This is a genomic window from Kovacikia sp. CALU 1929, assembly GCF_056784235.1.
In genome coordinates, this window is record NZ_JBXBCF010000049.1 from 230,203 (window position 1) to 275,875 (window position 45,673).

Consider the following 45,673-nt stretch of genomic DNA (forward strand, 5'->3'; position numbering starts at 1 on the left):
AGTGGATTGGATGGGTATTCCCATTGCCTGTAGGGCTGGGAGAATTTGCTGCCAAGAGTTAGGGTTAACGGCATCTGTAAGCTGAGGCAGTAGCGAGATCTGGTTGGTATCCACCCGCTGCAATTGCATCACGGTTGCTTTGGCGCAACTGCGGCGCAGCTCGATTTCTTTCCCCAAGCGTTTCCAACGGTTATGGTCGAACTTCATGCCGTTGAGTTCCATGTTTGCGGTCACCTCAAGGCAGGGAAACTCCAGTTCTTCGGCGATCGCCCATAGCTTTCCGTTGCCACGTTGTAGGCGATCGGTCAATATTGGTTTGAGGTACAGGGGGGCAACTGCGTCGTTTGCTCCATACTGAAGTTGCTGCTTGCGGAGTGTATTGCGAAAGTTGCTTTTCTGTTCGGTCTTATCAAGAAATTGCTTGAGTATTCGAGCTACAACAGACTGTAGGCTGGCACTGATTTTACGTCCGGCTAGATAAACTTTGAAAGCAAGTTCTGTGTCAAAAAAGGGACCGTTGAACCCGATCCCTGCTGTTTCAAGAAATTTCTTTTCAAATTTGAGTCCGTGTCCAACCTTCAAGATATTGCTCCGTAACAAGCGCTTGAGGGGATCCCACTGTTTAGGAGGAATTGCCATTAAGTCAATGACCAACACCGGCGTTTTTTGAACAGCAATTTGAACTAAGCGAATGGCATCTGTCAATGGGTCAATCCCAGTGGTTTCGATATCAATCCCAATTTCAGAGGGATGTCCAATTGATTGAATGGCTGCCTTCAAATCATCACCAGTTGTGATATAGCGGTACGATGCGTTGGGATAGGGAGGAAGAGTGGTGAGGTCCATTGCGGTGTCAGGTGATTTGTGAAGGCTTTTCGGCAACGATGAGGTATGCTTCGACTGTTACAGGGCGTTCCGTTTCCCAAAATATTTCCAAAGGCAAGTCGTAGATGTTTGCTGGAATCCTGTCTAAGAAATGTTGAAATGCTTCAGCACGCGGACAGTATCGCTTGTTCATTGAGTTGGAAACTACGCTAACCAGCCTGCCTCCGGGAGCCAGAAAATGCTGGTATAGACGCTGAATATGATCGATATCCGTTCCTCGCAAATTCTCACTTTGACTAAACGGTGGATTAGCGATGATTCGTGAGTAGAGTTTAGTGGGCGTGGCGGTCATGAGGTTGCTTCCTACCAAATTAAATCCCTGCTGAACGAGTAGGGTTTGGAGTCTTGGATCAAGTTCGATAACATCGACAATTGCGCCACATGCGCGCGCGGCTCTTGCTAATATGCCGCTTCCTGCGGAAGGTTCCAGTACTTCTAGCCCAGATTGGATCTGGGCATAGTGGAGAATCCGTCGCACTAACTTGGTTGAAGAGGGGAAGAAGCCATAGGGAGGGTTTTGAAGAAGGCTGTTGTATAGAGGCTGTAGGTGTTGAGGCAGGGACGGAATGATCGTAGCCATAGAAGATATGCATTGCGGCAGCTTGAATTGCTGTTTGAGTAAAGGCTCAAACAGCTTGCGGTAGCAACGCCCTATTACATTGTTTCAATTACTTTTTGAGTACGGTTTGCACATACCTGTAAGGCTGCAATTTAATAACTCTGTAAATGTGTAATCCGTTAAGCATATACACTAATAAACTCATAATTCTATAAACTTGTAATTTAGTAATACTTGCTAGCTAAAACTTTGAACTTTAATAATAATTCTTGCCGCTAAAAGCTAGCTTCAGTAGTTATCTTGGGTTTAAATCATATTTTTAATATTTAAATATTGACTTGGACACTAGTAAAAAATCTTGATCTAATATAGAGATTAAAGCCTCTTCTGTAGGTGCTAGATTTGTTTTTGGAATAGAGAATGTATTCCTGATTCGTAGTCATTTTCCGAACGAATTGTTTGAAACGTTTTTCCCAGTAACGTCAAGCCGTAGTTTTAGTCGATTGGAGATGTTGATGTCTGAGTCTGAATACGGAATTAATTACAACCAACCTGAGCAGGGCGGATATGAACAGACTGCTGAGGAATATGGTGGAAGTGGATATCGAGGGAATGGCTATAGTGAAACTTCCAACTCGATAGCTCTGGGTTATGGAGGTAATTCCCATTTTTATGGTGAAGATGCGTCATCTGGTTTGGGCGGAGGTGATAACCCCTGGAGTAGCCAACAGATCGAGAATCCATATACCGAGAATGTCTACGAGGTGAACTGGTTTGATACCCCTTACCTGGAGACATTTGCCAATGCCAATCCTCAAGGGATGGGCTATCAGAGTTCAAGGTATTTCCAGTCCGATTTGCCAGATGACGATCAGCAGCAGCTAGAGCTGTAGGGTTTGTTTAACCTCAGCTTGAACTGAGGTTCAGTTGTTTTTGTTTGTTCCATCAGTTATGAGTCAGCAATGCCGATTTACCCGGATGCTGTCCTGGGTATTTTCATGCTTATTTATTGGGATTCAGTTTTTCACGATCGCACCCACTGCACTTGCTCAAACGGCAAAAGATTCGGGAGTTGGCGACAGTGATTTGCCGACTGTGCTGACTTCGGTGACATCAAAAGATGGCTCTGGAACTGCCGATATTTTGCTGCCTGATTGGGATAGCATTTCGTTTAGCCAAATGCCGCCAATTCAAGAAGCAGGTGCTATCAATCTAGGACAATACACATCCAATGTTGGTTATGACCTCAGTCGTGTCTGGAAGGAAGGAATGACACCCGACCAGTACCTCAAGCTGGGAGACATTAGCGAAGCGTTGCAGGCAGAAAAGTTTTCGCTAGCAACGATCGCAGATACAACCGGGTTAGACCTGAACCAGGTGGCGTTGAGTGCATTTACGTTGGCTGCCGTTCAAACCGTTGCGGAACTGGCAGAAACTGTTCCGTTTTTGAAAGAGCTACCTATCCGTGAGATTGCACCGATCGCAGCATTGTTGTTGAAAAAAGCAGTTCAGGTTGATCAGAACCGATCGCTGGAGAGCGTTTTGCAGGAACAACCCCAGGTTGGAGAATTTCGACTCGGTGATGTCAACTTGGATGCCTACTCGATTACTTCAATCCCAAACTTGGAGACAGTGCAGTTAGGTGACTTTTCCCAATGGCAAAATGCTTTTTTAATCGACGTTCCAGGATTGGGTGATGTACCACTATCCCAGTTCCCTAACCCGTTGATGATTGTGGGTAACACGGCCATGCGAATTGATCAGGTGTATGGTCCAGCAGAAGCAAGACGAAATAACACCATCTCTGGCTCCGACAAAATGGGATTCTCTGTGCCCTGTCAGGAAAAATGTGCCTACATCGAGCTGGATGATTTGGAAAACGAAGGTAAGTCAGTGCGAGGTGCGTCGGAGGGCAAGCAGTGGATTTCTGGAAAATACCAGGAAGTTGAAGGTGGCTATGGAACACTGGGTCAGATGAATGGCGGGATGGAACCCACAGGTCGTCATCCCTACGGAAAGTCGTTCAAAGTAGTTGTTTGGGAACCTGATGAGACGACTGACACGGTTAGCACAGTGCTTTTCTTTCGCTCTTGCCATAAGTTGTTGGGCTGTACGTCGTACTTTATTGGACCTGTGCCATTCTTTGTGCTTCAACGTGATGCGGTCATGTTTGTTGGCTTGCTAGATCCTAAGCCAACCCAAACACCTTCTACTCCAACCAATGCCGATCGCTCACCTGGTAATCCTGCAAAAAATGGCACGCCGAAGAAACCAGCGAACATCAAATGTGCGAAGGGAGAATCTAGCCAGGGTAGAACGATTGGAATGCTCAAAGGCATTCATTTGCCAAATCTGGAGAAAGCGATCGCTGCGCGTGAAAGCAGTGGTGACTATGCGGCATTGGGAACCTATGGCTGTGACCAGGACGGATTGTGTGGGCGTGCTCTCGGTAAGTACCAGTTCATGAACTACAACGAGTATGCGTCAAATGTCATCGCTCGTAAGCCTGGTGGACAGGCGTTTTTAGATAAGGTTCGAGGAGGATACACTCCATTACGCGGTGAGGTCATGCGGTTTTTCCCGCCCACAGATCAAGAACAAGCTCGCCATAATTGGTTTCAGCACTTGATTACCAAAGCATCTGGACAAATCGATCCGCAAACAGGGAAGCCCTTTACGAATCTGCGACTGATTGAGCGAGTCTCTCAAATGCACTACGGTGGTGAGTATAGTCCGATTGATGCAGGTTCGACCCAGGGGTATGGGTTTGACATTGCCAAGCGCTACCAGTCTTTGGGGGGTGCTCAAGGCGCGGGAGTTGTGGCACAGAATAAATCTCTGCCCTCAGGATGTGTTGAAGCACCTAAAGCGGGAAAGAAATCGACACCTCCGAAAAAACCAACTGGAAAGAACATTAAGCCGTCAACCAATGCGAAGAAACCAGCTTCCAGAGCAGTCACCAAGGGCAAGGCAACCGGTAAATATGCCCGTCCACTCGATGCGCCAATTACCAGTTCCTACGGTTGGCGAGTTCATCCTATTTGGGGCGATCGCCGTCTTCATGCCGGAGTGGACTATGGTGCTCCAATGATGACGATGGTGCGGGCAGCGGATGGAGGTGTTGTGAGGAAGGTAGTCAATACCTGTGCCGTTGGAGATTTGAACTGTGGAGGTGGCTACGGCAATTGGATTGAGATTGATCATGGGAATGGGCGGACAACCCGTTATGCTCACCTGGTAACAAACAGTGTGCCGTGGAAGGAAGGTAATCGGGTTGAGAGAGGTCAAATGGTCGGTCGGGTTGGTAGTACCGGGTACTCCACAGGTGCTCATCTGCATTTTGAGACTCGTGTTAATGGTAATCCGGTTAATCCAGTTAGAACCTACAGTTTGTAGGAAGGAGGTATATGGTTTTTCGTCGATTCTTCCGTCAGTGGCGATGGATGGTTGGGGCAGCATTGATAGTGCTTTTGCTTCCGGTAGCCGTGGGACTGACAAACCCTCAACACTCTCCTAAAATTCTGCCTATCGTCCAAGCTGTTTCTACCCAATCCGTACCTTTGGAGTGCCTGCCTACGAACATGCCTGATGTAGCCGACCCAGCGCAAGATCTTTCGTTTGAATTGATCGCACGGGTGAAAGTAGGTAAGAGTGAATATCGTATGTACCGTGCATCGCGAACTCAAGAGTCTAGCTCGTTTCCATACCTAATTCGTTTGACGGGTACTCGCTGTCAGGTACTACTAACAAACCCGATGGGAGATGACAACGTATTTCTGCATCAAGTGGTGCCACTTCCAGTTGCCCGTCAATTGGCATTGGCTCAGTTACAGTATTTCGTCAATAAAGCGGGTGGGACTGACCCGTTCCGCGCTCAACTGGAACGGCAATTGCAGCAAGCATCTCAGATTGAACCGCTAAAGATGCCTGAGGAGGATGTTTGGGCATTTGAGCAGTTGCAGTTGCCCTTACCCTCCAACGTCAAAGTTGTTACGGCTCCTATTCAAGGAGGGAGACGTTAATGATCAAGCTACGGACAAATCAACGCTGGGTTATTTGGATCGCATTGGCAGTAACCGTTCTACTGGTGATTGTTGATAGTAATTTTTAGTGGAGAATTTTCATGAGACAGTCAGATTACTGTATTCAAGCCTTTGACCATCCTCCTCGTGCTCGTGTTCAGACTCGAAATCGTGTATGTGCTGGTGCTCGTGCTGGTACAGGCTCTAAGCGAAAGGTGCGTGACTTTTGGGATATTGTCGATGCGATCGCCCAAAGTCTGCGTACCTCATCTCGCCGCCGACTTAATGTTTACGCATTGCTAAATGCTAATCACATTCATTTACCGTGGGATCAAAGTGATGCTCAAATTCAAGCGGCGCTGTACTCCCTGCCTGATGATCTGCAATACAAAATCCAAGAGATTTTGCACCCGGCTCTTGTCAAAGCGTACATCAACCGCCTTCCTGATTGTGGTGGGATGAGAGGAATCAATTTGATGTTGGGATTGATGAATGCGCTAACATCCTTGGAACTTTCCCTAGGGATCGAAGAGTGTACTGCCTGGAGTAGTCCTCAAACAGAGCCATTTTGGTTCAATTAGTGAGGAATGCTTATGACGAAAGAAACTGTAGGCGACTCTGTGGCTCCCTTGCCTCCACCACCTCGTTGGCTCTCGCAGTCGGCAAAGTGGTTCCGCATTGGATTGAGCTTATTTCTGATTTTGTCTGTGTTGCTGGGAACGTTCGGCTGTGCATCTCAGGAGGCTTCTTCAACAGAATGGCGATCGGCAACCAGTGTACTGCCTAAAGAAGTTTTGATTGAAATTGTTAAGCAACAATCTACCAATGTTCCTGACCCTGCGATGATCGTGGATAAGTCTATGCGGGTATGGACTATGGATGCCAAGCCTGGAGAGGTTGCTGTTTTTGACTTTAATCATCCAGGCTGGTGTGGTGTCGGTGGATGCTATTACCCGGTTTACTGGATTAAGGATAAAAAGGCGGCTCCTCTGCCCTTGATGGCAGAGTTATTCTATCCTCGTTTACCATCAAACAAGCCCTTGTTTGAACGAGGTGAGGATAATGATCAGCCGATTCCATGCTTAAATGTTTGGCAGGCAGAAAACGAATCAATGACCTGGCTCAGGCAATCCCGTTTCTGTTATAACGGGCAGCAGTACCAACGTGCCGGATCACAGGTGTTTGAGGTGAATCAGCGATCGCAATAAGCAAAATCCTAAGCCATTCAACCCGAATGGCTTAGGATTTGGAAAGTCGATTGGCTAGCGGCTACTCTTCATCAAGGTCATCAAGATCATCGTCGAAGTCATCGCTAACATCCACGTCGATCGCATCCTCTGGATCGAAGAGATCCTCAGGATCATCCACAACTGCTCGTTGTTTGTTCTGCTTCCCGTTCTTGACTGGTGGCAAAACTTCAACTGTTCCAGTGCTAGCGGCGGCAGGTAGAAGTGCAGGCATAGTATAGCTTTCTCCCAAACCTGCGACTTGATTAGCGTATACTTCGCCAACCATTTCAACCTGGTTGGGGTTGCCGAGAAACAACCGCTTGAAATTCTGAGGTGTAATCTTGGTAATGTTTTCTACCTTGCAGCAGTAAGACTGATCTTCTTCACCTTCCTCTACTCCGTGGAAGGTAACTTCGACCACTACTAATGCCCGCCACTCATCGGATTTACCTGTTGTTCGGCGATCGCTATTTTGCTGTAGTCGGCGTTTGAAGAGTTTGGTATAGAGTGACTCGACATTACGATAAAACTCTTTGAGCGCAATTGCCATTGATACGCGCGCGACATTCTTGAATGTCACCTTAAATGGCTTCTGTGGGTTATGAAGGGGTTGATTGTTGTCGTCTAGAAAGATGACACAGTAGTCTTCGCAACTGCTATGTTTCTTCTTATCAAAGTCAAGAAAATCGTCGAGGAGTCCCAAAATACCAACTTCGCCCTTCTTGCGCTTCTTAATGGCAACATAGGTGGGTGAGACGAAAAGAATGATCATTCGTCCTTCAGTCAGCAATACTCCTTTGAGTGTCTCTCCACCGGGTTTAGGTTTGAAGGAATCCAAATCGCTCTGTTTTGGGATAGATTGCCATTCAGCCTGTTCTAGTTGGTCAAGGGGTAGGAAAATGCCTGCTTCTTCCTTGTTTGCCACAATTCCATAGGGGAATTGGGTTGGGCGAAACTGATCGTACTTGGTCTCAAAGAGTTGGGGGTCAAGCCAATTTTCCAGTTCTTCTAGAAGCTCCTCATTGAAATCTTCAGCTTCTGGTGCTGGTTTGACCTTAGTACCGATCCCGCTGGATTTAGTTTTTGTTGCTGTCTTCGTCGGCATATTTGGGTTGCAGAGATAATTTCAACCCGTGCTCGCCGGTAGGCGGCACAGCGCCTCTGAAAGAACACCAGTTTTCTTCATCACAACTTGAGCATTATGTGCTTCAAGTCTTTTGATAATAGGCTCTACCGTTCTTTTTATAGTTGCCTAATTACTTAGTAACTTAGTGGCTTAGTTACTTTACACTGAGCAGGAGACAATTTAGTATTCTAAACAGGAAGAAGCTCCGGAGCATTAGGCGGATTGTAGCTTGTGGATGCTTTAAAGCAAAAAGCCAGATGTACTGCATCTGGCTTGGTCAAACTGATCAGAAAAAGTTGTTTACTAAATTGAGTTAATATCGGCAGAATCGACCGGATTACCGGAGTTGTAAGGAATGTAAACCGCTGGTTTAACGACCGTAGGTTGAGTAAGAGTCGGATCAATTTGATTCAGGATAGGAGCCTCTACAACCCCTGGTTGTATGAGTTGCTCTAGCTGAAAACTGCTTGGGAGGATTGGGATTTTAGCAGCAGATTCCTGATAGGTTGGAGTTTCGGTGGCGATCGAGTCTGGATAGGGCATTATTTTTAGAGATGGAGTTAGCTCTGATGGAGCTTGCTCAGGTGTCTCTGATGGAATTTGGTCGGACACTAGCTGACTGTCAGGAAGTTGCTGTAACTCAAGTGGCGATCTCAGTTTCGTTGGGGTTGCTTCTGTTGATCGTTGGGTTTGAGAGGGCATGGTGGAGCCTACAGTGGATAGTTGTTTGGGTGAGGAACTTGTTGCTGGTGAGGTTGTGTTTGCGTTTTCTGTAGGCTGTGTAGCGGTTAATACGGGACTTCTCACCAAGACAGGCACAGGATTTGTTCTTGCTTGAGCACTGGAAGGAACCTCAGATGATGCGATGGCTGAACGATCCGGGTCCGGGGTCGAAACTTGGAGGGCATCATTGACATCTACAGCCAGTGCCATGAATTTAGGGGCTGAGTCTGCGGTAACAGGGGAAATTGTGGGTGCAGGTGCGGAAAGGTGGGAAGTGGTTGTATTTTTATTGCTGGTAAGCGCTACGCGGTGGGCAGCCTCGCTTGGTTCAAACGCATTGTCGATAGCTGTTTGGAGTAATGCTTGAAGACGTGGACTGGTGTAAAGTTCAGTTCCCTTTAAAGGTTCAAGCGCCTGCAAAACTTGACTCCAATTACGTTTCTTAGAGGCTAGCGCTACTTGATTGAGTTGTTTGGCGTGTTCACTCCAAGTGACAATCAGCTCTTGAGCATGTTTGTAGACACTACTGGAGGGAGGGACGGTTTTGAGAATAGACAGCGCACTTTCGAGGTTTGCCCGACGGTACTTTTCACCAGCAAGTTGAAGTAAATCCTTTGACCAGGTTTCCTGAAATTGTTGTGCTATTTGAGAGTAGCGGCTGTTTTGGGGAATTCCTGAGATGTCACGAACCGCTTGTTCCAAGCGATCGCTATTTGCCTTGGTTTTAGCGTGTTCTAACAAATTTCCATAAAGGTTTTCGAGATCGTTTGGGATCTGACCTTGAGCCTGGAAGAGTGCAAGTTTTGGGGCAAAACCGAGAGAGAGAAGAGTAGCAGCCATCACAACGCTACTATCCACAACCCAACGATTCATAGAACCTCCTGGGAAGATGAGTGCAAATTACTACTTAAATTAGAAGACCAACCCCCACTGACTGCGAGAGGCGAGAGCGAAAGTATTAATGGATAGAGTGATTTAATACAGATGCTCTCCTTGCAAACTAACACTGCTCATGCGACGTTTCCTCTCTCAATAGGTGGAGAGCCAACGTGTTTTTTGTCCTGTTCTAAACTCTATCGTAAGGGATAGGTGGAAAGATTTTGCAACATGGTATATCCAGTTGGGGAGGCGTAGTTCCCTTTACTAAAATCTTTCATTTGAGTTTGATGAGTGTCTGTTTGAGGATTGGAAATCTTGAACTGACAGGTGAGCAGGTGTTTGCTGCCTTGACTCGCTATCAGTTAATCGAATCTTTTGTGAGTCAGGTTGTTCTAGATTCAGTTTTTCTAAAGGACATCCGGTTAACAAAGGAGGAAGTCTACTGTTCATTAGTAGGAGCAGGTAATGACACAGAGATTGAAAATGTTGATGTACGATTAGAGGATTGGCTGCAACGCAATCAAGTGCCGCAAGTTTATTTTGAGTCGGTGATCTGTCGTCAACTTCGGGTTGAAAAGTTGAAGCGTTTTAAGTTTGATAGCTCTCTAGAATCGGAGTTTTTGCGATGCAAAGCTGAGTTTGATCAAGTTGAGTTTTCTCTGATTCAAATATCCGATCGCGTTTTGGCAGATGAATTGTATTTTCAGCTTCGTGACGGAGAGTCGGAATTTGCAGTGCTTGCCCAGCAATATTCTGAAGGGTTCGAGCGGCAAACTCAAGGGTGGGTTGGTCCTGTTAAACTATCTACCCTACCAAAGGCGGTGATTCAAGGTTTTGATGAGTCACGGGTTGGGATTATTCAAAAACCAGAAGCGGTTGGTGCAAGGTTTTGGATTGTTCGATTGGAAAGATTTCTCCCAGCCCGTTTAACAGAGGCTGTACGGACTGAACTGCGGGAGAAGTTGTTTTCGCTTTGGTTAAAGTCTCTAGCACGATCTGTGATGTCGAAACCTGGTCAGGTTCAGGTAATCAATGCTGCGGCAACAGAGCAAATTCCTGAGTTGGCAGCTTAAGGAGTGAATGCAATGACTGATGTAGCCGCCCAGCTAAAAACATTTCTTCCTTGCTTTTTCCAAGCCTACCCGTTTAGGCATCTCTCTCCTGCTTCATGTCATTATGTTGTCTCGAAGCTTAAGCTGGTCTCATTTCGCCCAGGAGAGGTCATGTTAGCCGAAGGAGAATTACCCTCCACAGTTTACTGCGTGGTTCAAGGACGCGCACGGTTGTTGGGTCCTGTGTCAGAACAGCTTCCCACTTTAGCGGTTTTAGATGAGGGCAGCGTGGTAGGGTGGGAGGCATTGGTACGCCGAACTGCGTATGGTTCGGTGCGGGCAGCCGGTCTAGAGTCTGAAGTGCTGGCACTGGCATTATCCGCCGATGAGTTTGAACAACTATTGCTGGATGATTTGTTGCCAAAGCTAGAGCAACAGATCAGTGTGGTTGAGCTTTATGATGTGCTGTCCTGTTTCTTGGCAAAAATCCCCACTCAACTCACGTTGCCAAATTTGAAGACGATCGCCAATTATATTAAGCAATACCAATTGGCGATGGTGCGCCACTGGTTTCCCACAGAAGAAGCGGAACCATTACTCCCAGATTATGTTTGGTTTGTCAGCGGGGGAGTTCCTGTATCCGTTTCTAACGGAATGCCAATTGTAAATCTGCAACAGGTTATTCCGCAAAAATCCTCTCCGTTTCCGGTACGCCTGATTGGGATTGATCGACAGGTTCTTGCTTTAGTATTAACGACTGGAAGACTTCCTGTTGATCCAACAGAGGTAGAAGTGTCTTCACAACAAGCTTCAGCAACAGATTCTATTTTGGCTCGTTTGCAAGATTTGTTAGTTCCAAAATTGATGCTTTCTCAACAGGTTTTATTAGAACAAGCATCTCAAAAATCTTATCCAGTGCATCTTGCACGTTCTGCGGATGCGGCAGAATATGTAGTGGCTTGCTTTTGGAGTGTCTGTGATTATCTACAGATCCCCTATCGTCCAGATTTGCTGCGGCGACGGTTCTCCAGTTCAAAGGATGATTTTGGCGATCGCATGCAATTGTATGCACGAGTTGCTGATGCGCTGGGTCTGCACGCTAAGCCTGTTAAGTTTCTACCAACAGCAGGAGGACTAAATCGACTGCAAACCCCTGCTTTAGTTGTGCTTGATGGTGTACTGAGTATTTTGTATGAAATTACTCCAACGATGGCTGTCATTGTTTCTCCCGCATCTGGATTACTTCGGTTGCCGTTGCACGAGGTCGAGTGTCAACTAGAAGTTGATGAGGTGGTGTCTGGAACTCAACTGAGTTTGTCATTGATTCTGGAACGGCAGGAGGGCAGTCCAATCAAGCAATTTGGCTGGATTTGGTTCCTCCCACATATCAAGCCTTACCACTCCATTCTGACTCAGGTTTTATTAGCCTCGGTTGTCGTCCAACTTCTGGGGCTAGCGAATCCATTACTGACCCAGCAGATCATTGATAAAGTAATTATCAATTCAGCCCCAAATGCTTTACCGATGTTTGGGGTGCTACTGGTTACTTTTTCAACATTTGAGGCGTTACTAACGGTACTGCGAACGTACTTACTGAACAGCACCACAAATCGAGTTGATTTGGTGTTAGGAACGAAAATTGTCCAACATTTGTTAAACTTACCGCTGAGCTTTTTTCAAAAGCGTCCTGTAGGGGAATTGGCAGCACGGATTTCTGAGCTTGAAAATATTCGTCAGTTTCTAACGGGTACTTTTCTGACGGTTGTTCTAGATGTTCTGTTTTCGATTATTTATGTTGTGGTAATGCTGTTTTATAGCATTCCATTAACGGTTTGTGTCTTGGGGCTAATTCCTGTAATTATCGGACTAACGGTGTTTGGTGCTCCATTGCTACAAAAACTGATTCGTAAGCGTTCGGATCAGAATTCGAGAATGCAGTCGTATTTAATTGAGATTTTGAATGGTATATTTACAGTTAAAGCGCAACACATGGAAGAGTTGATCCAATCTAACTGGCGGGATCAATACCTGCACTATTTGGGAACTGGATTTAAAACAACCGTTTTTAGCACTATTTTTCATTCCATCAATAACTTTATCAATACGTTGAGTAGTTTGTTGGTGCTATGGGTGGGGGGAGCTTTGGTGTTGGAAGGAAAGCTTACCCTAGGCGGGTTGATTGCTTTTCGGATTATTGCTGGCTATGTAACAGGTCCAATGATTCGCTTGTCCCGACTGTGGGAAAAATTTCAAGAAACCCAGTTGTCGGTGGAGCTGTTAGCTGACATTATAGATACTCCAATGGAGTTTTCTTCGGAAGATTCTGGTTGTCTAGCTCTGCCGTCTATTCAGGGACATGTTCAGTTTGAGGCAGTAGGTTTTGGGTTTCCATCCTCAGGACAGTTACAGCTAACCAATATCAATCTGGATATTCCTGTGGGTTCCTTTATTGGGTTAGTAGGGGTAAGTGGTTCTGGTAAGAGTACCTTGGTAAAGCTCTTGCCCCGACTATATAACCCGACGAAAGGCACGATTTATGTCGATGGGTACGACATTTCCAAAATAAATCTAGGTTCACTACGACAGCAGTTAGGAATTGTTCCGCAAGAACCAGTTTTGTTTGACGGAACCATTCGTGACAATATCACTCTTTTTTGTGAGATAGATGATGTGGCGGTAATGAATGCGGCAAAAGTCGCTGAAGCACATGAGTTCATTATGTCGCTCCCGAATGGGTATGGAACACGGGTAGGCGAACGAGGATCAAACCTTTCGGGTGGACAGCGTCAGCGAGTTGCGATCGCTCGCATGGTTTTGAGTAATCCTCGTTTGGTGATTCTAGATGAAGCAACAAGTGCATTGGACTATGAAACAGAACGGCGAGTGTGCCAGAACCTGATGCGTTGCTTTCAGGGGAGGACCGTTTTCTTTATCACTCACCGCTTGGCAAATCTGAGACAGGCAGATTTGATTGTGTATTTGCAATCTGGAATGACCGTTGAGAAGGGAACGCATGATGAATTAATGGCACTGCACCAACGTTATTACTGTTTATACGCCCAGCAAGTTCAGAACTAAACCTGGAGGTTAACATGACCCAAAAACGCAGTGGTTTACTGACGATATTACGCGATCGCTATCAATCTGCTGTCAGTCAGGTTGAAGCTCAAGTAGAGGCTCCGTCTGTAGACCTGCCTCAACCTGCTCGTTGGGCACGGCGAACAACATGGATCATGCTTGGAGGGCTGGCGATCGGGTTGGTCTGGTCGGTTGTAGCTCGCATTGACATTGTGGTTGCAGCCAGGGGTAAGCTTGAGCCGTTATCGTCATCTCAAGCGGTTCAATCTCGTATCGGTGGAGTTGTAACTGCCATTCTGGTTCAAGAAGGACAGCCAGTTGAACGTGGTCAGTTATTAATGCAACTGGATAAGACTGAATCATTGAATAAGTTGGAAGCATTATCTCGACAACGAGAACCCTTAGTGAAGCGAGTTGCTGTGTTAAGAGCTATACGGCAGGGAACTCCTATCAGTTCTCTGAAGTCGGCTGGTATAAATGTTCCGCCTGAGCTGTTGAACCAGATTCAGAATCGAAAGTTGCTAGTTGCTCAGTTAACAGGCAATCCTAATGGCTTATTACCAGACCAACTTCAGCGATATACCCTGTTTGTTCAGGAGATGGGTGACAAGCGGATGGTGAATCAGTTTCAGGTTGACTCGTTGCAAACTCAAACTTCTGGAGCAGATTCACAAGTGGCTGAAACAGAAGCTCGATTACGGGCAGAGCGCATCCAGTTGGCTAGGTTAGAACCACTTGTGAAAGCGGGAGCAATCTCTCAGGTTGATTTTATGCAGAGAGTAGTACAGGTCAATGCTTTACAAAACCAACTAAACCAGAATCGGGTACAGCATCGGCAGTCGCAGCTTAACCGAATGCAGGCACAGGTTGATGGTCGGCGAACTATTGGCGATATGTACCGTGAAACCCAAGCGGAGTTAGCAAAATTGGATACGGAAATTGATAGCACAATTGAGCGTAGTCAGCAGCAGTTGGTCCAACTAGATGCTCAACTCAACCAAACCAAGATAGATATTCAAGCACAAAATTTGAAGTCGCCTGTAGATGGAACTGTGTTTGATTTGGAACCTAAACTTCCTGGGTTAGTAACTCAGCCTGGGCAGGTGTTGATGCAGATAACTCCCAATGAATCGTTGATTGCACGCATTCAGGTTGCAAACTCAGATATCACTAACTTGAGGATAGGTATTCCGGTTGACGTTCGGATCGACGCTTACCCTTTTACGGAGTTTGGAGCAATTCCAGGGGTTGTGACGAAGGTTGGGAGTGATGCAATCTCGGCTAGTAAGGAAAATACGACAGGGCAAACATTTTTTCCAGTAGAGGTGCGATTAGAGCGGCCATTCTTGTCCCAACAAAGTCAACGCCATCCATTAGTACCGGGAATGACAATAACTGCGAACGTTAAGGTACAATCACGAGCACCGATTAGTCTAGTTGCCGATCAGATTATTCGTGTTTTTGATGGAGCAAGATCTGTTCGTTAGCTTAGATTTTCACCTGCACCTTTTGAACTGAACTATTCTGTCGTGGGTTTATTGTCCCAGCCCGCTAGTCAAAACTACCCACTTTAGTGGGAGGCTTTAGCTGCTACACAGTTCCCGCTGCTTCAGATGGAATTGCAAAGATGGTAGCTTTGACAGAAACCATCATGGCAGAACAACGACGGGGAGGTCATACAGTCACGCGGTTGACAGTCCCTATCGTCTGGGTGACGAAATATCGGTACGCGGTGCTCAAAGGTGAGATCCAAAAGCGATGCCGGGAACTGATTATCCAGGTATGTGATGCAGAAGACGTGACGATTCTCAAGGGAGCGGTTAGCAAGGATCATGTGCATTTACATATTGAGTATCCACCGTCAAAGTCGGTGAGTGACCTAGTCAAGCGGATGAAAGGACGAAGTTCGCGGCTGTTACAACAGGAGTATCCAGAGTTGCAGAAACGGTATTGGGGCAAGCATTTCTGGGCAATCGGCTATGGAGCATGGAGTACGGGGAATCTGACTGAGCAGTTGGTGGAAGAGTATTTAGAACATCATCGGAATCCGTCGAATCAAGAGCGCGATAATTTCCTGCTGGAGTAGGTTAACTTGGGCTTTCAGCCCTTTAGGAACCTATGCACTTTCAGTGCATAGTGGTTTAGTTTTCTGGACATAACTAAACCTATCACTGGACAGATTTCAAAGCGATGCATTTTAAGCCGTTGCACTGATTTTGCTAAGTTGGGACGGTGTTATGGTGGCGGTAGTCTTCTACAAGGATGAATTGACAACGATTTTCTTGCTGGATGGGCAAGTAATCCTTCAGTCGCTTCTGATGTGATTAAACCATTCCTCCAGAACTGGGAAAGGGACGGTTTAGAATTCAATGTTTTGGCTTTTTTGAATCGAATTAAATATACAGAAGCCTCAAGCCTTCAGGGGCAAGTGATTGGTTGAGTATGTTCTACGCCTGCCAACACTGATTGGAATTAAGACGCAGCTTTTGCATTGCAATTGAACTGCAATAATTCGATTCATCCGTGAACTCAAGGTTCGAGCAAAATGATCAAGCACAAGGAGTTTGACATGACAGAGAGTAAAATGTATCAACCGGGTGAAGATAGCTTGTCTCAGTTGTTTTCTAGGTTCCTGGGTAGTTCTGGAAGTGATCGCTTTCAAGGTACTAATGGTGATGATCTTCTTATTGGGAATGGTGGTAATGATGCTCTGCAAGGTGCAGAGGGCGATGATCTTTTGATCTCTGGTGATCCTGATAACGCGATCGCGTCGATTGAATCCGTTCTTCCTACTGAACTACCAATGAATAGTGTTGCTAACGCTGCAACTTTGACTGTGGATGCACCAACTATTATTGGCACGGATGGTCATGACACGTTGCAAGGAACTGATCGCAACGATGTTGTTGATGGTGGCAAGGGTGATGACATTTTGCATGGAGGGGCTGGTGACGATCGCCTACTCTGGAATCCCGGAGGCGGCAGCGACACAGTCAACGGTGGTGATGGCACCGACGTGTCTGTTATCAATGGTGGCAACGAGGGTGAATTTTTCACCCTTAGTCAGAACGCAGAGGGCAAAGCGGTTTTAGATCGGCTCAGCCAAGCTCCTTTCAACGTTACGGTGGAGAACACTGAGCAGTTTGAGGTGAATGCTGGTACTGGGAATGACTTCCTGGATGTCAACCAATTGCCAGATACTGGTGTGCAGTCTTTAAAGTTCTCCGGCGGTGAAGGCAACGATATTCTCTCTGGTGCTGGGACTAACATTGCGCTGAACACCTTTGGTGATACCGGGGATGACATTCTAATTGGTGGTAGTGGAGATGACAACTTTACGGGTGGCGCTGGAAATGATTTGACAATTGGTAACGGCGGAAAGGATTTGTTTATCTTTGACACGGGGGCAGTATTTTCCGCTGCCGAAATTGGTGTTGATACACTTACTGACTTCACAACAGGGGAGGACAAGATTGTACTCGACAAGAATACGTTTGCTGCACTTCAAAGTGAAGCTGGTCATGGGTTCAGTGCTGCTTCTGAATTTGCCACTGTTCAAAATGATGCTGAATCAGTAACCAGTGACGCGCTGATTGTTTATAGTGCAGGCAGTGGTAAGCTGTTCTATAACTCCAATGGTGCTGAGGATGGTTTCGGTAGAGGTGCGGAATTTGCGACGATTGCTGGAGCTTCAGCTCTTACAGCAGAGGACTTTGTAGTTCAAATCTAAACCGTTTAAGTAATGGGGTGATTATAGAGAAAGGGGCATCAGCACTGATGCCCCTGGTTTGCTTGAATTGTTGAGGCTGGTTTAAGTTAAGCTTCGACGACGACTCGACTAACGGGGCAGGCTATGCATGCCAAGACGTATCCAGCAGATTCATCATCGGGGTGCAAAGCCATAGGGGGCTGCGCATGTTCTACTTCGCCTTCTTTGACTAAAACCTTACACATTCCACAGACCCCTGCTCTACAAGCATTTTGAATGACTACACCAATTTGTTCGGCGATCGCCAAGATGGAAGTATCAGCTTCTGCGGGGGCGGTTTGATTGGACTTGCTGAAACAGACAGTTGGCGCTGATCTGCTTAAGTTTTTACCATTCTGAGATCCACTATAGAATTCCTGCTCTGTTGAGGGTGTGGCAGCTTGGGTTGCAGGTGTGGTAGTGGTACCAGATTGTTCGGCTTGGATTTGGTGTTCAGCTTGAGCCTGAGTAGATGAAACTCTTTCCTTCGCGGTCTCAGAGGTAGGAGCCGATGCTGGTTGGGAGCAAATGCCAAAGCTTTCCTGTTGGTACTGATTCATTGGAAGCTGCATGTCTTCTAGCGTGGTTTTGATGCGTTGCATGAACTCGTCGGGACCACAACAGAAGACATGCCGTTCTATCAGATCGGGAACGACCAGTTGGAGCATCTCCTTCGAGATGCGTCCAGTTAGTCCCTCCCAGGGAGTTCCCAATTGTGATCGGCTAACGGTCAAGTACAGGTGAAGGTTTGGCATTTGAGCAGACATCATCTGGAGTTCGGAGTGGAAGATGATGTCAGATGGGGTTCGAGCGCAATGGATGAAGGTAATATTGGTGTCGGAAGCTGTGTCGTAGATCCAACGCAACATTGACATGACAGGCGAGATGCCGCTGCCTGCGGAGACGAAAAGTAATTTAGTGGGAAGATCCGGTAGGCAGGTAAAGTGCCCCATCGGCCCTCCGACTAGCTTCAAGGTGCTGCCCACATTGAAGCGATCATTCAGCCAGTTGGAGACTAGTCCTCCAGAGCATCGTTTGACAGTGAGACTGAGCGAGTAGGGGCGGGATGGGGATGACGAAATGGAATAGGGACGACGGACATCTTTCCCATCGATCGCGACTTCAATGGTTACGAATTGACCTGGCAGATAGTAGAACAGCAAATGGGGATCGCTGGTGAAGTGAAACGTTTTTGTGTCCGAAGTTTCCTCCACAATGCGATAGCATCGAACAACTAAATCTTGATCAGCCCAATGGGCAGCAGCAGGCAAATTTCCGTTAGAACTACTCTGTTGGATTGTTTGTGGAAGAGGCATTAGCTCTTCAACGTACAGCGTAGTTTTTCCCATCTGGAGTGTGTCTTCTGCCTGAAGTTGGTGTCGTTGATTTGGCAGTAGCCTCTTACCATTAACGAAGGTTCCGTTCGTACTCTGTTCATCCGTGAGGTAATACGCACTATCGAGAAATTGAATTTTGGCGTGGGTGCGACTGACACCTTCTCCGGTCAACACAAGATCGCAGGTATCAGCCCGTCCGATCGTCCATTCTGTTTGATCCAGGGTTTGTTGACCGAGTTGAGCGCGTCCAGACTGACCATTTTTGAAGTTGTTGAATTGAAGTTGAATCATAATGCAGGTTCTCTAAAAGGTGACTGCTAGCGTCGAGGTCTGGAGGAAGAAGCGATTGTTGGGTTGGATGTCTTTTTGGCAAAGGCAGCGGTTTTAGGAAGCTTCTGTTTTTGGAAGACAGCCGTAATCGCGCTTTGGAGTGAGAACGATCTAGTAGTAGAATTGCTTCGCCGTTTAGACAGAGCAATGGTTGTTGCATCTGCTGCGGCTGTGTAAGGAGCCGATTTCATGAGCAGTTCTGGCTGGGTTTCTACAATTTTTTGAATGGTTGCAAAGTGGTCGGAGTCTTTTAGTTCAAGCTCCTGGCGCAATTTATTGAAGAAATTCAAACTATCGGATGGATCGACAACCTTTTGTTCTAATAGGTCTTGTACAACGCCGATATATGCCTGTAATTGAGTTTGGTGAGAGAATGCAGGGATACCTTTAGTAATTGCGTAAACTTCATCAGTGGATAGCTCATCCAGTGTTCTTCCCTGAAGGAGGGCAGGAGGAACATTGATCTTCTGTAGCTGTTTTCGCAAACTGACTGCCATTCCCTCACGCTGATACTGGAACTGGCTTCGGTTGAAAGTGCGAACGACCCAAAGTGCTCCAACTGCAATGATCAGTCCGTTGAATCCCAGGATTACAGGCTCTGGCAAGCGGTTGATGGTGGGTCTTGCTCCATAGGAGAAGAAGGTCCAAAATGAGGCAAACGTGAAGAGAGTGAATGCGATGTGTTGGGCTTGTTCTGCTGATATTGAGTGTCCATTCCATTTGAACTTGCGGATCAGTTTTTCTGCAATTCGACCGATCGCGTAGAAGATAGTAATCAGTACTCCAAACAGGAGGAACGGTGCGATGAGTTTTGGGATAGGAATTGAGTATCCTGCAATGTAAAATCCAGGATCGAATAGCTTGTTTAGTAAATCTTCTTCGTGTGCCCAAGCACCACTGAAGTAATAATCCCAGTTGCCCGAATACAAGAAGAAATACCAATAAAACGCAATTACCATTCCCAGGTAACCGTATTGAACTAAGCGCCGTCCTGGTTTTTGCAGTTCTGTCCAATAGGCTTGTTCGGCATCAATATCAATGCAGGGCATTTTGCAGCCAACACAAGCTGTGTGCTCTTGCCCACTGCTGGAATCAAAAGTGCGACACATAGACTGAGTGATAACGGGTTTTTGTTCTAAATGAGCTTGACTACCCAATAGTGAGCGGGGTCCGGTGTAGACTGTTTGCACGGGTGACATAGGGCAGAAATAGTTGCACCAGGATTTACCAGGAAATAGGTAGCCTACAAGGATAGCGGATGCGATGGTTGCCAGTAGAAAAATTCCTAATGCAGTGCGATCGCCATTGACAAACAGGAGCCGTGCCCACAGACCGAGGATAAACAACCCAAACTGAACATAAAGATGATTGCGCCCAAGCCAGGAATCTGGCTTGATGGTGGTTAGTTCGCTCCGAATGGTTCTGGTGATAGGATCAATCACTTTTCGTTGCCGTTGAAGCCCTAGCGCTCGTGGAATTTGAGATAGAAAGGAGAGAGGACAGATTCTACGCCAGAACTCGTGTCCGAGTACGAAGATGATGATGATTCCGGCGGGGACAATCATTGCCCACCAGACCAATACCCCCATCGAAAAGGGTTGTTCTGGAATACAGAAATCTCGAATTTTGACGCAAAGATTTGGGTCGTTGATGACCTCAAGATTTTGGCTGAATAAGGTTCCTGAGTCAGGTTCTGTAATCAAGCTGGAAATGGGATCGTAGAACAGAGACGCGATCATCAGCAGCCAAGCGATCGCGAGAAGCCATCGAACGACGTGCATTTTTTGTTCAGCGACACGGTTGAGCATATTAGTCCTCGTTAAATTCTAATTGCCAGATTTTTAAGCGTTGGTTAGAGCCATAATTGGCGAGGTATTTCCCATCAGGGCTAATAGTAGACAGCCCATTTAACCGAGTGATTGTTTTGACTAACTGTCCTGTTGTTCGGTCCCACAGTCGGACTGCTCCATCGGTGTGAACCGTAATCAGGTAGCGATCGTGCAGGGCTGCGCTGCTTACCTGGGCTGACTCTAGTGGAAAAACGCGAATGAGTTCGGCTGTTTCAAGGTTCCATGCCAGTGCTCTATCTTGCCCAAAACTGTACAAAATGGGATCGCTGGAACTGACCAGTAAATGTTCGATGGAGCGAGTGTGTCCAGCAAATACTCGCTGCAAATGCCCGTCTTGAGGCTTCCAAAGCATAATCCGATTGTTGTTAGTGCTACAAATGAGCAGGTTGGTGGGGGAGAAGTCTATGCCGGTGATTGTTTCTTCTCCGTTCTGTGGGGTGTCCTCCTCCAGGCGAATTGTCTGCATCAACTGCCCAGATTGCAGGTTCCATATCTTCATCGTGTGAGGTTTGGTGCTGGTGGCTAACAGTTGGCTGTCTGGGCTAATAGCAACACTTTTAATAGGCTGTTGGTCACTGTTGGGCAGAACACTGAATTGTCGTCCGGAGGGTAATTTCCATAGGAAGGCACGATGGTCTTTTCCATTACTAACCAGCCACTTGCCATCTTGGCTAACGATAAGGTTTGTGATGGTATCGCTATGTCCAGTTAGAGTTTTGAGTCTATTGCCTTGGTGGATGTTCCACAGGTCGATCTGGTGTTCTGAGTTTCCTGTTACAAGGATTTGGTTAGTAGTAATGACTATCTGGTGGATGGAATGAGGAACTGGGATGTCCTTTATCAGTTTTAGGGATGCTTCAGAGTTCAGTAGAGTTGGCATTTGGGGTAACTGTTCGGCTAGGACACTTTTAATTTTTGGTAAGTACTGGATAGGATTAATTTTGATTGCTCCTACAACAAGGGTAACTATGGAAGCTAGAGCTAGACTCCATTGAATAGGTTTGAGAGAGCGGTGAGGAATGAGGTCGTTAGGAATTGTGGCGATCGGTTGCGATCGATGAGACAGTTGACGCAAATCATTTAATGCTCCAGATGCTGATGTATAGCGATCGCTCGAATGCAGGCGAACCATTTTGTCCAAAATGGCAATCAGTCGCTTGTTGAGTTTGTTCTTCTTAAGGTAGCTGTGCCAGTCAATTTCCTGTGATGAAGGATGCCGTTTGAATTGCTGTGGATGAATTCCGGTGAGAAGCTGAATTGCTGTAACTCCTAATGCATATAAATCGCTGCTAAAGGTGGCAGTTCCAGCTTTTTGTTCAAGCGGAAGGTATCCAGGAGTTCCAAAGGTGACATCTTGTTGGAGAATATCGTTTGGGTGAGTCGCTGCACCAAAATCGATTAGAGCAATCTTTCCGTCTGATTGGCGACGGATTAGATTGTTGGGTTTAATGTCTTGATGAATGATATTTTGTGAGTGAATGTAGTCTAAAACGGACAAGACATCGTACAGAAGAGCAACGACCTCATTCTCGCTAAATAGCTGTTTCTGACTAATCCAATTTTCTAGCGACTTACCATCAATATATTCCAGTACAAGGTATAAATCAGCATTTTCTTCAACGTATGCCAGTAACCACGGCAGTTGGCTGTGGTTACGTCCTAGTTCGTGAAGGATCTGAGCTTCGCGTTTGAACAAGCATTGAGCTGATTCAGGAGAAAGTATAGAGGGGTCGTTCAGGTAAAGGCATTTGACCACGCAAAAAGGGTGGTCTGGCAGGTATTTATCACGTACTAAATACGTCCTACTGAAACCACCTGAGCCAAGTTGTTCCAGAACCAGATACCGCTCGATTAGCAGTTGTCCGATCATGCTGATTAAACTCGATAAGAGTTGATTCTGTGAGGGATGTGAATGGAGATGCAACCAGTTGCAACAAATCCGAACCACGGCTGCCTTTAGCAGGGTTCATTTCAGCCTATGCTTTGCTGGGTGATTCGATAATCTTCCTTTGGAGTTCCTATATCAAGATTGTAGTTCCCTCGCCGGTTGGATTTTTGATAAGCTTTCTGGTTTGTGAAAGTGCTAATGGTAATCTTATCGTTCACTTGAGAAGCCTTTATAGCAAAAATTTCTACTGATCTTGCTTATCTTGCCTACTTACCTAGTGACTTAGCTACTTAACGCCTTATTACAAATTTGTCCAATTTTTAAGAGGCAAATTCTGTAATAAAACTGCGATCGCGAAACCGCGATCGCAGCAAGTATTTGGAGGAGAACAATTATGAACGATGAATACTAAAGCTTGAAAGTCTGGGATGCTCGATAAAAGGTTGCTACAGGTGAAGATTATACAAACTCCACAACGTTCTGGTTGAGATTTACCCGGTTTTCTCCAGTTGGAAATCCAGCCTTGCCATCGCCATCAACATCAAGGTTAGAGTGAACGTTGACGTACAGGTTCCCTGCCAACAAAGCAGCTTGTTCTTCTGGATTCAACTCAAATTCACTGGAAATGGTACCGGACTTGCCGTCTTCGTTAACGGTATTGTCAAAGAAACGAACAGCGGTTGCGTCAGCAAAGTCTCCGCGATCGTCACCAGCAGGGCTAAAGTGTAGGTGCGTCCCCGTTAGTGGATTGCCCTCAACATCTTCAGGGACTTCTAGAAATCCTTGAACCAGTGCATCTGGATCTGACCCATTTAAGATCTCAGCCTTGGGATCGATTTCGGTTTCTCCCTGACTGAAAAGTGGTGCCCCATCAAAATCCTTAAATTCTCCATCTACTTTGAGTGTTCCATCCTTTAAATTAAGGTTCAGTTCTGTAGAACCTTGACTGTCATTGGGAAAAGGAAACTCTTCTGCACCGCTGTTGGCATTTGCAGTATTGAATTGGAAGCTACCTTCACCCGGAAAGATGAAGTCGTTTCCAGCGTCACCAACCATTACATCTTGTCCGTTAGAACCGTTATGCTGTTTGAAGCCTCCCTCACTGGTGGATGGAGTACTTTTTGATTCGGGGGAAGCATGGTTGTGTGAACCGTCTCCGCTGCCGAATACCTGGTTCAGTGCATTATCCACTTCGGACTCCTGAATGGAGGAACCTTGGGAGCCGTTGATGGATGTAGAGTTCGATTTGAGGGAATCACCGCCAATATCGGCTACCGATTGATCGTGTTGCTGATCTTGGAATCCAGAGCCGTGATTTGGATCGAGTGCCATATCTTCATGTCCTCTTCTTTGCAAAAGTTTTCTTTGAGTCTTACAAATGTGATTGCTATGCTGTTGTCGATGCAGGTTGGTTGGTTGCAGCAATTAGCTCACTCTCCAAGTTGTCTAGCTCTTTCAAGTCAACGGTGGTGAAGTTCTGTTCAGAAATATCACCTGCATTGACAAAGGTCAGAGCCGCAAGGAGGTGTTCGGTGGTTTTGTCAAGGATTACAGTGTTGTTGTCAGAATCGAGTGGTTGATCAAGTCCACCGTTGTCAGGGTTCGTACCTTGTCCAAAGATAATGTCTTCGATTGACAATCCGTTCAGACCAAATTTGTCTTGAGTCGAGTCGAAATCAAATACTCGGTTGGTCGCCTCTTTACCCAGGATGATCAGATCTTCTCCTGTTCCAGTGGTAATGGTGTTGAAGGCACCAGCGGTGTCCCCCCGAATGATGTCGCTGCCACCCGCTCCTATTACGGTGTTTGTGCCGCCGCCACCATCAAGCAGGTCTCCATTCTCTCCCAACCGTTCTTTTAAGTTGTTCTCCTGCTGAACTCCAGCAGGGTCAAGCGTCTTTGGTGCGTCTAGCTTATCCGGTGAAAGATGAAGTTCTTCGCTAGTCTGACTGATAGAGTTCGTACCGCGATCGCCTGCGCTATCTTTATCACCTGCAAACGCATTGCCCAACGCCGCATCGACTTCAGACTCCTGAATCGATGCTCCTTGTGAGGTGTGGCTAGAGGAATTTGAGTGAGAACTGTCGGAAGATATGTCTCCGAATGATTGGTTTTGAGACAGGGAATTCCCAATCTCCTGTCCATGATCGAGCACAGCCATAGCTGATGTCTCCTTTCTGTAGTAAAGGTCAGATACGAACTGAATGTTCGCTTGTTTGTTGAACTAAGGGTGTTGTAATGGGGTGAGCGGCTTAACTCGATGAAGTATCAATATCCGGTAATGAACTGAGTCAAACGTTCCGGTGAATACTTGTATTGAGTTTTCTTAAAGCCTGAACAGGAAATAAGCGAAGAGTTTTGGTAAGTAGAACAGTTTATGGGAGTTGGATAGGCATCAAACTCTCTTGTATGTTGATACTTGATTCCAACTAAAACTGTGATACCAACTTGCTTACCTTGTTTGTCCTCACCTTAATCAATGATTTTTAGAAATACTTCTAACAAAAGGTAGAAATGGTCATACGAATTGAGATATTAATCAGCAATAGAAAACAGCTCATGATTTCCGTTCAAGGAATTGAGGACTAAAATGGAAGTAATGCGTTGACCAGGTTACCGTAATGCGTTAATGACATGCGTTGCAGTGTTTGGCGATCTTGTCTAATAGTGAGACTTCTCCTTAGAAATAGACAGACGCTCGATCTCTGCGTTTACGGTGAGATGGAGTCTGTGCAGCCGTTTTTCTGTTGTTAATAGCTGTTGACTGACGGTGGTGCCACTGTCAGGCTGTCAATCTGTTATGAAAATGGTCGGGTATACCATGTCAGAGTCATTTCAATCTAGTACGTTGTTTCGTTCAGTAGAACCAGCTCCGATGCTTGCTAAGGTGAGTGTGGGATCAGATCTTTTCAAGGCGTTGCAACAGTACAACAATCCAACTGGATATGCAATGGTTGGTGTGTTGTTGTTTCTGTTATTCTTGTCCCGTCTTTTAGGTCCGAGTAAGAGTAAAACCACCACCGGGCGAATGACTGGTGGGGCTGAAAAGCTTTCTGCAACGTATGAAGCGCTACGACAAATAAAGTTGATCAAAAACTTGCAAGCTTACAACCAGCAGGAAGATCAACTGAAAGCACAGATGCAAGAAAAACAACCCATACCTGAACTACCACCGCGCCCCCGACATAACCAGGTAACGGTGTGGTGTGGTACGCCGAAGTGGTGGGGGAATGGACGATTGCGAGGATTGGGTGCGGTGATACAAACAATGCTGGGGCAAATGCCTACTACCTTTGTTCCAGATGCTCAACGAAGTATTTTAGCATTAGGTATTCCCAACTCAGGTAAGACATTCAGTACAATCGACCGAATTGCTGAAAGTATGATGGTACAGGGTTTGCCGATACTCATTTACGATAAGAAGGGCGAAGTGCGATTCGTTGGCTAGAAACCAATCCTGAAAAGGATTTGGGGGATTAGCCGCAAGGATAGAACCTTGACAACTTGATAGCCATGTCGGTGAGCCGATAAATTTCCCTGACCGGAGCCACACGGTCGCTAAATAACAGATCATGGCATCCGGCAAGTCCGACCCCGCAGGTGCAGCGGTGAAAGCACGACCCCCACGGTAGAGACTGGACATCAATCCGTGAAGCGGGGCGAAAGACGGTAATCAGGCAACCTAGCCCGAAATCCCGTTAGCAGGAACCCATGAGTAGCAAAAGCGAAGATGTGATTGAACCATCGTTATCTTGAACCAGCGAAATTAGGTTGACTACGCTGGAGCCAAAAGGCAAAGGATATGGAGCTGGCACGTGTCGCCATGACCAGCAAGCACTTCCGATAAACCCGGTGGAGAGCATCACTCTAAAGGTTCGATTAATGGCTATCAGGAACGAAGTAACCCCTGTTTATCTCTCAGAAGGTCGAATATCTGAGCAGGTTCCAACCGCATGATGGGCAGGGGCAGGATTGAGTCAGAAGCGAATGCCTGGGGTAATGCCCAGGATATGCTGACGGACTCACGATGATTTGGAATGAATAGTCCCAAGTAGCAGTCAATATGTCTAAAACGAGTTTCAAGACTACGGTGGAATGGCAATCGATCAACTGGCGGAAGCTGGAGCGTCGAGTGTTTAAGCTGCAAAAGAGAATATTCAGAGCCTCACAGCGTGGTGATGTCAGAGCAGTTCGCAGACTCCAGAAAACGCTGATGAAGTCCTGGTCAGCAAAGTGCTTGGCTGTGCGTCGAGTTACTCAAGACAATCAGGGGAAAAAGACAGCCGGGGTAGACGGGGTAAAAGCCCTCACACCCTTGCAAAGAGTTTCTCTGATCTCCCAGCTTAAGCTGGATACAAAGGCAGCGCCAACGAGACGGGTTTGGATTCCTAAACCTGGAACCGAGGAAAAACGACCTTTGGGAATACCGACGATCAAAGACCGAGCCTTGCAAGCGTTGGTCAAACTGGCGCTAGAACCAGAATGGGAAGCTCGATTTGAAGAAAATTCATACGGGTTTCGACCAGGACGCTCATGTCATGATGCGGTCGAGGCAATCTTTAACGCAATTCGCTATAAAGCCAAATATGTGCTGGACGCAGATATTGCGAAATGTTTTGACCAAATCGACCATGAGGCTCTTCTTGACAAGCTGAACACATCCCCAACTATCCGCCGCCAAGTCAAGGCATGGCTCAAAGCGGGGGTGATGGACAGCAAAACCCTGTTCCCCACAGAAGCAGGTACACCGCAAGGTGGCATCCTGTCGCCTTTACTGGCAAATGTGGCGTTACATGGTATGGAAAATCGGATCAAAGAAGTCTTTCCAAGGCTAGTAGATAGCTCAAGGGAAACTTGGTTTCATAAAAAGGGTGAGTATTTCAACCCTCCAATCTTAATCCGATACGCCGATGACTTCGTGATTCTCCACGAAAATCTAGCGGTCGTCCAAAAATGTCAGGAAATCATTGCCGACTGGCTCAAGGACATGGGTTTGACACTGAAACCAAGCAAAACTCGTTTAGCTCACACGCTAAATGAGCATGGCGATGAACAACCGGGGTTTGATTTCCTCGGCTTTAACATCAGACAATTTTCCGTTGGTCAACATCAAACAGGAAAGAACACAGTAGGTAAGCCGCTTGGTTTTAAGACAATCATCACCCCAAGCAAAGCGAAGCAGAAGGAACACTATGAGGCAATTGCAGAAATCATCGAAGCTCATAAAGGCGTAAGCCAAGCAACGTTGATTAAGCTGCTGAATCCTATTATCTCAGGCTGGTCAAACTACTATTCAACAGTGGTTAGCAAAGAAGCCTTTTCACACCAGGATTACCTCATCTACCAGAAGCTAGTAGCTTGGGCGAACCACCGCCACGCCGATAAATCCTGGGAATGGATCTCACGGAAATATTGGCAAACAATTGGCGGGGATCAATGGGTATTCGCCACGCAACCAGGGGATAAAGATCCTCAAATACTGCGTAAACACAACGCCGCTCCTATCGTCCGACACGTAAAAGTAAAAGACGATGCGAGTCCATTCAATGGCGACCTGATCTACTGGAGTACAAGAATGGGTAAACACCCAGATGCCCCACACAGAGTATCAAAACTCTTGAAATGGCAAAAAGGGAAATGCACCCACTGTGGACTGTTCTTTAGGGACGGAGACGTGATGGAAATCGACCACAAAATCCCCCGCGTAAAAGGCGGTAAGGATGAGTATCGAAATCTCCAGCTACTTCACCGTCATTGTCACGATGTTAAAACAGCCCTCGATAGAGCGGTTGGTGGTGTGCATGACAAGCACCAAGTCATTGAGGAGCCGGATGCTTCGAAAGGAGCACGTCCGGTTCTGAAGCCGAGTACAAACGGTGACGTTTGTGCTTAGGCAACCAAATGAAATTAATGGCACCGATGGCAGCTCGTTACGGCTACAAGGTGCATGTGTTTGCTCCAGGAGAACCGTTCAGCGGCACGATTAACCTGTTGGACTTTGTTAAAAGCCCGTTAGATGCAGTGATGGCGGGGGAAATTGCGGCGGTCATTAATCAGGTTAATTTGAGTAATGGGAAAGGCGATCAGTTCTTTAAGAATTCAGGCGATCAATTAGCACGGGCACTGTTGCAGTTGGTGAAAGCTGGTAAACCAGAATTTGCTGATATGGCGACGGTCTACGCGCTTTTGCAGCTACCAGATTTCGTTAAGCGTTTGGATCATGCCGTGCGAGAGGGTAAAATTTCAACCTGGGTTGCTGCTAGCTTTCAGCAATTCTTGGCGACCAAAGAGGCTGAAAAAACCATTTCAGGCATCATGTCAACAGCGAGTTTGCTATTCTCGTCGTTTATCAATGCGGCGCTATTGCAGTCGTTCTTGGGTAAATCAACGATTCCGAAGCGGATTGAAGGCAAGCAAATTATTATTTTTAAGTTAGACGATGAACGGCGATCGGTGATTGGTCCTCTGCTGGCAGCGACAATCCATATGTATATCGTGGCGAATCTTTCTACCCCAAGACGCGACCCTATTGGGATTCTGTTGGATGAACTTCCTTCGCTAGGGAAACTGCCCAAACTGACACAGCAACTGAATGAATATCGCTCTAATGGAGCGATGTTTGTCATGGGAGTGCAGTCGCTAGAGCAACTGTATGACATCTACGGTGAGAACAACGGGTCAGCGATCGCAGCTGCGGCAGCAACTCACTTCCTGTTCAACACGAACAACAACAAAACGGCAGAAGCTTACTCCAAGCGGTTTGGGGAAAAAGAGGTTGTCATTCGGAATAAATCTGTGAGTCGGTCGGTTGGGGGGCCGCATCCTACCCGGTCAACTAGCTGGAATGAATCAGTTCAAAAAGTCCCCTTGTTTACGGTTGACCAGTTATTGCGCTTGAGCGTGGGACACTGTGTTTTGGTAAACCCTGGTTATCGATCAGGGGGTGAGGGGTCATTGCCGTTTCGCCTAAAAATTTCAATTCCCAAACGAGATGAGAAGTTTGCGAAAGAGTGTACTGAATTGTGGGATACACAGGTCGTTCACAATTTGCAAAAGCGAGTTGTGATCATGTCAGAGGATGAACTAACTCACCAAATTGAGTTGCGGAAGGAGTGGGCAAATGAGTTGTTGCCCCTGCCTGTGGAGGCGGGTGAAGAGCCGCAGAGAGGATCTGTCCCAAAACAGGCACAGACCCCAAATGCATTGAATCATCTTTCAAGAGATGGCAAGCAGGTAGCAGCCCCTACACTGCGGAGTGTCCATCGCTCCACCCAGATCAGTTAGAGATGAATTAGAAGTGGCGGTGAGATGAGTGGAAGATTGCGGGACTCTTTAAAGTTGCGGCGACTGGGAGTAATTTTGAACCATGTTTGGGTTTTTAGCTGTTAGAGGAAACTGTGTCCAATCCAATTTGAATTAAGCGGCTCCAAGTGTTGTCATTGACTTGATTCATAGCCCGTAGACACTGTTGAAATTGCTGGAATTGCTCCAGGGAACTGCGATAGCCGGGATTGAGTCCGGTAGTTTGACAGAAATGGTCAAAGTCCAGGTTCCAAAATAGTGCTGTTAGTGCGTTGCGGTACTGCTGAAATTGATGTTCTGGGTTGGAGGTAGTTGAACTGAGAGATTGGGAAGTAGAAGCTGTCATAGCTAGTTCTTACAAAGTTTAGTTTAAATGGCGATTTCTTCGATTTCATCGAGTGACTCGATACCCAAGGCTTTGAGTTGTTCCAGAACAGAGCGGGGTTTGGATGGGGAGGGATCTCGTTGAGTGTCTGTGCCGTTAAGGGTGTCGATTAGCCAGGATTGGGTTTGGTTATATAGCCCTAGACTCCAAGCGTGGCGCTGCACTTGAGGTAGGGCTTCCGGGTGTAAAGCAATAACGGTCAGGTGAATAAGTTCGGGTGGGCACTGAAAGTATTGGGTTGCTGCCCAGAGCTTTACATAGTCACGCCAGGTCAGTTTTGGGCTACGAACCCCCCACTCGAATAGTTTGGGGTTGCCTCTGTGGAATCCAAGGTTGATTGCAACTTCGATGGTGATGTGAGTTCCTCCAACATCGAGGGGGACTGCCAGGGGAGTATGTAAGCGAATGGGATGACTGGGGTGTAGCAGTTTGGGAACTGTGGTGAGCAGCTCATGCACCAAATTAGCCAGAAGCGGGTCAGATTTTAGGAGTGGTTCCACGGGGAGCTGCATCTGAAGTTGACGAATGACCAGATGCAGATGCTCGTTTGTGGATGGAGGGATCGGTGTACGTCCCTCAATTGGAGAAATTGTGGCGATCGGTTTGAATGCTGGTAGATTTTGCAGGCGTGCTAATGAAATGCTCATGCAGGATCAGAAGTGAAATTCTGACCTGCGCGCCAGTTGGCGCGACCCTTACAGCCATAAAATCTTAAGCTGCTTTAGATCGATCGGTATCCGCAAATCCTTTGTCAAAATGTAGGTCAATTTCCGCCGTTCGGAATGGAGGTGCGATTTTATTCTTAATAACTTTCGCTCTGATCCGAATACCCAATTCATTCATATCTCGCCTGAGCGTTTGAATCCTCCGCGTGTCGATGCGGATAGATGCATAGTATTTAAGGGCATTTCCACCACAGGTAACCTCTGGGTTGCCATACACAACGCCTGACTTGATCCGCAGTTGGTTAAGAAAGATGATTGTGCAGTTGGGATGAATAACGTTCATGAGGCGACGTAGCGCTTTGCTCATGAGATATGCAATTGGAGGTGATGGAAAATCTCCCATTTCAGCATCTAGTTCTGCTTGAGGCACAAGGGCAGCGACGGAGTCAATCACGATCAGATTAATGGCGCGGGAAGCAACCAATTGTTCTGCAATAGACAATGCATCCTCGCCAGATTCAGGAGATGAAACAAGCAGTTGATCGGTGTTGACTCCAATCGTTCTGGCATAGGTAGGATCTAATGCATTTTCCATATCAATTAAGACAGCAGTGCCTCCTCCCTTCTGAACTTCAGCGATGGCATGTAAGGAGAGACTTGATTTGCCGCTGCTTTCAGGACCTGAAATCTCAACAATGCGTCCTTTGGGATAGCCACCTCCCAAAGCACAGTCAAGGGCGAGGGAACCGCTAGGAAAGGTTTCCACAATCATTTCGGAATTGTCCCCCAACCGCATGATGCTTCCTTCACCGAGTTGATGGTTGAGATGGCGAATAACCAGGTCAAGCTCTGAATGGGTTGGTTTTCGAGTGATGGTAAGAGTCATAGGTTGTTTAAGGGGTGTCAACAACAGCGAACTGCTAGCCTGGACGGGCTGATGGTTTCGTGGAAGTACGTGAAATCGTTTGGCTGACAGCTTTAGATTATTGGAACGAAAAACTTTGAGTACGCTCTAGTAAATGGTTTCGAGCAATGAAGCGCTTAGTTCTATCAAAGCTTTTATTGAATTGGCACCACCTGCATTCCCCGACAACGAAGAAATCGGTAGGCATCTCTCCCACTTGTAAAGGTGCTGACGGGGAGTTGATAGCCATTTGCGTAGACATTGGCACGTGAGATTAGGAGCTTGACAGGATAGAGATTTCCCTGGTGCTGTACAGCGTAGCGACGAGGCTGCTGTTGTTCTGGAACATCCTGCCAGTTTTCGATCGCCATAATTAGATGTTCGTACTTGATGTTGTTTGGAAAAGTTCCTTTGTAGGGAATGCTGTAAATGCCTATGTTAGGTAATTTGGAGGATTTTAGGGTGATCTCATTATTTTCAAACAAGTCAAGCTGTTCTTCTAAATGAGAGTCTCCTGCTCGATAGCGTAAATACAGTTCAAGCCGCACGCGATCGCGTCCATGCTTTGCCATTAGCCAGGAATTGCTATCTACGCTAGTCACGCCCAGTTTATGCATGGTCCAAATGCGGCGTGCGCTGACTCGCCCAACGTGAACGGGCCTACCTAAAGCTATGAACTCCTTTAGCAAAGGATAGCGCCAATTATCGGAGCCACCAATAAAGATTACCTGAGCTTCAGGGGGAACATCTTTGGGTTCCATCGGATCTTGGGCAGCAAATGCCAGTGGAATGCCATAGTCTTTCAACCGAGGCTCCCACTGGTACCACTCCTCTAAAGTGGCTTGAGCATTGCCCCAGATGTCAGGTACAACCACCCATAAGGGTTTTTGCTTCAAAGTTAGTGAGTATTCAATGTGATTGATGAAGCTAGTTTTGCTCCAGATACGTCCTTTAGATAGGTCAGCATACCTGCGGTTATCCAACACATAGGGAATCCAGGGGTAGCAGGTAATGCGGCGGCCGGGAGACCATAAATGTCCAATCAGCCCTGGTACCCTACCTGCCCAATAGTGAATGTATCCCGAAGCGTTATTTCCCGGCATCAGCATCATATGGCTTACCTCCGGTTAATAGGTGAGTTGGGGAATAGCTGGGCGGCTACTATTGGCAAAACAAGCACTGCGGAAGCAGTCTTGTTGTTAAATAGTGAGCTGTTCAGTATGTGCTGCTGTCCATGCTTTATGCCAACCGCTGCGATGTTTTTCGACAGGTACAGCAGGACACAACACAATCAAGTCTTGAACAGTGTGAGTAACGGTTACAGCTTTTTCTCGCTTGACCGTTTCAGTTGTATAGTCTCTGTACTCGATCCATCCGCGTGTCATGCCGTCACAGGTATCACAGGCAAGATAGGCGTTGTGGCTGCGACAAACGTCTTCAAACTGTTCCTGCATAGTCTGGCGATCGCCTGTGGCAAGAATTTGAGTACGGCGATAGGGAGTACCGCCTGTGAGCCGCTGAACCCGATAAATGCTCCATTGTAAGGCTTCCAAGCGAGCTTGAAAATTCATCAGCGCTTCCCAGTTACCATCTGCCATGTTCATCTCAATTAGCCCACGGCTACCCGGAAACAGAGTCTGTTTGCTGTTGAGAATCCGAGCAATGAATTCCATGACCATCGGCAGCCCTGATTCAATTGGCATATTGCGGTGTTTCTCCAGAACTTCTTCATCGGTTCCGCAGATGCCAGCAAAACAGCACACAGAACAGGCTGATCGCATATGCGGTTCGCCACAGGTTTCCCGATTTTCTTGCTCCAGTTGGCTTCGAGTAATTCCTTCCTCAATTAATGGGTACACATCAATTCGGTAAACCTTGGGTTTAACGGGTTGTTTTCGCTCCCCACGTTTCTTTGCGATCGCAAATTCAGCGCGATCGCGACGGTATTTTTCATCAGCATTGAAGAAGATGCAGACAACAACGTAGGGAGGTAACGGTACCGCTTTATTAGGATCATGAACGTTAAATTCCAGCTTAACCTTATCTTTCCCACTCCCAACCTTTCGCCACTCGGTCGGTTCACTGGCAATTTCTAGATGCAGTAATTCTTCGTTAGAGAGGGTGATTTGATCGAATACCCGATTGCTGCTGATTGTGGTCAACGATGCCTCATCTACCCACGTATTGCAAGTCACTTGCTTCGCCTTAGCAGAGCACTTACCTCTGCCTTCACCAGAACGGGCTTGAGGAACCACACCGCCTTGTAGAAGGTCTTTGCCAAGGCTATGTTCACGATGAACGGTTACTTTATCCTCGATCGCTTGTTTAGCGCATTCTTGTTTGTACTGATTGGAGCAAACCCGTCCATCAGCAGCAAACTGAGGCAATCCACCTACACTAAGCAAGTTTTGTCCGAGTGACCAGGTTCTAGGCGCAACAATATCTTCAACGACCGCTTCATTGTTGTTAGCTTTAAATTTTTCGGAACATTCACGTCTGGTATTGCGAAACTGAGGAAGTGTGCCATTCAGCAAGTAGTATTCGTTGATGCTTACTTGTTGAAGAATTTGATGAATGGATGATGCTTGTCCAATAGAATTAGAAACAGATTGCTGGGATGAAAGAGCTGGATAGTCTGCTGGCAGACGACAAACGTGATGACGATGGGATCGCCGAACGTGAAAGGTATTGTTTGTAGATAACCTGGTAGGAAGATAATCCAAGTCCATGTATGAATCAACCGGACCAAAATTCTCCGGTCTGTAATCCAAATTCCAAATTGCATCTGGATTCCATAGTGGATGGAGTGGGGAGGAGAGCGATTCTACATCATATGGGATGTTCTCGCTCATGGGGGATAAGGGTGGAGTGCTGCGCCCGTACAACCAGAGTTTTCGAGGACTGCGACTATCATCGAGAACGGTATATCGGTCTCTAACGGCTGGACCTGCTTTGATAATCTGAATGAGTCGGATGTTTTCCTTAGCCAGGTACGGCATCAGAAATAATTCATTCAAATAGCCTGTGTAGCTCCATTCAAGACCTGTTTGGGATGTGAGGATGACCAACCTTTCAAGTGGAAATTCATGTTGTTTTAAGCGCTTGATTAACCGTTGAATCCCATTAAAAGAATCATGCCCCATTCCCCACATGGCAACGATTGAGATCTTCATTTCAATCAGGATCTCGATCAGAGTGTTTAGTTGCATGGTTAGTTAGCTGAGGAAGTTTGGAATGATAAGGATTAGATGGACTTTCTAGAGACCTGCCAATCAGTGGTTATAAGATGGGGCGATCGCTCCGATGAGTTATTCGTTAGACGCACGGGTGATAGCGTCTAAGAGTGACAGTCCCAGGGGCTTGAACAGTCCCATGTTCCCGTCTGGACAGCCATGTTGAATTAAGCAGTTGCCGCAGCCAGTTGAACAGGGACAAGTTCGAGCAACTTCTGCTGCTTTGGCGGCTAATTCGGGAAGGCGAGAGAACAAACTTTCCACTGCACCGCTTTCGGGCAAGCAATTGTAGAAGATGCCTTGAAACGTTTCGGTTTGCGAGCGAGTGACTTGAAAGTTGGCATCATGGGTGTCTGCTCTTACAACCAACGGTAGAACTTTGAGGAGTTGGTGCCCTGCGGTATGGAGTGCCAGGTATTCTGCCCTGAATTCCCAAAGCGTTTGATAACCAGAAGGAATTAGACTATCCTCAGACTGAATCTGAGTTTTGAGTTGTCTGACATAATTTTGCAGATAGTTCCGAACAGATTCGGTCAGGGTTAGTTGCACGATCGGGGTTGTGATCTCAACTTTGGTTGGAGTCTCAAACATAAATTGAGAAACGTGCTGCACAATATCAGCCGCTCGAACTGGTTTGTTACAGCTAGGGCAACGTCGCTGAGTAGGAAGCGCTTCCTTGTACTGTAGGCACTTCCTGTTAAGGCAGGTTCGCTCATATCGGCGCACATTGAGGTCGTAACCGGTGATCAGATGTCGGATGTCTGCCCAAGCTAACTCTAATGTCAAACCAGTTGGATGGCGGATGTGAGTTGTTTCAGGAATGGGTAGCTCTGTCTGGGCTGCGGATACCTCTGTTTCATTAGTTGGGAACTGTAGCGGCAAAAATTTGGGGGCTGCAACGGGACTGTGAACATTGAGTTCACTGCGAGTAGTTGCCACTGTAAACGCGAGTGTATCTGGAATTAGTTTGAGACGGGCTTGTTTGGCTTCTAAATCAAGAGCCAACGACTGATATGTAATCATTTGCCCATCTGCGTTTTGGGAACGGTAGATAGCTCCCGGATAAACTTCTCGCTGAGCAATATCTTCCGTCATCTGCTCTAGTTCATCCCCATCCTCATCCACTAGCTGAATGGTTGTCTGACTCAAACTTCCCCGGAAATTGATCTCACGATGAGGAAACCCTCTTGTCCACAATGCCCCAGCGCGGTTTTTCTGTAGGTGCCCCTGCTGCATCAATTCCTGTGCAATGAGAATGGCTTCTTTGCCGAAGTAATAGCGGATTTGTGAGGATGGAATGCCAGATTCGACAGCGGCACACATGAGATGTTTGGCAAGCAGAATTACTGAAACCTGAAAGGAAATATCCTCAGCAGGTCCATTGGTGAGAAGTTCAGGGTGGTTCGCGAAGTAGGTATCGAGAACGTTTCCGGCAATGGGTAAGAAAATGGCAAGTCCGGCGTTGCGTCTTCCACAACGTCCGATTTGTTGCCGGAACGATTGAATCGAACCGGGCCAACCGCGAACAATGCAGCAGTCCAACTCAGCAATGTCGATTCCGGCTTCCAGGGCATCCGTGCTTAGAATCCAGCGTGTAGCCCTGGTCTTAACTTGTTGAAGGACATCTGCTTTCTGCTTGGGCTTGAGAGCAGAGTAAAAGGTTGCTATCTGATTGCCAACAGGTCCACGCCCTTGCCGTAAAGACTCTAAGTTGATCAGGTTGTAGAGTGTTTTAATAGAGGCAATGCTTGTACAAAATACAATGCCACTCTTGCCTTCTCGCAACAGGTGATGAACCAGCTTTGCGCTCTCAGCGTTAACATTATGGCTAGGTCTGAGAACAAGCAGTTGCTTTTCAGCTATAGCCGCTCCACTTTTTTGAATCCAGGTGAGGCGATCGGGAGATTGTTTGTATCGAATTCGCCCGGTCAACCTGCGGGCATGAATGCGTGGATTGCCTGAGGTAGCAGACAGCGTAATGAATTGCAGCCTTTCTGAGGGTGGTGTTCCGTCATCATCGGGTAGACCGTATTTATCGACAGCCAGTTTGATCCGTTGAATCAGAAGCGACACATTAGCCCCAAATATCCCTTTACAGGTGTGGGCTTCATCAATCAAAACGTAGCGTAGTTGGCTGAAAAACGTTTGCCAGTGCTCTGACCCCCAGGCTGCCCGCAGTTGATAGTGAATAAATTCTGGAGTGACTCCCAAGATGTGCGGCTCGGTTGCCAAAATTTCTTTACGCTCTTCAGTCGAAGTATCGCCAGTCAGTTTGGCAAAACGGGGACGGCGTTTTTGAGGGATGGTGGATAGCAAGTCAGCGATCGCTTCAGATTGATCTCCTGCCAAAGCTTTCAGATTGTAGAACGCTAGGCAACGATAGTTATGCTTCATGCATCCTTTGAGAATTCCGAGGTAGGCTGCGTATGTTTTGCCGCTGGCGGTTGTGGTGGTGATGGTAACATCCCGCCCTTTGGAAATTGCCTGGTATGCTTTAGCCTGGTGGGAATAAAGCTGTTCAATCCCTTTTGCTTTCAGAGCTTGAGTTAGATGAGTCGGTAGTGAGGTCGGCAGGGATGCAAATTCAGGTTCCTGAGCAGGGATGGTTTGCTGGTATATCAATTGTTCAGTCAGCAGTTCTACCAGGTCTTCTACAGGGATTTCTGAATCGGCAGATGGTTCTTGAGCGGCTGTTGGCGGCGCGTAAAACCGATGCAGAAGGGCGGTATAGTTCGGAGAGTTTGTTGAGGGTGGGGTCATGGTCATGTTCGGAATTAGGACAGCAGAACCTACTCCAGTCGCTGCTGGGGCAAAATCAGCGCGAAGCAAACGGCTGTTCCTCTCGCGGTAGCGAGAACGTTCAGAAAAGTTGGATTTTGACGGACTCCATTGAACCCGTTTTGCAACGATCGCATCCGGACGGGCAGTATGCGATCGGGCAGGATTGCGGCATTTATTGGCGAGAGACTGAACCGCCGGAGCGAGGGGCAGAGGCACCTGATTGGTTTTATGTGCCGAATGTTCCTCCTCTTTTAGGAAGTCAGATCCGGCGTTCCTATGTTCTCTGGCGGGAATATATCACACTCGCCATTGCTCTGGAATTTGCATCTGGGGATGGAAGTGAAGAACGCGATCGCTATGTGATTGCCCCGATGCAGGTGGAGTTGGGAGTTTGGCGTGGCGTTTACCAGAACCATCCGGAGCAGTCCTGGCTGCGCTGGTGGGATTTGGCAGACAATCTTTTGCTGACGGGGTGGGAACAGGCAAACCGGGTGACAGAGCAACTAGAACAGGAAACGCTAAAACGACAACAATTGACGGAGCAATTATGATCTTTAACACCTGAGCAGTTGGCGGTTTTGGGAATTGACTCAACGCTGTTAGGGTAGCATCCACTTAAATGGGTTGTTAGGTTTCGCAAACTCATCAAAGGTTGTGGCAAACTACACTAAAGCTGTCTTTGAGGAGAATTCATGAAAGCGATCGTATGTACAGAGTATGGATCTCCTGATGTTATGCAGCTTAAGGAGGTAGAGAAACCTACTCCCAAAGAGAACGAGGTGCTAATTAAAATATATGCGACAACAGTAACCTCAGCAGATATACGTATCCGAAAAGCTGACCCATTCCCGATAAGATTTTTCTACGGTTTCACAAGACCTGAAAACAACACGATACTAGGGTCGGAGCTAGCCGGAGAAATTGAAGCAGTTGGTAAAAATGTAAAACAATTCAAAGCAGGTGACACAGTATTTGCTGGTGCAGGAATCAGTCTTGGTGCCAATGCCGAGTACATTTGTTTGCCGCAGGAAGGAGCGGTTGCGATCAAGCCTATTAATATGACCTATGAGGAAGCTGCTACCATTCCTTTTGGGGCAACAACCTCATTGATTTTCCTGAGAGATAAGGGAAAGATTCAGAGCGGACAGGAAGTTTTGATCTACGGAGCTTCTGGAGCGTTAGGTATGGCTGCTGTGCAGCTTGCCAAGTTCTTTGGGGCACAAGTGACTGGGGTATGTAGCACAGCGAAGTTGGAATTGGTGAAGTCTCTGGGGGCTGACAATGTTATTGACTACACCAAAGGGGATTTTACTCAAAGCGGTAAGACCTACGATATTATTTTTGACACAAGTGGCAAAAGTCCATTTTCAGGTTGTCTAAGCTCACTGAAGCACAATGGAGTTTATCTTAGGGCGGTTCACATCAATCTATCCCCGATCCTCCGAGGGCTGTGGACTTCAATCACAAGCAGCAAGAAAGTAATCAGTGTGACTGCGATCGAGCGTAAAGAAGATTTGATTTTCCTCAAAGAGTTAATTGAGGCGGGGAGGATGAAGTCGGTCATAGACAGGCATTATCCGTTGGAACAGACTGCCGAGGCTCACAGGTATGTCGAACAAGGACACAAGAAGGGAAGTGTAGTCATCACTGTGGAGCAAAACAACAAAACCTAAAATCGCGCTGCACCGGAACGTTCTAATATGGTCTGTTGATTTGCAAAACTTGTCTGCGTCCGGTGAGCGCGAACGTTCACAGCAGATTGGTGGAGTAGGTAGAGGCTACCGATTCGACAGCAGCCTTAGATTGCTTAACGACGGGATCTAAAACGTTGGGTAATGCTAATCAGTACGGGCAGCATTGCGGCGGGGCGTAGTCCCTGTTTGAGGGAAAGGTCAAGCTCAAATAGGAGCGTCAGTGCTTGAGTGAGTGCTTTGACTGAAGCATCTGCCACTTCTTGCCGTAAATAATAAACCCGTCCGGGATTGCCAACTCCACACACTTGAGCAATTTGCTGATTATTTTCAATCCCTTGGGCGATCGCGCACTTTACCCAAAGCCAGGTCCGGAACTGAGTGATTAACGTGGCAGTGATCACAATCGGATACTCCGCCTGGTCAAGCAATGCCTGAAGCAGGGTGGCGACACGGGTACTATTCCCCTGTCTGATCGCTTCCGCCAACTGCAATGCACTCTGAGTTTGGCAGGGAATTAGGGACTCACATTCTGTTTGGCTGAGTGGATTGCCATCGCCATAAAGCTTGAGTTTGGTGAGTTCCTGATAGGCACGCATGGTGTTGTTGCCAATTGCCTGCCCTAGATAGGTCAACTGGGCTGAGTTGAGTTGAAGTCCCAGTTCTCTCGCTTGAGTTTCAATTGATTGGGCGATCGCATCGGTTTTCCAGGGTTCAAGCAGACGAAGCTCTTGTAACTTGCCATATTTGGTGAGTAGCTTGGCGAGTTTAAGGCGTTTGTCGATCGTGGATGCTGTAAACACCAGGGTGGTTGTATTGGGAATGTGGGCGATCGCGGTCAGTTGTTCCAGTTGCTTTTCACCGAACTGCTGCACATTTGTGAACTGACAGTTTTCCACCACAATGATTTTCTGCCGGTCTCCCAGGGGCGGAGTTCGTGCAGCCGCTAAAGCGTCAGTCAGGTTTGCCGGAGGAAAGGTGTGGTAGTTGAAGTCACGCCAGGTCGCATTGAGCTTCTGTTTGAAGGACTTTAGCTGTTGCTGGATGGCGTAGCGATCGTCACCAACAAGTGTTAGGACAGGCATTCTATGCCTCCTGAATTGTCACTGTAACTGGAGCCGGAGCACCGATTACTTTTGCAATCAGACTGCCCAGTTTTTCGGCTTTCGCTTCCATCTGGGTGCGACTCCTGCGGCTAACTTTTAACACTGCCTGGGTAGAACTGACTTCGACTAACGTTGCTTGATCCAGAAGTGGTTGAGACTCTGGTTTCGCTTTACCTTTGACCTGTAGCCAAACTTCTCCCGGGTTGATGCTTTGATGAGTCGAAGTTGGCTGGGGTTCTGGAACAGCAAATCCGGCAATCAGGTTCATGAGTGAGACTTCCAGCCACAATCGTGGATTATTGGTACGTCCAAGCTGCCCTTCTCGTTTGTATAGGTGATCGAGGTCTTGAGTAAGCCGTTCGACACTCCAAACATCTGCAATCTTCTTCAACTTTGCGGGTTCAACAGGGCTGGTGAGCAGTGCGGCTGGAGCATTGGTTGTTTTGAGCAGAAGCAGATCTCGATAGGTTTGGAGGAGTCCGTTGAGAATTAGATGCGGTTCTTTGCCGTTGTCTAGCAAGGATTGGCTGCTGGTGAGTAGAGTGATGATATCCTTTTGGGCGATCGCCTTAATCAGCGTCACTAATTCGCGGCTGGTAATTCCACCCATCATCTGCAAAATATCCTCAGCAGTGGCTTCTTGTTCACTTAAGGACGCTTTACCAAGAGTTTGCAAGGCATCTCGCATTCCACCGTCGCAAATGCGAGCGATCGCGCGAATGGCATCGCTGGTGATGGCAATAGCTTCTTGATCAGCAATGTGTTTCAGGTGATTGCAGACTGTATCGATCGCCAGTGAACGAAATGTGAGGGTAAGACAGCGACTGACGATCGTGGGTAGAATTTTGTGTGGATCGGTGGTGCATAGGATAAACACGACATGACTGGGCGGCTCTTCAAAGGTCTTGAGGAGGGCATTTTGCGCCTCACGGGTCAGCATCTGGGCTTCGTCAAGGATTACGACTCGGTAAGCTCCTTTGACGGGTGTAATTTGGATGCGCTGAATGAGTTCACGGGCATCGTCAACCCCACCATGCGATGCAGCATCCATTTCGGTAACATCCAGACTCATGCTGGACTCAATGGATCGACAGGACTCACATTTGCCACAGGGATTGAGAGTCGGGCGATCGCTCAGGCAGTTAATTGACTTTGCAAAGATCCGAGCCGTGCTGGTTTTTCCGGTTCCTTTGGGTCCGATTAGCAGAATGGCAGGCGGAATGCGGTTTTGCTTCACAGCATTGCTAAGGGTTATTTGAACATCAGGCTGCCCTACCAGGGATTCTAGGGTTTGTGGGCGGTATTTCAGATGTAGAGGTAGCGTAGTGGGCATGATGATTGCGATCGTCTAGAGATGACAAAAGGGTGGTTGCACTTAATTGAGGAATGCAACTGAAGCGGGAGACGGTTAGGGTGCTATGCAGCTTCTTGTTGAATCTGCGCCAACTTATCCTTATCGAACTGGGGAAGCAGGAAGTAGACTGCATCCATTTCCAGCTCTGGTACTTCCACATCGCCTGCGGATTGGATTTTGGCAGGAGTGTAGGGTTTATCAAGCGTCAACCGCAGTGCCGAGGACATCAGTGCTTTGACAGCCGTTGTCAGATATTTGACGTTGAATTGGACTTCCGTGCCATCCAATTCTTTGGGAATTTCAGCAGACATGGTTTGGATTCCTTTGCCAAAATCTTGCTCCAGCGATAGCTGAATGTGCTGTTTCTTGGCATGAAATTGAATTACAACCCCGTTAACCTTTCTATCAGCCAGCACTTCGAGCCGTTCTAGGCGATCGAGTAGTTCAGCTTTGTCCAGGGTGACAGTGTGGCGGAACTGATACTGCTTCAGAAGTGCAGGACAGTCAGGATAGCCGCCATCAAAGCATTGGGTGATGAACCGTTTGCAAATACCATCGTGTTCAACCTCGAACAGTGCCCGTTTGGTTTTGCGATCGTAGGCGTATTTGAATGAGGTATCGGGTTCAACTTTCTCCAAAGTCTTGCTCAATTCCCCAAGCATTCTAGCGGGAATGATACTTTCGGTTTGCTGATCTGCTGGGGAAGAGGTACTTCGGCGTTTCTTGCCAATACCGTTGGTTTTCACCTTAACCATTGCGACCTGGTGCCCATCTGTGGCATTGCAGTGTAGTTGGGATTGAGTGTGGTTCAGTGTCCACTGTACAGTCGTTAAAATTTGCTTTGTTTCTTCCGTGCTGGATGCAAATAAAACGCTACCCAGTCCTGCATGAACCACTTTGGCAGGCAGTGAGGTAGGCTTTGTTGTGATGCGATCAACTTCTGGAAACTCTGCTGGATCTAAACCGCGAATTTCGGTTCTGCCGTCGTGGTCATCCTGAATGTAGGCAATGTAGGCGATCGCCGGAGCTTCTGTGCTTTCAGATAGTGTTTCTGGTTGTTTAGCCGTTTTAGTCTTGGCTGATTTTTTACCTGCTTGGGATTTGGTAGCGTTTGGTGGTTTAGAAGTTATGGAAATGAGTTCTTGAATTTCGGATGTTAGATGGATGGTGTCCTTTTTGGGGCACATCCGCACTACATCATTCAGTACCTCTGCGGGCAAGGTGATTTTGCCACCGGCTTCGATGACTGCCTCAAATGAAGCTGAGACCGTTGTTGTCATATCTGAAACCGTCAGCGTCACCTGCTGTGCATCCCGATCAGCGTAAATCAAAACATTATTCAGAATCGCGTGGATTGCCTTCCTGGGTAGGTTGGGCTTGAGGAAGCCCATTGCATTTGCAAACACTTCCTGACCACAACTCAAACGAATTGGGGTACTGGGTTCTGGAGGGATGACTGAGTCAGTTTTCTCAGTTTCGTCAATGGTTTCGGTTCGTGCTGTTTCCCGCTCATCGAACTCGTTGGGTTCAGTACTCAAATCTGTTTCGATTTCCAGGTCAGAGAGATCTTCATCCTCATCTTCAATCAGATCTAGATCATCGGCTTCTGCCTGATTCTCTAAAGGTTGAGAGTTAGTAGAGTTTGATTTCTGTTTTCGGTTGGAAGAAAGCTTTGCAGTTTTCCCTTTGGGAGGTTTGGTTAAGGTTGTCGTCATGGTTGCTTGTTAGACATCAATGGTGCGTTTTGCTGCGGTAGCAGCATGAATTGGCTAATTTCAGAGTTTATGTTGCAGGTTCCGCCTTTGTTGCCGTCTGGTGGGGTTGCTCCAGACGATCAGGGCACGATGCCGCGCTCTACTAGCGGCTACATAAAACAGACGATTCATCTCCAGCACGTTTTCAGGAGTGCGATCGCCCATCCGTGCATAAATATCATTCCCATCAATACCAACCTCATTGAACGTTGACCCCTGAGCGTTATGTACGGTTAGCGCGAAACAGGGACGAACATTCGCAAAGGTTTCTAAGTGTTGATAGTATCTTCGCCAAAGGTAGGGATTGCGTTTGGCTGCGCTAAGTAGTTGGTCAGTTTGGTGATTAAACCGTTGCTGTTCCGATTCATGCAGGACATAGATTTGCTTGGCAGGTCCGGTTTTTGCCTGGACAACTAACCGCCAAACATTGTGACCGCTATAGAAATCAGAACAAATTTCTTTGACAACAAACTCCGAAGACGTGGGAAACAGGGTGATTTTATGATCTGGAGCGTAGATGGGTTCGCGGGCAATCAGTCGTTCTCCGGGCATAAATTGAGGGGCATCATCCCCGTAGAGTCGTCGGCGAATTTCGTTGTTGTACCAATCTACCTGATGGTTTGTCCAACATAAAATCCTGAAGCTGTTTGGATTGTTGGTGAAGTGTTTAGCAATCTTTTGGTAAGCATAGTTGATTAAAGTCTGTTCATTCACCAGAACAGTTCCATTACGCTTGTCCTGTGAATGATGAGCGTAGGGTTTGAATGGGCGGAGCGGTACTCGTTTCTTCTTGCTAGGCATGTGGCGACGGATAGCGGTGATGAATTCCAGTAACGGGCTTCCTTTTCCTTGGCGAACCACCTGGGTAAGAACGACCTTGTTGCGAACGTTGAAAGCTAGCGATCTCGTTTCATTCACCGGGTTGAGCTGCCCCGGATCTCCCATGAGAATAATGTAAGGAGGATGAGTCGAGGTCAGCGTATAATATGCACCGGCTACAACCCATTGGATGTGGGCGTAAAGCTGTTTGTCAATCATGGAAGCTTCATCGACAAAGACAACATCGAACGAGTCCAGGAAGTCAGTTTCCTTACGTTTTAGGATCTTTTGATTTCCCTTGCGTACAAGCGCCAGACCCAGGAGGGAGTGAATCGTCATAAACGTAATGCCAGTAATGCCTTGCTCTAAAGCGATTTCTTGCAGTTGCTCAACGGCTTTGTTTGTGGAACCTGTCATAGCCACACGGTATCTCAAGCTTAGAAGCTGGCGAACGAATTGAAAGGTGAGGGTTGATTTGCCAGTTCCCGCATATCCAAAGATGCCAAAGGGTTCAATTGGATGGGGATTTGCGATGAAGCGATCGAGTTTTCTAAGTGCCCGATTCTGATCCTCCGTGAGGGTCAATTTGGGGAGAGGTACGTGTGTGTGGAGGGTGGCAATCATTTGCTGCTGTGGCTGGATAAAGAATTGACAACTCAGTCGCGCTGCGGATGTTGAGTTCTTGAAGGACTGCTTGGATTTGAGTGGTGGCATCAGCAGGCGTTCCCTGGTATGAGTACTGTAGAACGATGGACAAGTTAAAAATTAGCCAGATCTCCTGCTACGTTCTGCCCCAAAATGTCTTGATCGAGTGCCTGTCACAGCATCAGGGCATCATTTGTGCCAGAAACCCTATTAAAGTAGAGGTAGAGCTACTCATCCTCTTGTTGCAAAGTTGTCAGAGCATTTTGGATGAGTGATAGTGCGTCTTCGTCAGAAACAGGTACGAGTCGATAAATTCGAGTATTTTGGG

At 47.1% G+C, this 45,673-nt stretch carries 34 protein-coding genes (1 of these 34 cut by a window edge); 15 read left to right on the forward strand and 19 right to left on the reverse strand.

Going from position 1 to position 45,673, the window contains the following annotated elements:
- Positions 1-846, reverse strand: the 5' portion of a protein-coding gene (locus AC1S52_RS04800) for a DNA polymerase (protein WP_482027904.1). The gene continues 1,014 nt to the left of window position 1, outside the view; the window shows 846 of its 1,860 coding nt (coding positions 1-846); it begins with the start codon at positions 844-846; its stop codon lies off the left edge, out of view.
- 7 nt (positions 847-853) lie between these two features.
- The gene (locus tag AC1S52_RS04805; protein WP_482027905.1) at positions 854-1,465 is read right to left on the reverse strand and encodes a hypothetical protein; all 612 of its coding nucleotides are present in this window, start codon (positions 1,463-1,465) and stop codon (positions 854-856) included.
- 494 nt (positions 1,466-1,959) lie between these two features.
- On the opposite strand from AC1S52_RS04805, the gene AC1S52_RS04810 reads away from it, so the two are divergent.
- The 5 genes from AC1S52_RS04810 to AC1S52_RS04830 all read left to right on the forward strand — a co-directional run bounded on the left by AC1S52_RS04810 (position 1,960) and on the right by AC1S52_RS04830 (position 6,674).
- Positions 1,960-2,337: a hypothetical protein gene (locus AC1S52_RS04810; protein ID WP_482027906.1), complete on the forward strand. Its 378-nt coding sequence runs from the start codon at positions 1,960-1,962 to the stop codon at positions 2,335-2,337.
- A gap of 58 nt (positions 2,338-2,395) precedes the next feature.
- Positions 2,396-4,840, forward strand: a complete 2,445-nt coding sequence (locus tag AC1S52_RS04815) for a M23 family metallopeptidase (RefSeq protein WP_482027907.1) — start codon at positions 2,396-2,398, stop codon at positions 4,838-4,840.
- Between the two features lie 11 nt (positions 4,841-4,851).
- The gene (locus AC1S52_RS04820) at positions 4,852-5,466 is read left to right on the forward strand and encodes a hypothetical protein (protein WP_482027908.1); all 615 of its coding nucleotides are present in this window, start codon (positions 4,852-4,854) and stop codon (positions 5,464-5,466) included.
- A gap of 101 nt (positions 5,467-5,567) precedes the next feature.
- Positions 5,568-6,047, forward strand: coding sequence for a hypothetical protein (locus AC1S52_RS04825; RefSeq protein ID WP_482027909.1), 480 nt, complete (start codon positions 5,568-5,570; stop codon positions 6,045-6,047).
- Positions 6,048-6,059: 12 nt separating this feature from the next.
- Positions 6,060-6,674: a hypothetical protein gene (locus tag AC1S52_RS04830; RefSeq protein WP_482027910.1), complete on the forward strand. Its 615-nt coding sequence runs from the start codon at positions 6,060-6,062 to the stop codon at positions 6,672-6,674.
- 61 nt (positions 6,675-6,735) lie between these two features.
- Here AC1S52_RS04830 and AC1S52_RS04835 read toward each other — a convergent pair whose 3' ends face one another.
- Both AC1S52_RS04835 and AC1S52_RS04840 read right to left on the reverse strand, forming a co-directional pair.
- Positions 6,736-7,800, reverse strand: a complete 1,065-nt coding sequence (locus AC1S52_RS04835; protein ID WP_482027911.1) for a DUF5895 domain-containing protein — start codon at positions 7,798-7,800, stop codon at positions 6,736-6,738.
- A 324-nt stretch (positions 7,801-8,124) separates the two neighbouring features.
- Positions 8,125-9,417 carry a hypothetical protein gene (locus AC1S52_RS04840; protein WP_482027912.1) on the reverse strand — a complete coding sequence of 431 codons (1,293 nt, stop codon included), beginning with the start codon at positions 9,415-9,417 and terminating at the stop codon, positions 8,125-8,127.
- 293 nt (positions 9,418-9,710) lie between these two features.
- On the opposite strand from AC1S52_RS04840, the gene AC1S52_RS04845 reads away from it, so the two are divergent.
- The 5 genes from AC1S52_RS04845 to AC1S52_RS04865 all read left to right on the forward strand — a co-directional run bounded on the left by AC1S52_RS04845 (position 9,711) and on the right by AC1S52_RS04865 (position 17,283).
- Positions 9,711-10,496, forward strand: a complete 786-nt coding sequence (locus AC1S52_RS04845; protein ID WP_482027913.1) for a peptidylprolyl isomerase — start codon at positions 9,711-9,713, stop codon at positions 10,494-10,496.
- A gap of 12 nt (positions 10,497-10,508) precedes the next feature.
- On the forward strand, positions 10,509-13,553 hold the full coding sequence (locus AC1S52_RS04850) for a peptidase domain-containing ABC transporter (RefSeq protein ID WP_482027914.1): 3,045 nt from the start codon (positions 10,509-10,511) through the stop codon (positions 13,551-13,553).
- Positions 13,554-13,567: 14 nt separating this feature from the next.
- Positions 13,568-15,040, forward strand: a complete 1,473-nt coding sequence (locus tag AC1S52_RS04855) for an HlyD family type I secretion periplasmic adaptor subunit (protein ID WP_482027915.1) — start codon at positions 13,568-13,570, stop codon at positions 15,038-15,040.
- A gap of 164 nt (positions 15,041-15,204) precedes the next feature.
- Entirely contained in the window at positions 15,205-15,639 is a 435-nt protein-coding gene (tnpA, locus tag AC1S52_RS04860) for an IS200/IS605 family transposase (RefSeq protein ID WP_482027938.1), read from the forward strand.
- A gap of 483 nt (positions 15,640-16,122) precedes the next feature.
- On the forward strand, positions 16,123-17,283 hold the full coding sequence (locus AC1S52_RS04865) for a calcium-binding protein (protein WP_482027916.1): 1,161 nt from the start codon (positions 16,123-16,125) through the stop codon (positions 17,281-17,283).
- An 86-nt stretch (positions 17,284-17,369) separates the two neighbouring features.
- Here the strand turns inward: AC1S52_RS04865 and AC1S52_RS04870 are convergent, their stop codons facing one another.
- The 5 genes from AC1S52_RS04870 to AC1S52_RS04890 form a co-directional block, all read right to left on the reverse strand.
- Positions 17,370-18,929: an FHA domain-containing protein gene (locus AC1S52_RS04870; RefSeq protein ID WP_482027917.1), complete on the reverse strand. Its 1,560-nt coding sequence runs from the start codon at positions 18,927-18,929 to the stop codon at positions 17,370-17,372.
- A 26-nt stretch (positions 18,930-18,955) separates the two neighbouring features.
- Positions 18,956-20,776, reverse strand: coding sequence for a hypothetical protein (locus tag AC1S52_RS04875; RefSeq protein ID WP_482027918.1), 1,821 nt, complete (start codon positions 20,774-20,776; stop codon positions 18,956-18,958).
- Between the two features lies 1 nt (position 20,777).
- The gene (locus tag AC1S52_RS04880; RefSeq protein WP_482027919.1) at positions 20,778-22,688 is read right to left on the reverse strand and encodes a protein kinase domain-containing protein; all 1,911 of its coding nucleotides are present in this window, start codon (positions 22,686-22,688) and stop codon (positions 20,778-20,780) included.
- A gap of 477 nt (positions 22,689-23,165) precedes the next feature.
- Positions 23,166-24,038 (reverse strand): CHRD domain-containing protein, encoded by an 873-nt coding sequence (locus tag AC1S52_RS04885; protein WP_482027920.1) that lies wholly within the window; start codon positions 24,036-24,038, stop codon positions 23,166-23,168.
- A 55-nt stretch (positions 24,039-24,093) separates the two neighbouring features.
- The gene (locus AC1S52_RS04890) at positions 24,094-24,867 is read right to left on the reverse strand and encodes a hypothetical protein (RefSeq protein WP_482027921.1); all 774 of its coding nucleotides are present in this window, start codon (positions 24,865-24,867) and stop codon (positions 24,094-24,096) included.
- A gap of 732 nt (positions 24,868-25,599) precedes the next feature.
- On the opposite strand from AC1S52_RS04890, the gene AC1S52_RS04895 reads away from it, so the two are divergent.
- The 3 genes from AC1S52_RS04895 to AC1S52_RS04905 all read left to right on the forward strand — a co-directional run bounded on the left by AC1S52_RS04895 (position 25,600) and on the right by AC1S52_RS04905 (position 29,990).
- The gene (locus AC1S52_RS04895) at positions 25,600-26,154 is read left to right on the forward strand and encodes a hypothetical protein (RefSeq protein ID WP_482027922.1); all 555 of its coding nucleotides are present in this window, start codon (positions 25,600-25,602) and stop codon (positions 26,152-26,154) included.
- A gap of 615 nt (positions 26,155-26,769) precedes the next feature.
- Positions 26,770-28,599, forward strand: a complete 1,830-nt coding sequence (gene ltrA / locus AC1S52_RS04900) for a group II intron reverse transcriptase/maturase (RefSeq protein WP_482027923.1) — start codon at positions 26,770-26,772, stop codon at positions 28,597-28,599.
- A gap of 8 nt (positions 28,600-28,607) precedes the next feature.
- Positions 28,608-29,990: a type IV secretory system conjugative DNA transfer family protein gene (locus AC1S52_RS04905; RefSeq protein WP_482027924.1), complete on the forward strand. Its 1,383-nt coding sequence runs from the start codon at positions 28,608-28,610 to the stop codon at positions 29,988-29,990.
- 94 nt (positions 29,991-30,084) lie between these two features.
- On the opposite strand, the gene AC1S52_RS04910 is transcribed toward AC1S52_RS04905, so the two are convergent.
- The 6 genes from AC1S52_RS04910 to AC1S52_RS04935 form a co-directional block, all read right to left on the reverse strand.
- The gene (locus AC1S52_RS04910; RefSeq protein ID WP_482027925.1) at positions 30,085-30,354 is read right to left on the reverse strand and encodes a hypothetical protein; all 270 of its coding nucleotides are present in this window, start codon (positions 30,352-30,354) and stop codon (positions 30,085-30,087) included.
- 23 nt (positions 30,355-30,377) lie between these two features.
- Complete coding sequence (locus tag AC1S52_RS04915) at positions 30,378-31,040, reverse strand: hypothetical protein (protein WP_482027926.1); 663 nt, start codon at positions 31,038-31,040, stop codon at positions 30,378-30,380.
- 64 nt (positions 31,041-31,104) lie between these two features.
- On the reverse strand, positions 31,105-31,944 hold the full coding sequence (gene recA / locus AC1S52_RS04920) for a recombinase RecA (protein WP_482027927.1): 840 nt from the start codon (positions 31,942-31,944) through the stop codon (positions 31,105-31,107).
- 173 nt (positions 31,945-32,117) lie between these two features.
- The gene (locus tag AC1S52_RS04925; protein WP_482027928.1) at positions 32,118-33,074 is read right to left on the reverse strand and encodes a hypothetical protein; all 957 of its coding nucleotides are present in this window, start codon (positions 33,072-33,074) and stop codon (positions 32,118-32,120) included.
- An 87-nt stretch (positions 33,075-33,161) separates the two neighbouring features.
- The gene (locus AC1S52_RS04930; RefSeq protein ID WP_482027929.1) at positions 33,162-35,171 is read right to left on the reverse strand and encodes a hypothetical protein; all 2,010 of its coding nucleotides are present in this window, start codon (positions 35,169-35,171) and stop codon (positions 33,162-33,164) included.
- Positions 35,172-35,270: 99 nt separating this feature from the next.
- Positions 35,271-37,955 (reverse strand): DEAD/DEAH box helicase, encoded by a 2,685-nt coding sequence (locus AC1S52_RS04935; RefSeq protein ID WP_482027930.1) that lies wholly within the window; start codon positions 37,953-37,955, stop codon positions 35,271-35,273.
- Here AC1S52_RS04935 and AC1S52_RS04940 point away from each other — a divergent pair.
- Both AC1S52_RS04940 and AC1S52_RS04945 read left to right on the forward strand, forming a co-directional pair.
- Positions 37,946-38,527 (forward strand): hypothetical protein, encoded by a 582-nt coding sequence (locus AC1S52_RS04940; RefSeq protein WP_482027931.1) that lies wholly within the window; start codon positions 37,946-37,948, stop codon positions 38,525-38,527. The two genes, AC1S52_RS04935 and AC1S52_RS04940, sit on opposite strands and share 10 nt — an antisense overlap.
- A gap of 141 nt (positions 38,528-38,668) precedes the next feature.
- Positions 38,669-39,649 (forward strand): NAD(P)-dependent alcohol dehydrogenase, encoded by a 981-nt coding sequence (locus AC1S52_RS04945; RefSeq protein WP_482027932.1) that lies wholly within the window; start codon positions 38,669-38,671, stop codon positions 39,647-39,649.
- 134 nt (positions 39,650-39,783) lie between these two features.
- Here the strand turns inward: AC1S52_RS04945 and holA are convergent, their stop codons facing one another.
- The 4 genes from holA to AC1S52_RS04965 form a co-directional block, all read right to left on the reverse strand.
- The gene (gene holA, locus AC1S52_RS04950; RefSeq protein ID WP_482027933.1) at positions 39,784-40,752 is read right to left on the reverse strand and encodes a DNA polymerase III subunit delta; all 969 of its coding nucleotides are present in this window, start codon (positions 40,750-40,752) and stop codon (positions 39,784-39,786) included.
- Position 40,753: 1 nt separating this feature from the next.
- Positions 40,754-42,106 (reverse strand): DNA polymerase III subunit gamma/tau, encoded by a 1,353-nt coding sequence (gene dnaX, locus AC1S52_RS04955; RefSeq protein WP_482027934.1) that lies wholly within the window; start codon positions 42,104-42,106, stop codon positions 40,754-40,756.
- Positions 42,107-42,189: 83 nt separating this feature from the next.
- The gene (locus AC1S52_RS04960; protein WP_482027935.1) at positions 42,190-43,842 is read right to left on the reverse strand and encodes a DNA polymerase III subunit beta; all 1,653 of its coding nucleotides are present in this window, start codon (positions 43,840-43,842) and stop codon (positions 42,190-42,192) included.
- 60 nt (positions 43,843-43,902) lie between these two features.
- Positions 43,903-45,414 carry an ATP-dependent DNA helicase gene (locus tag AC1S52_RS04965; protein WP_482027936.1) on the reverse strand — a complete coding sequence of 504 codons (1,512 nt, stop codon included), beginning with the start codon at positions 45,412-45,414 and terminating at the stop codon, positions 43,903-43,905.
- Positions 45,415-45,673 lie beyond the last annotated feature (259 nt).

Excerpts from the sequence above, each read along its gene's own strand:
- AC1S52_RS04805 (WP_482027905.1), bottom strand. The coding sequence starts at position 1,465 with ATGGCTACGATCATTCCGTCCCTGCCTCAACACCTACAGCCTCTATAC.
- AC1S52_RS04810 (WP_482027906.1), top strand. The coding sequence starts at position 1,960 with ATGTCTGAGTCTGAATACGGAATTAATTACAACCAACCTGAGCAGGGC.
- AC1S52_RS04815 (WP_482027907.1), top strand. The coding sequence starts at position 2,396 with ATGAGTCAGCAATGCCGATTTACCCGGATGCTGTCCTGGGTATTTTCA.
- AC1S52_RS04820 (WP_482027908.1), top strand. The coding sequence starts at position 4,852 with ATGGTTTTTCGTCGATTCTTCCGTCAGTGGCGATGGATGGTTGGGGCA.
- AC1S52_RS04825 (WP_482027909.1), top strand. The coding sequence starts at position 5,568 with ATGAGACAGTCAGATTACTGTATTCAAGCCTTTGACCATCCTCCTCGT.
- AC1S52_RS04830 (WP_482027910.1), top strand. The coding sequence starts at position 6,060 with ATGACGAAAGAAACTGTAGGCGACTCTGTGGCTCCCTTGCCTCCACCA.
- AC1S52_RS04835 (WP_482027911.1), bottom strand. The coding sequence starts at position 7,800 with ATGCCGACGAAGACAGCAACAAAAACTAAATCCAGCGGGATCGGTACT.
- AC1S52_RS04840 (WP_482027912.1), bottom strand. The coding sequence starts at position 9,417 with ATGAATCGTTGGGTTGTGGATAGTAGCGTTGTGATGGCTGCTACTCTT.
- AC1S52_RS04845 (WP_482027913.1), top strand. The coding sequence starts at position 9,711 with ATGAGTGTCTGTTTGAGGATTGGAAATCTTGAACTGACAGGTGAGCAG.
- AC1S52_RS04850 (WP_482027914.1), top strand. The coding sequence starts at position 10,509 with ATGACTGATGTAGCCGCCCAGCTAAAAACATTTCTTCCTTGCTTTTTC.
- AC1S52_RS04855 (WP_482027915.1), top strand. The coding sequence starts at position 13,568 with ATGACCCAAAAACGCAGTGGTTTACTGACGATATTACGCGATCGCTAT.
- tnpA (WP_482027938.1), top strand. The coding sequence starts at position 15,205 with ATGGCAGAACAACGACGGGGAGGTCATACAGTCACGCGGTTGACAGTC.
- AC1S52_RS04865 (WP_482027916.1), top strand. The coding sequence starts at position 16,123 with ATGACAGAGAGTAAAATGTATCAACCGGGTGAAGATAGCTTGTCTCAG.
- AC1S52_RS04870 (WP_482027917.1), bottom strand. The coding sequence starts at position 18,929 with ATGATTCAACTTCAATTCAACAACTTCAAAAATGGTCAGTCTGGACGC.
- AC1S52_RS04875 (WP_482027918.1), bottom strand. The coding sequence starts at position 20,776 with ATGCTCAACCGTGTCGCTGAACAAAAAATGCACGTCGTTCGATGGCTT.
- AC1S52_RS04880 (WP_482027919.1), bottom strand. The coding sequence starts at position 22,688 with ATGATCGGACAACTGCTAATCGAGCGGTATCTGGTTCTGGAACAACTT.
- AC1S52_RS04885 (WP_482027920.1), bottom strand. The coding sequence starts at position 24,038 with ATGGCACTCGATCCAAATCACGGCTCTGGATTCCAAGATCAGCAACAC.
- AC1S52_RS04890 (WP_482027921.1), bottom strand. The coding sequence starts at position 24,867 with ATGGCTGTGCTCGATCATGGACAGGAGATTGGGAATTCCCTGTCTCAA.
- ltrA (WP_482027923.1), top strand. The coding sequence starts at position 26,770 with ATGTCTAAAACGAGTTTCAAGACTACGGTGGAATGGCAATCGATCAAC.
- AC1S52_RS04905 (WP_482027924.1), top strand. The coding sequence starts at position 28,608 with ATGAAATTAATGGCACCGATGGCAGCTCGTTACGGCTACAAGGTGCAT.
- AC1S52_RS04910 (WP_482027925.1), bottom strand. The coding sequence starts at position 30,354 with ATGACAGCTTCTACTTCCCAATCTCTCAGTTCAACTACCTCCAACCCA.
- AC1S52_RS04915 (WP_482027926.1), bottom strand. The coding sequence starts at position 31,040 with ATGAGCATTTCATTAGCACGCCTGCAAAATCTACCAGCATTCAAACCG.
- recA (WP_482027927.1), bottom strand. The coding sequence starts at position 31,944 with ATGACTCTTACCATCACTCGAAAACCAACCCATTCAGAGCTTGACCTG.
- AC1S52_RS04925 (WP_482027928.1), bottom strand. The coding sequence starts at position 33,074 with ATGATGCTGATGCCGGGAAATAACGCTTCGGGATACATTCACTATTGG.
- AC1S52_RS04930 (WP_482027929.1), bottom strand. The coding sequence starts at position 35,171 with ATGCAACTAAACACTCTGATCGAGATCCTGATTGAAATGAAGATCTCA.
- AC1S52_RS04935 (WP_482027930.1), bottom strand. The coding sequence starts at position 37,955 with ATGACCCCACCCTCAACAAACTCTCCGAACTATACCGCCCTTCTGCAT.
- AC1S52_RS04945 (WP_482027932.1), top strand. The coding sequence starts at position 38,669 with ATGAAAGCGATCGTATGTACAGAGTATGGATCTCCTGATGTTATGCAG.
- holA (WP_482027933.1), bottom strand. The coding sequence starts at position 40,752 with ATGCCTGTCCTAACACTTGTTGGTGACGATCGCTACGCCATCCAGCAA.
- dnaX (WP_482027934.1), bottom strand. The coding sequence starts at position 42,106 with ATGCCCACTACGCTACCTCTACATCTGAAATACCGCCCACAAACCCTA.
- AC1S52_RS04960 (WP_482027935.1), bottom strand. The coding sequence starts at position 43,842 with ATGACGACAACCTTAACCAAACCTCCCAAAGGGAAAACTGCAAAGCTT.
- AC1S52_RS04965 (WP_482027936.1), bottom strand. The coding sequence starts at position 45,414 with ATGCCACCACTCAAATCCAAGCAGTCCTTCAAGAACTCAACATCCGCA.